Source organism: Bradyrhizobium sp. DN3 (assembly GCF_041357655.1).
Lineage (GTDB): Bacteria > Pseudomonadota > Alphaproteobacteria > Rhizobiales > Xanthobacteraceae > Bradyrhizobium.
In genome coordinates this window covers 57672-113596 of sequence record NZ_JAULLN010000002.1, presented here as the reverse complement: position 1 = coordinate 113596, position 55925 = coordinate 57672, and the positions used below count along the sequence as shown (strand labels likewise).

Sequence of the window (55925 nt, the reverse complement as noted above, 5' to 3'; positions counted from 1 at the left end):
CGACGAATTTCACGCGTTGCGTGACGAAGGCCGGCAACTGGTCGAGCACCCGCTTCGATCCGAAATAGGGCGTGGCGAGATCGAACAGGCCATGCGCGACCAACACGTTCAGCTTCGCATCGGTGGCGAGAATCTGGCGCAGCTCCGACACCGATTGCGGCGGGTTGAGGCCGCGGCCGAAATCCCAGTGCCCCTCGACGCTGCCGTTCAGGACTTCGTAGGAGCCGTCCGGCCGCCAGTTGAGCTTGCGTGTCAGCACGTCGACCGCGGCACTTGTGAGCGGCGCCCGCAGTGCATCGCCGGAGGGGTCGCCAAAGCGCGAGCTGCCGGAATCCGGATAGGGATCGAAGCCGCGCACGGAGCCGTCGTAGCGTCCCGTCACCTTGCCGTTCTTGCGATCGAACTCGCGGCGGAATTCACCGACGTCGAACCGGCCGGCGAGCCTGCGGCTCACCGCCTGGTCGATACCGGTGAGCTCGGCGACTTTGTCGGCGAGCCGGTTGGTCGCACCCTTGTCCGCCTCGCCCTTGACGAGATCGGCCAGGAATTCGCCGCGCGCATAGGCCTCGACGTCGGCGAGATCGGCGCGCGTGACCGGTCCCTTGGCCTCGCGCGCGACCGCGACATAGCTCGGCAGTGTCGCGACATATTGCAGCAGGCTCGTGCCGGCGAACTCGCGGAAGTCGAACAGCGGCGAGACCAGGATCAATCCCCTGACGCCGACGCCATGCTGGAGCTGCAACTGGCGCACCACCTTCGGTCCGCGAATGCCGCCATAGCTCTCGCCCGCGACGTATTTCGGCGAGGTCAGCCGGTCGTGCTTCTCGAGCCAGCGACGGATCACGAGCGCGATCGAATTGACGTCGCCGTCGACGGAATAGAACGACTTGCGCGCGTCCTCGCCGCTCGCAACGAAGCGGCTGTAGCCGGTGCTGACAGGATCGATGAAGACGAGATCGGTGAAGTCGAGCCAGGTCTCCGCGTTCGGCTTCACCTCGGGCGGGGCCGACGGCGACAGGGCTTCGCCGTCGAGCGGCAGCCGCCACGGCCCCGCGGCGCCGAACTGCAGCCATGCCGAGGACGCGCCCGGCCCGCCGTTGAACAGGAACGTCACCGGCCGCGTCGCGCGGTCGGCACCATCAAGCTCGTAGGACGTATAAGCGATGTCGGTCAGCGGCTCGCCCTTGCCGTCGAACACCCGGATCGAGCCGGCGGTCGCGGCGAAGTTGAGCGTCCGGCCAGGCAGTTCGAGCGTCTGCCTCGTGGTCGAATCCGGCGGCAGACGGTGCAACTCGGCCGCCGACGGCGAAGCCGGCGCAGTGCTTTGCGCGCCACCGCCACGCCCGCCCTTCTGTCCGGCTGGTGACGCCGCCTCGGAGCGGGGCTGCGGCGGATCATCCGCGCGCGCCAATCCCGCGAGCCCGAAAGCCGAAACCGCCAGCACCAGCATCGCGTGGCGGAGCACCGGCAAACTCAAAACCATGATCGTTCTCCGTGCCCGGCTCTGAAAGCCGGTGCGTGCCGAAAGGCTAGCGCAAAATTGCGTCGGTTTGGGGGACCATCGGTCCGGCGGCGCCTGGAAAGGCCGACCGGGCTTGAAACGACCCTGTTTTGTCCTGAACCCGGCGGTCGCCCGTTTGCCTTGAAAGGCGGTCCTCCTCGACAATCGAGGCCCAGGTCGTATAGACGAGCCGGGCGGAACTTACTCGAGCCAGCGGCACCTGCCCGGGAAGCCATGACCAAGCCCTCGCGATACGACCGGATCGCCTTCGTCGCCAGCCCGAGCAGCGAGGCGCAGTCCGCCTTCGCCCAGCTCACCCGGGACTATGGCAATTGCGACCCCAGGGAAGCCGATGTCGTCGTCGCGCTCGGCGGCGACGGCTTGATGCTCCAGACGCTGCACCAGAACATGCACACGGGAAAGCCGATCTACGGCATGCACCGCGGCACGGTCGGCTTCCTGATGAACGAATACTCGACGCACGATCTGCGCAGGCGGCTCGAGGCGGCGCATGAATCCGAGATCAATCCGCTCCTGATGCGCGCGACCGACGTCAACGACCGCGTCCACCTGCATCACGCCATCAACGAGGTCGCCCTGTTCCGGCAGACCTATCAGGCGGCACGCTTAAGGATCCTGATCGACGAGCGTGAGCGCATGTCCGAGCTGATCGCTGACGGCATCTTGGTGGCGACGCCGGCGGGATCGACGGCCTACAACCTGTCCGCCCAGGGGCCGATCCTGCCGATCAACGCCGCGATGCTGGCGTTGACGCCGATCAGCGCCTTCCGCCCGCGCCGCTGGCGCGGCGCGCTGCTGCCCAACACCGCCTATGTCGTGATCGAGGTGCTGGAAGGCGACAAGCGCCCCGTCGCGGCGGTCGCCGACCACGACGAGGTGCGCGACGTCCTCCGGGTCGAGGTCCTCTCCGACAAGACCATCTCGATGCGGATGCTGTTCGATCCCGGTCACAGCCTGGAAGAGCGGATTCTGCGCGAACAGTTCGGCTATTGAGCCGCCGGCCAGCCCCGTCCGGAGAGCCGATCGCAACCCTTCATTAACCCCCGCCACGATATGGTTAACGAAGGTTGACCGCTTTGGCCCGGGCGTCATGTTCCGTATCGACTTCAACAAGCTGCGCTTCCTCGTCTGCGACGACAATCCGCACATGCGCCGCATCCTGCGGACGCTGCTGCATTCGTTCGGCGCACGCGAAGTCTACGAGGCCGAGGACGGCGCCACGGCGCTGGAAATGTACAGCCATTACGTGCCCGACATCGTCATCACCGACTGGGCGATGCCGATCTTCGACGGGCTCGAGCTCGCGCAGATGATCCGCCAGCCGGAGTCGAAGGGAAATCCCTACGCGCCGATCATCATGCTGACCGGCCATTCCGAGAAGCGCCGTGTCACGGTCGCGCGCGATGCCGGCGTCACCGAATTCCTGGCCAAGCCGATCTCGGCCAAGGGGCTCTACCAGCGCATCCTCAACGTGGTTGCCAATCCCCGCCCCTTCATCAAGACCAAGACCTATTTCGGCCCGGACCGGCGCCGCAACACCAACTCCGCCTATATGGGCCCGGAACGCCGCGTCGGCGAAAAGCACGAGGTGCTCCAGCAGCCCTCGTTGCTCGACAAGGCCCGCTCCTCCATCTAGCGCACACGAGGCAGGCATCATGGCGAAGAACAGCGCAAAGGACATCGAGGTCACGGCCTTCGCCACGCATCACGTCATCAGGCAGCCCAATCCCTTGCGAAAAGTGCTGCGCCGGGTCGAAGAAAAGGACTTGGACGATCCGGTCGCCCGTGCCGAGCAAGCGCTGGCGGGCCTGTCCGGCGAATTCAGGAACTGGATGACGATCGAGGTCCAGAGACTGTCCGCCGCCTGGACCGCCGTGCAGCAGGATGGCTTCACCAAGAAGCTGCGCGACGAACTGTTCCACGCCGCACACGACATCAAGGGCGATGCGGCGACGTTCGGCTTTGCTTCGGCAGCCGGAATCGCCGAGAGCCTGTGCCGCGTCATCGAGCATGCACCGGATCTTTCGAAGGTGCCGGCCGAGTTGTTCACGCACCACATCAACGCGATCCTCGCCATCGTGCATGAGAACACCAGGCTCGACAGCATCAGCGTCTCCGCCGAGCTCAGCCGGCGCCTGCGCAAGGTCGCCGACGAATATCTCGCCCACGTCAACCGCGACCGCCCCGAGCATCTCGAGGTGATCCTGGCACCAAGCATTGCGCCGACGGAGTAAGGGCTCAGCTCTTTCCTCTCGCAATGATGGAGTTTGGGGCTTCGCCTCCGCTCTATCGACACGATCAGAATCGTAGGGTGGGCAAAGCGGAGCGTGCCCACCAATCAACGTGACCTGTGCGAAGAGGTGGTGGGCACGGCGCGATGCGCCTTTGCCCACCCTACGGCGTCTCGTCAGGCCGCAATCAGATCATCATAGACCGGATCGATCATATCATCCGCGACGAGCTCGTCGCAGAACAGTCGTGCCTCTTCGCGCGCAGACTCGGTGGCGAAGCGGCGGAGCAGGACCATCAGCGGTTCGGTGGCGCCGCGGTCCGTCTCGCAATGAGTGAGCACGCGCTCGACCATGCGCCGGCGCAGCCGCGCCGCACCATCATCACTGTCGACGAAGCCCTGCTCGTGGCAGGCATCGAGCGCGACCTGGAATGCCGCGAATGTCGCCTCGGGCAGCCCCGCGCGGCGGAGTAGCGCGTGCAGGCTGTTGCCGCCACGGTCGTGCAGCAGCGCCGAGACGCGCGCCAGCGGCAGATCGGCGAGTTCAGCGAGCGCCGCATCGAACAGGTCGAGATTGCTCGACAGCAGCGCCCGCAGAATCAGACCCGCGGTGAGCTGGCCGGTGATGCGCAGGTGCCGCACCAGGCCCTGCATGTCCTCGCCACGCGAGCGCGCCGCGATGTTCATGGTGGAGCGATCGCGCGCCTCGATCGTGATGCGCTCGGCACGGTCGGCACTCAGCCAGTTCCGGGCCACGACGAACTGCGCAAGGGTCTCGGAAAGCTTGGTCACCAGCGCCGCGCGCGTTGCGGCCGGCAGATCCTCCAGCACCAGCATCGCCTCGCGGATCGCGGCGAGATGGCCGTGGCGCTCGACGATGCGATTCCAGGAGAACGGCGCGAGCTCGGCATGGGGATTTTCGATCAGCTCCAGCGCCGCAGCCGCGCAGCCGACCTCTGCGATGGCGGCACAGACCGATACCGGCAGCGCGATACGGCGGGCGACCGCGCACTGCACCTCGTCATTGCCGGTGGCGACGATGTCGACGAGATCGGCATCGATCAGCAGCGGAGAATGTTCGAGCACGGGCAGCGCCACCGTCGGCTGATCCGCCGACAGCGCCCGCACGATTGCGGCCGGCGCCTCGGTGCTGCGCGCAAAGGCCTCGGCCATCGCCTGCCGCACCAGCGGCGAGGGATCGTCGAGCAACATCAAGAGCGCGCCTTCGGCGGCGACGCGATCGTCATGAGAAAGGTCCGAGATCAGCCAGGCCCGGGCCAACGCCCGCGTCGCCTCGGCCCGCTCGCCGGCAGACGCCGTCCTGATCCAATTAATGAACTGCCGAACAATCATGGTGCTTCCGGCTTACGCAACGAAAACGAAAAATGGTGACGGCTTGTCACCTGCAACACAAAATAAACCACGACGCTTAACAAAGCGTTCACCATAACTGGCTGGTTTTATTGACGTTTTGTTAAGGGAACAAAGGCTCGGCGTCCGGGACACGAGAGAGCGCGAGCCCTCGCCTACGCTCCGTCATTGCGAGCGCAGCGAAGCAATCCAGAAATGTATCCACGGTGAGATTCTGGATTGCTTCGCTGCGCTCGCAATGACGGTGTTGACGCAGTTGCGCACAAAGATCTGGATTTCGTGCACGGACGCAGCGCGGCGCGTCTGGGACGCGAGCGATTTATTCTTCGATCAGTGAGTTAGCTTGAGAAGGTGCCGCTGCGATCGCTGAAGAGATCGAGCGGCTGCGGCGGCCGCACATCCGGCATCGCGGATGCGACCGAGGTGAGTGAGGCGTTGTTGCCCCACAATTTCTGCACGGTGGTCGAGACCGGCTGCGTGACGTCGCCGGGCTGATAGATCGAACGAAACACCGGCGTGCTCGGCGCATTGTCCGCGAGCGTCGTTGGCGACGTCGCACCGACGGGCGTCACAGCGCGAGTATTCGGGAAGGTCTGGAGATAAGCGGCGTTGTCGATGACCGGCGCAGCGGGCTGCACGCCATTCGCGCTCGCGACCTGCGTCGTCGAGGGCGTATCGCCATACATCGCCATCGCGCTGCGGGTCACTTTCGAATTGGCCGCGCTGGCATAGCGCGCGTCGAGCACCGAATAGACTTCGGAGACGCTGCGGGCGCGGCCGTCTTTGGCGTAAAAAATCGAGCGGTTGGCGGCAGCCGCATTGGGAAACAGCCGGGCGCCGACCGCTTGCGGATTGTCCTCGGCATTGGCGATCAGTTTCGCGGCGCCGCCGACGCCCATGAAATGGGCCATGTAGAGTTCGCTGTCGCTCGGCCTGCGCCCGAGCAAGCCGGTGAGCTTGAAGCTGTTCGACTGCGTCAGCGCCGCGGCCATGCCGGAAGCAGCGTCCGGATCGTCGCGCAGCTTCATGATCGACCGCTTCATCACGGGATCATCGACGGTGTAGGTGCCCGACGAGGTCCTGGTGATGGCGTCGGCATAGCTGCCATAGCCGAGTTGGGTGCCGGCCTCCTTCACGGTGCCAAGCCAGGTCTGGTCGATGAACTGGTAGAGCCCGTGCGCGGACGAGGTGGTGGCGCCGGCCGTCGGATCGAAATCCGATTCCATCTTGGCAGTGGTCAACATGTACTGGAAGCTGACGCCGGAGATATTGGAGGCCTGCTTGATCGCGCCGGCAACGCGCGCCCGCGACGGATCGAGACCGGCCGTCTGCGTCGCACTGAAATTGTCGACCGACATGATGAAGTGCCCGCCCCGCGCGGCGTTGAGCGGCGCCGGCAATTCGGCGCCCTGTCGTCTCACCGTGGGACAGGTATGGTTAATGCCGGGTTAATTCTGGGGTCGCCCCTTCCCCGAGTCATTCCGGGGCGCACCGCAGGTGCGAGCCCGGAATCCATTCCACCGCGCGCTATGCCGTACGATGGATTCCGGGCTCGCGCTACGCGCGCCCCGGAATGACAGCTTGCTATTTCTTATAGACCGCGTCCGGATCGAACAGCCGCTCCGCATCGACGAAGACGAGCTTGGCGCCGCCGTCCTCTCCCTCCACCTTGCGATAGAAGCAGGACCTGCGCCCGGTGTGGCACGCCGCGCCGATCTGCTCGACGCGGATCCAAATCGCGTCCTGGTCGCAATCGGTGCGCATCTCGACGACGCGCTGGGTCTGACCCGATGTCTCACCTTTTCGCCACAAGGCATTGCGCGAGCGGCTGAAGTACCAAGCCTCGCCGGTCGCGATCGTCTTGCGCAGCGCCTCCTCGTTCATGTGCGCGACCATGAGCACATCGCCCGTGGCGACATCGGTCGCGACGCAGGTCACGAGACCGCTCGCGTCGAACTTTGGCAGGAAGGCAAGACCTTCCTCGATCTCATGGGAGTGAGCGGACACGGGACCCTCGCTCGAGCATGATCCGGAAAAGTGTGAAGCGGTTTTCCGAAAAGATCATGCTCAAAAAATAAGGCCTTGCGAGGTCAGCGCGTCGTGCCTCGCACCAGGGACAGGAAGCGGGCCTGCTCCGCGGGATTGTCGCGGAACATGCCGGTGAAGCGGCTGGTGAAGGTGGAAGCACCATGCTTGGCGACGCCGCGCACCGACATGCAGGTATGCTCGGCCTCGATCAGCACCGCCACGCCGCGCGGCTTGAGGATCTCGTCGATGGCGGCCGCGATCTGGGCCGTCAGATGCTCCTGGGTCTGGAGCCGGCGGGCGAAGATATCCGTCAGGCGCGCGAGCTTGGACAGGCCGACCACGCGTTCCACCGGCGTATAGGCGATGTGCGCCTTGCCGTAGAACGGCATCATGTGATGCTCGCATTGCGAGGTGAATTCGATGTCGCGGACCAAGACGAAATCATCATAGCCCGCCGTCTCACCAAAGGTGCGGTCGAGCACCTCGGCCGGGCACTGGTGATAGCCCTGATAGAGCTCGTCGAAGGCCTCGACCACACGGCGCGGGGTGTCGAGCAGGCCTTCACGTTCGGTGTTCTCGCCGATATAGGCGAGCAGCGTCTTTACCGCCGCTTCCGCCTCGGCGCGCGCCGGGCGCGGCTGGTCGGCTCGGACGGCGACCGCGAGGAATTCGGCAGGATCAAGCTCAGCGGGGCGGCTCTCGGGCTGCCGATCGGAAGGCTTGTTAGGGCGGATGGATTTGATCGTGGCGTCCATATCGACTCCGTTCGACGGCCTTGCGGCCGGAGTGTCACCGGCAGACGGGGCGGCAAGCCGCCGGACGCCTGAACAGAATAATTGAACCTGGTGGAAAAGATCCTCTCCACCAGCGTCGGCCGCATGGTCTGGACCACCCCCGCTGGACTATTTTTCCGCCGGTTCCGCCCCTATATAGGACCGTGGACGGCGCGCGCCAAGGCCGATCCGGTGCGGAAGTGTTGGACTCCATCACATGCTGAACGACATCTACAACAAGCGGATCATCGAACTGGCCGGGAATATTCCGCGCCTCGGGCGGCTGTCGGACCCCGATGCCTCCGCCACTGCCCACTCCAAGCTGTGCGGCTCGACCGTGAAGGTCGACCTCAAGATGAACGGGGACACCGTCACCGACTTCGCCCATGACGTGAAGGCCTGTGCCCTCGGACAGGCCTCTTCATCCATCATGGCAAGTCACGTGGTCGGCTCGACTGCAAGCGAACTCCGTGAGTTACGCGAAACCGTTCGCAAGATGCTGAAGGAGAACGGTGCGCCTCCTCAAGGCAAATGGGAAGAGATCAAGTTCCTCGAACCGGTCCGCGACTACAAGGCGCGGCATGCCTCGACCCTTCTCACCTTCGATGCGGTGGTCGATGCCATCGGCCAGATCGAGGCCAAGGCGAAGCAGCCGGCGGCGGCGCAGGGCTAGTTTCATCAATGTCATTCCGGGCGCGCGTCAGCGCGAACCCGGAATCTCGTGCCGCAATCTCTAGATTCCGGGTTCGTCGCTTCGACCGTAGAAGAAACTTACTTCTGCGTCGCCGCGGCTGGTGTGGCCACGCCGCCGGCGGTCGGTGCCAAGGCTTCCGCGGTCTTGGTCGACCTGGCAGGCTGCTCCGGTTCCGTGCCGAACCTGGCCTGCGTCTTCGGTGCAAGCTCCGCCATCGCTGGCGCGGAGATGTCCACATGCGGCAGCACGTCGGCCACGAGGTCCGTCGTCACGAGATTGGTGAGCTTAAGCTCACCGGCGTCGAGTTCGTGCAAATCTTCCCACGGCGGCACGCTAAGCGCGAGCGACAGCAGATCGCCGGCGCCGCCCATGTCGAAGGTGTATTTGGCCAGCCGGCCGATGTCGCGTTCCACGATCATCAGGTCCTGCGCGCTGTAGCTGGCAGCCTTCGCATCGTCGGCGCGATCGCCCATCCAGATCTGATGAACGCGGACATGGGCGGCTTCCGGCACGTAGCGCTTCTTGCCGGCCAGCAGCAGGAACACGCACATGGATTCGCAATAGGCCCCGGACGCGACCGCCGGACGGGCGCCTTGCCCGCCGCGGTTCTGGAGGCTGATGCCGACCGTGGTCAGAAGTCCGAGATTGCGGAAGCGCCGGCCGAGGGTGATGGCATCGTTGACCGAACCGCCGCTGGAATCGAGCACCACGGTGGCGCCGCCGAGCTGGCGTCCACGAGAAAATTCCTCGAAATCCTTTGGCGTATCGGCGGTGATGATGCCGACTGCGCTGACCCAGCCGCGGCAGTTCGGCTCACAGGCCACCCAGCTGAACTTCATCGGCAGCTTGCGCTCTTCGAGCGCAGCACCGGCTCGCGCTGACGACCCGAATGTCGCGACGGCGCCAGCCAACGCGACTCCACAGACGGCGGTTCCCACTAGCAACCAGCCGCGAAGATTAAGGGAGTTCAGAAGTTTCAATCTGGTTCCTTCCCCAAGCCCCAAAGGTCCCCAAACAATCCCCGGTAGCGCCCTCTGAGTCCATCATACAGGCGTATGTTTCTACACACGGGCGTCATAAAAATGGTATCCGGGCGAATACAGCTCGTCCACAGATACTTGCTGCACTGCTCCCAGAAAGCAGGCAAAATATGGCGCGCAAACAACAGCTTACGGTTCCCTGCGTTGGAACCGAGCAATCCGTCGCTTAACGTCGCAGCAAAGCGCACATGAAGCATTCAGCCTGCGAGCACTGTTCCAATCCCGTCGCGGGCGCGCTCCGGCTCCCGCGCAGATTCGGCCGCGCTCTGATCTGGCTCTACCGCCATACGCTCTCGCCGCTGGTCGGTTACAATTGCCGGCACCTGCCGACCTGCTCCGTCTATGGTGACGAAGCGATCGAACGGTTCGGACTCTGGGCCGGCGGCTGGATGACGCTTGCGCGCCTATTGCGCTGCAATCCCTTCGGCACCTCAGGTATCGACAACGTACCGCTCACCGCACCGCAAGGCGCGCGCTGGTACCTGCCCTGGCGCTACGGCCGTTGGCGCGGGGTCAACGCGTCCTAAGCTGCTGCGGTGCTTTGCGCATCGCTGTCTTGACTGGAACCGGAACTCTCGGCTCGCGTTGATGTGATGCTCCCACAGGGGAGGAAACAACAATGCGCTGGAAAATCAGCCCTCATTTTCCCTTCAGGCTTAAGCCAAATCCTGGCTCCAAGCGGCACCACGACCCCAGAACCATGGATCTGCTCGCAATCGTCGCCCTGCTGGCGCTCGTGCTCGGCTCCGGCTGGTATCTGGCGACGAGCCTCGCAACGCCGCCAAGCACGACGGCGTTCATCGTGCCAAGCCAGAGCGTGCACTGGTAGCTAACGGAACCAGAAAAAGCGCCCGGACTGCGGTGGGATCGACTCCGGCGGACGTAGCCGCTTCGGCCGTGGCGGCTTTGGCGACGGCTCGGCGGACGAAGTGGTCTCCGCCGGCCCGGTCTCGCTGCCTGGCACCTTCACCGACAGCAGCAGGTTCGACTCGTGCGTCCGCCAGCGATAGCCCATGCCGAAATCGATCGGTTGGGCGCGCATGAACAGTTCGGCGTAGCGCTCCTGGTAGCGACCTGCGAATTCATCGATCGGACCGAGATAACGGCCGAACGGGAAGAACCGCCATTGCCGCGCGCTGTAGTTCGCGAGCGGAATGCCGGAATCGTCCTGGATGATGGTGGCGCTGTTGGCGAGGAGCCAATCGCGCACGACGGTGAAATTGCCGGAATGCAGCAGATAGGACGCGCTCTTGAGCAGGCTGTTGCCGGGGCCGAGCGTCTCGCAGAATTTCAGGAAGCCGGTCGTGCGCGCACCGGCATTGGAAAGATCAGTCGAGAAATAATACAGCGTGCGCGCTTCCCCATCGCTGCCGGCGAAGGTGATGCGGATGCCGCGCGTCGCGTTCGGTCCCGGATTGTCGCCGGCCGTATGCACGCCGCCCTTGTCGTCGAGCGCGATCATCTCGACGTTGCGGATGGTCTTGCCGGAGCGCGCGAGGAAAACATAGAGGATCGGCAGCGTGCCGTTGACCTGATTGGCGTGCAGGTCGACCTTCATCTGCTTGGTGATGAAGAACGAAAAGCTCAGGATCGACCCGAGCGAGCGCTCGACATTGTAGAGCGCTGCGCCGACCGATCCACGCGGCAGCCGCGTCAGATCGGGCACCGCCCCCACCGGTTCGAGCGCGCCGAGCACATAGGTGCTGGCCTTGGCATAGAAGGCGTTGGCGTAGAGGAAATCCGGGCCACTGAACATGTAGAACATGGTTGGGCGGGGCGCGGCGAGATTGACATCAGCCCATGTGCGAATCTTGGAGAGCTGCCGCTGCTCGAGCTGGGCGAAGGCGCCGTCGAAGAATTTCGCATGACGCTGCCAGCCCGGATCCTTCGTGAGCGGCACCAGCGGCGAGTCCGCCGAAGGCTGCATGCCGGCAAGGAAGCGCGCGGTGTCGTCGAAGGTGACGTCGGCGGCACGTGCGGACGAGACGACGGCAGCCAGCAAGGCAAGAGCGATGGCTGCAATTCTCAGGGGTCGAATCATGTCTATTCGCGATGTGATGAATTGCCAGCGGCGACCGGCCGCCTGCGGAAAGCAACATAAATCAGCAGGCCCGAGAGCATGACGAGCATCCCCGACAGCGACTGCACCGGCCGCTCGGTCAAGAGGTAGTACATCATGAACGCGGTCACGAGCAGGAAAACCAGCGGCGTGAACGGGTATCCCCAGGCGCGATAGGGCCGCGGCAAATCGGGATCGGTGATGCGAAGCTTGATCACGCCGGCGACGGTGAAGAAGGAGCAGAACAGCAGCGCGAACTGGATGAAGTCGAGCACCGCCTCGAAGCTGCGCGTGAACAGCAGCAGATTGGCGACAGCGAGCTGGAACAGGATGGCATAGGCCGGCGCACCGTTCGCCGACCTCTGCGAGAACACGCGCAGCGCCGGAATGTCCTCGCCCATCGTCATCATCACGCGCGGGCCGATCCACATCATCGCGCTGATCGAGGAGATCAGACCGACACAGATCATCGCGCCGACGATCCGGCCACCGAGGCCGCCGAAGATGGCGCTGCCGGCGACGCTGGCGACGTCGAGCTGGCCGGCCAGCGCGCTGACAGGCGTCGAATAGAGGAACACCGCGTTCAGCGCGACGTAGAGCACGAGCACGATCAGCGTGCCCGCGAGCAACGCGCGCGGCAGGCTTCGCTGCGGCGTGTTCATCTCGCCGATGATGTAGGTCGCGGCATTCCAGCCCGAGAACGAGTACATCACGAAGACGAGCCCGATCGCGAACGGCGCGCTGACGATGTGGGCGAGATCGCCCGGCTGCGGCGTGAAGGCGATCTGCTGCGGCACGCCGATGACGAAGCCGGCCACCAGGAAGGCGACGATCAACACGACCTTCAGAATCGTCGAGATCAACTGGAAGGTCGAGGAGTGCCTGACGCCGGTCAGTTGCACGAGCGAAACCAGCCACACCACGCCGATGGCAAGCGGGATCGGCGGCAGCTCGGGCACGACCGATTTGGCATATTCGCCGAACGCCATCGCGGCGAGCGCGACCGGCGCTGCAAATCCCACCGTCGCCGAGACCCAGCCGGCGAGAAAGCCGAAGGCGGGATGATAGGCGCGGCCGAGGAAATTGTACTCGCCGCTCGAGCGCGGAAACATCGCGCCCAATTCGCTGTAGGAGAACACCCCGCACAGCGCGACGATGCCGCCGATCGTCCAGAGCAGCAGGACCGAGAAGCCCGATGGGATGTCCTTGACCTGGAAGCCGAGGCTGGTGAAGACGCCGACCCCGATCATGTCGGCAACGACAATGGCGGTTGCGACCAGAACGGAGACCCCCGACCCGCCTCCGGTCAGCCGGCCAGTCCAGGGCGCAGTACCCGCATCTGATGCTGTCATCGGGTCCTCAAGCCTCAGGCGTCTCGCCCCATGGGGAGCATCGTGCAGATTGATCAGTCAATTCAAGCAGGGTTAACAAGGGTTAAATGAGGCGGGCGAACCGGGTATTTTGACACCGCTTATGCACGGTCCTGGGCAATAAACCCGCACAAACCCCGGACAATCCTGTTCTCCTCCCCCACAATCAGGACACGATTGCATGGTCCCTTTGAGCGTTCCGGATGTGGGGAAGTTTCACCGGACGCTTAACGTCACCTAAACGCCAGTCGGCTCAATTGTTTCAAGATCGCCGATGGACGTGACTTGATGGACGTGACTTGGGGTCATGGGTGGATGGTCGGGGCCGTTCCGAAATTGAGAGCTGACACTCGTGCAGAACGGACGATGTCCGGCGCGCGCGGTCGCGCGCTCCGGGTCGGCCTGATCTCAGCCTTGGTACCGATGTCGCTGACGCTGGTTCAATGCGGCAAGGCGCCCAATCCGGCGGCGCTCGCGGCGAACTCGCAGGCCAACGTGCAGGTGGTCGCCAAGACAAATACGCAGGTGGCAAGCGGCGACACGTTCGAGGATCGCTTCCCTGCCCCGCAGTTCAGGGAGCGTTTCCCCTCGGCGAGCGAGAGCTTCCTGCAACGGCAGATGTCGGACTTCTCGCCCAAGCGCGCCGTTCAGCAGCCGCAACCTGAGCAGGCGCCCTACAAGGTCGCTTCGCTCGAACCGCAGATCCCCTACAAGCGTCCGCCGCGCGAAGACCTGACGACGCTCGTCAGCATGAAGTCGTCGGCCTTTCCCTATTTCGGCAACAACCCCGCCTCTGACGCACCCTTCCTCAACATCTCCAAGGGCGACCGCCGCGGCCACCGCAGCTATTCGGGGCGCGTCTACTGGCAGGACGAAACCTACAGCGACAGCCGCGTGCTGGTTCACGTCCCCGAGCATTTCGACGTCCACAAGCCAGGCGTGATCGTGGTCTTCTTCCATGGCAATGGCGCGACGCTCGAGCGCGACGTGCGCGACCGCCAGCTGGTGCCGAAACAGATCACCGATTCCGGCGCCAATGCCATCCTGCTTGCCCCGCAGATGGCGGTCGATGCCGCCGATTCCAGCGCCGGCAAGTTCTGGCAGGCGGGCGGCCTCAAGCGCTTCATGGAGGAATCGGCCAACCACCTCGCCCGCCTGACCGGCGATCCCAACAGCGCGCGGGCCTTCGCCAACATGCCGATCGTGATCGTCGGCTACAGCGGCGGCTTCCTGCCGACGGCCTGGAGCTTAGAGGTCGGCGGCATCAGCGACCGCGTCCGCGGCGTCGTGCTGCTCGACGCGGTCTATGGCGAAATGGACAAGTTCGCGTCCTGGATCGAGAGCCACCGTTCCGGCTTCTTCGTCAGTGCCTACACCCGCTACACCGCGCGGCGCGATCGCGAGCTGATGAGCATGCTGCGGCAGAAGGGCATCAGCGTCTCGGAAGACATGGACGGGCCATTGCGGCCCGGCAGCGTGGTGTTCGTCGAGACTGGCGAGGGCATCACTCATCGCGATTATGTGACGAGGGCCTGGACGCGGGATCCGCTCAAGGACGTCCTGGTGAAGATGTCGGCGACGCCCGCGCTTGCGCTGACGCGCGTCGCCTCTACCAATCCATCCGCATCGAGCCGTTAAACGGACGTGACCGTGGCGCGCTGAGGGCCCGGTCTATCGCTTAGGTTTTCGGCAGCTTCGGAATGCTCTCGGTAAAGCCGTTGAAGCAGGCCAGCCGCTCGTCCTCTTCCTTGAAGAAACGGCAATCGGCGTAGCCCTTGGCCTTCGCCGGCTTCGGCTTCGGCGCCGGCGGGATCACGGCGTCGTAGCAGTTGAGACGGTCCTTGGTGCCGTCATCGATTTCGAGGCAGGCCTGGAGCCGCGCCGCGATCGATTGCGGCTTGCCCTTCGCCGCCGCGGCGGGCTTGGCCGCCGCCTCCTTAGTCCCTTTGGGCTTGACCTGCACCAGCGGCTTGTCCCCCACCATCGGTGGCTTGTCGGCTTGCGCGAACGCGGAGGCTGAATAGAGCACCGCGGCAACCGCCAAAATCATCCTCATCTCAGTCAACTCTCTCTGGTCCCCATGATGGGCGTTCTAGCGCTCTCCCGCGCGGTTTGCCAAGCATCTTGCACGCGGAAGCCGCGGGATTCAGGCCATCACGGCGGCAGCCGACCGGGGCCGGGTCAACAGCACCAGGAGCAGCGCCAACACGACGAAACCGACCGCGACGAAGCCGAGCGTGTGCAGGAGCTCGCGGGCGAACAGCAATCCGCCGATGGCCGAGCCGACCGCCTGACCGATATAGAGAACGGACGTGTTGAGCGCGACGGTCGCCGATGCCAGCGACGGCGCGGCCGCGACCAGCCGCACCTGCTGCATCGAATTGGTCGAGGCAAAGCCAAGGCCCCAGACCGCGACCGCGCCCGCCATCAATGCGAACGTGCCGACGCCAAGCGCCCAGCCGGTGATCCCCGCAAGCAGCAGGCAGGTGAACAGCAGCGAGGTGCGATAAGGGCCCGAGGTGTCGACGATGCGGGTCGCGATGGCGACGCCGAGGAAGCCGCAGACGCCGTAGAGCGCGAACACCATGCCGATGGCATCGGGTCCGGCGCCGGTGAGCTTGTTGAGCAGCGGGCCCATGAAGGTGAACACCACGAACTGCCCGGACATTTGCAGCATGGTGACCGCAAGCAGGAGCAGAATTGTCTTGCTGCGGCCGACCTCGGCCCAGGTCTTGATATCCACTGGCGCGCCCTTCAGGCCTGCCGGCAGGCGCAGCAGCAGCAACAGGAAGCTGATGCAGCCGAGCGCGCCGATCTCGCCATAGGCGGCACGCCAGCCAGAGCGGCTGGCGATGAAGGTGATCAGCGGCAGGCCGACGGCCGCAGCGAGCGACCAGCCGAGGAAGATGTAGGCGATGGTGCTGCCGCGCCGCTCCGCCGGCACGATCAGCGCCGCGGTGCCGGCAGCCTGCGGCGTATAGAGCGCGCCGACGGCGAGCATCACCAGACGGATGGCAAGGAGGCTCGCATAGTCGGGCACAAATGCCGAGGCGAGATTGCCGACAGCGAGCACGGCCAGCGTGATCGTGAGCAGCGTCCGCCGTTCGATGCGGCTGGTGAGCCAGGCCGTCAGCGGCGAGCCGATGCACAGCGTGATCGCGCCAAAGGTGATCAGGAGACCGGCCGCATGGATGCTGACGTCGAGCCCGGTCGCCAATTCCGGCAGCATACCCGCCGGCGCCAGCACCGAGCAGCCAGTGACGATATTGCCGAGCATCAGGGCGGTTGGCGCGAAGCGGCTGGCAGCAGGCGATCTTTCCATGCAAGTGCATGTAGAGCAGAGCTGCGGTCGATTAAAGGGCGCGGTTTGAAATAGTTGGTGCACCGTCCCAGCTTTTGCGCGCCACTTTCTTGGAAATGCCGGATTGCGCAGGCCGAATCGCCTGATATATCGCTCGTTCCCGCTTACCTGCGCTCGTTCGCAGGAGTGAGCCTCAGGAGAAAAGCATGACCGACCAGCCAAAATCCGAGTCCGGATTCCAGTACAGCCTCTCCAATCTGAAGCCCGTGTCTCCCGCCCCCAAGGTCACCCTCACCTTCCCAGACGGCGCCCAGCGCCAGTTCGACAAGGGCATCACCGGCCTCGATATCGCCAAGGGCATCTCGCCGTCGCTCGCCAAACGCACGGTCGCGATGGCGCTCGACGGCGCGCTCGCCGATCTCAATGACCCGATCGAGGCCGACGCGAAGATCGAGCTCGTCAACCGCGAGGATCCCCGCGCGCTCGAGCTGATCCGCCACGACTGCGCGCACGTGCTGGCCGAAGCCGTGCAATCGCTGTGGCCGGGCACCCAGGTCACCATCGGCCCGGTGATCGAGAACGGCTTCTACTACGACTTCTTCCGCAACGAGCCGTTCACCCCGGAAGATTTTGCCGCGATCGAGAAAAAGATGCGCGAGATCATCGCGCGCGACAAACCTTTCACCAAAGAGGTTTGGGATCGCGAGAAGACCAAACAGGTGTTCCGCGACAAGGGCGAAGCCTTCAAGGTCGAGTTGGTCGACGCCATTCCCGGCAACGAGCCGATCAAGATCTACTACCAGGGCGACTGGTTCGATCTCTGCCGCGGCCCGCACATGACCTCGACCGGCAAGGTCGGCAATGCCTTCAAGCTGATGAAGGTGGCCGGCGCCTATTGGCGCGGCGACAGCAACAACCCGATGCTGACCCGCATCTACGGCACCGCCTTCGCCAAGCAGGAGGACCTCGACGCCTACCTCAAGCAGATCGAGGAAGCCGAGAAGCGCGACCACCGCAAGCTCGGACGCGAGCTCGACCTCTTCCATTTCCAGGAGGAAGGTCCGGGCGTCGTGTTCTGGCACCCGAAGGGCTGGACCATCTTCCAGCAGCTGATCGCCTATATGCGGCGACGCCTGACCGGCGACTACAGCGAGGTCAACGCGCCGCAGATCCTCGACAAGGTGCTGTGGGAGACTTCGGGCCATTGGGGCTGGTATCGCGAGAACATGTTCGCGGCGCAGTCGGCCGGCGACGAGGCCGAGGACAAGCGCTGGTTTGCGCTCAAGCCCATGAATTGCCCCGGTCACGTGCAGATCTTCAAGCACGGCCTGAAGAGCTACCGCGACCTGCCGTTGCGCCTCGCCGAGTTCGGCGTGGTGCATCGCTATGAGCCCTCCGGTGCCATGCACGGGCTGATGCGCGTGCGCGGCTTCACTCAGGACGACGCGCACATCTTCTGCACCGAGGACCAGCTCGCCGAGGAATGCCTGAAGATCAACGACCTGATCCTGTCGACTTACGCCGACTTCGGCTTCACCGGCGATCTCACCGTGAAGCTCTCGACCCGGCCGGAGAAACGCGTCGGCACGGATGCGATGTGGGACCACGCCGAGCGGGTGATGGCGACCGTGCTGCGCGAGATCCAGTCGCAGAACAATCACATCAAGACCGAGATCAATCCAGGCGAAGGCGCCTTCTACGGCCCGAAGTTCGAATATGTGCTGCGCGACGCCATCGGCCGCGACTGGCAGTGCGGCACCACGCAGGTCGACTTCAACCTGCCGGAGCGTTTCGGCGCGTTCTACATCGACCATGACGGCGGCAAGAAACCGCCGGTGATGGTGCACCGCGCGATCTGTGGCTCGATGGAGCGCTATATCGGCATCCTGATCGAGCACTATGCCGGCAGCTTCCCGCTCTGGCTCTCGCCGGTGCAGGTCGTGGTCACCACCATCACCTCGGAGGCCGACGAATATGCCAAGCAGGTCGTCGAGCAGGCGCGGCGCGCGGGCCTTCGGGTCGAAATCGACCTGCGGAACGAAAAGATCAACTACAAGGTCCGCGAGCACTCGCTGGCCAAGATCCCGGCGCTGCTCGTGGTCGGCAAGAAGGAAGCCGAGACGCATTCGGTCTCGGTCCGCCGGCTCGGCAGCGACGGCCAGAAGGTGATGACGACGCAGGAGGCGATCGCCGCCCTCCTCGACGAGGCGACCCCGCCGGACGTCCAGCGGGCGCGTGGCGCCGTCTGATCCCTGAAATCGATCTAAATTCGCTTCCGGTTGCGGGCGTACATGCCTATCTCGGGTCTGTACGTCCGCCGACCAGTTGAAGAGGATATCGCAGTGCGAGATGCCATCGAACTCCTGAAGACCCGCCGCTCGGTCAAGCCGCGCGAGATGACCGGGCCCGGCCCCTCCGCAGCCGAGCTCGAGACCATCCTCACCATCGGCGCGCGCGTGCCCGACCATGGCAAGCTGACGCCCTGGCGCTTCATCATTTTCGAGGGTGATGCCCGCCAGCGCGCCGGCGAGGTGATCGCAAAAGTCTTCGCCCGGAAGAACCCAGGCGCGCCTGCCGCCGACGTCGAGACCGAGCGCAAGCGCCTCACCGACGCGCCGCTCGTGATCGGCATCGTCAGCTTCACCAGGCCGCATCCGAAGGTGCCGGCCTTCGAGCAGGAATTGTCGGCAGGTGCCAGCGCCATGAACATCGTCACGGCCGCAACCGCACTCGGCTACGGCGCCTGCTGGCTGACCGGCTGGTTCGCCTTCGATCGCGACGTGCTTGACGGCCTCGGCCTCAAGCCGGACGAAAAGCTCGCCGGTTTCGTCCACATCGGTACGCCGACCAAACCGAGCCAAGACCGTCCGCGACCGTTCCTTTCGGAAATCGTGACGCGTTTTTAAGCGATGTTTTGTTGACGCCTTTGGCGTCTTCCGGCTTTCATCCCGCCCAGGGAGGAAGCCCGGATGAGACGCCGTGAATTTCTGGTCGGGGCTACGCTGCTGGCCAGCACCATGGCGCGAGGCCGCTCCGCCGACATTCCCGCTCCAACGCCCGATGGCCTCGACCGCATCACGGCATTCTTCGACAACGAGGTGACGAGCGGCCGCCTGCCGGGCGCCGTCATCCTGGTCCAGCAGCACGGCAAGCCGGTCTACCTCAAGACGTTCGGCGTGCGCGACGTCACGACCGGCCTTGCCATGACGCCGGACACGATCTTCGCCATCCACTCGATGACCAAGCCGATCACGTGCCTCGGCGCGATGATGCTGATCGACGAGGGCAAGCTCGCACTTGCTGACCCCGTATCGAAATACGTCCCGCTCTTTGCCGACACCAAGGTAGGCCTCGAGATCACTAAGCCGGACGGCAAGCTGGAGCTCGATCTCGTGCCTCCAGTCCGTCCCGTCAGCATCGAGGATCTGCTGCGGCACACCTCGGGCATCAGCTACGATTACATCGGCGGCAAATGGGTCGAGCAGGCCTACAAGGCGGCCAATATCTTCGAGGGTCAATTCAACAACAGGGAATTCGCCGACCGCATCGCGAAGCTGCCGCTGGCGCGGCAGCCGGGAACGTTGTGGCGCTACGGTCATTCCACCGACGTGCTCGGCAGCGTCATCGAGATCATCTCGGGCCAGACGCTGTACCAATTCCTGAAAGCACGCATCTTGGATCCGCTCGGCATGAGCAGCACCAAATTCGCGCTGGCGACGGAGGACGAGCTGGCGCGGATGGCGCGGCCGCTGCCGAACGATTTCATCCTGCTCGCCGCCGAGCGCGAGCGCCTCGACCATCCCGAATGGCAGTCGGGCGGCGGCGGGCTGCTCTCGACCATCACCGACTATCAGCGCTTCGCGCAGATGTTGCTCAATGGCGGCGAGTTCGAGGGCAAGCGTTATCTGAGCCCTGCTGCGTTCAAGGCCATGACCACCGATCACATCGGACCCGGATCCGGCGTCGGACGCGACTATTTCTATTTCCCCGGCGACGGTTTTGGCTATGGCTACGGACTTGCGGTGCGCACCGATCCCGGCAACGCGAAACCGCCGCCGCCTGGTTCGATCGGCGAGTTGAAATGGGACAGCGGCAGCGGCACCTATTTCGGCGTCGATCCCAAGCTCAACATGGTCTACCTCATGATGCAACAGACTCAGAGCGAGCGCGGCCGCATCACGCCGGCGTTTAAAGCGCTGGTCTACGATTGCTACCCGCCTCCGCTACGCCGCCCGTGAGGCGCGCTGGCCGAAATCGGCGAGCAGCTTTCCGATCTCGGCTGCGGGCCGCGCCGCGCTGAACAGGAAACCCTGCACCTCATTGCAGCCTTCGGCGCGCAGCCAGTCGAGCTGATCCTCGGTCTCGACGCCTTCCGCCGTGGTGGTGATGTTGAGGCTGCGGCCGAGACCGGAGATCGCGCGCACGATCGCGCTGCAATCGGGCCGCTGCGCCAGATCCTTGACGAAGGACCGGTCGATCTTGATCTTGTCGAAGGGGAAGCTGCGCAAGTAGCTCAGGCTGGAATAGCCGGTGCCGAAATCATCCATGGAGATGCCGACGCCGAGCTCGCGCAACTGATGAAGCGTGGCGAGATTGGATTCGGTCTCCGCCAGGAAGATCGACTCGGTGATCTCGAGCTCGAGCCGCCTCGGCGACAGGCCGGACTGCGCCAGGGCCGAGATCACGACCTGAACCAGGTTGCGGCTGCGGAATTGCGCCGGCGACAGATTGACCGCGACCTTGATGTCGACAGGCCATTTCACGGCTTCGGCGCAGGCCTCGCGCAGCACCCATTCGCCGAGCTGGGTGATCAGACCGATGTCCTCGGCGACCGGGATGAACTCGGCGGGCGAGATCATGCCCTTGTCCGGGTTGCGCCAGCGCAAGAGCGATTCGAAGCCGGAGATGCGGTCGGAGGCGATCGACACCAGCGGCTGGTAGTGCAGCTCGAACTCGCCATTGGCAAAGGCGCGGCGCAGATCGAGCTCCATGTCGCGGCGCTTCTGCGCCTGGAGGTCCATCTCGCGCTCGAAGAAATGATGCACGCCGCCGCCGTCGGACTTGGCCCGGTACAGCGCCATGTCGGCGTTGCGCATCAACTCCTCGGACGTGGTGCCATCACCTGGTGACAGCGCGATGCCGATGCTGGCGCCGATCACCATCTCCTGGCCGTCGATCTCATAGGGCGCCTTCAGCATGTCGATCAGCAAGGTCGCGCAGGCGCTGGCCTCGTTCGGCGAGACGTCGGCCGCCAGGATGACGGCGAACTCGTCGCCACCGAGCCGGGCCGCGAGATTGGCACCGCGGACCGCGGTGGTCAGACGTTCGGCGACTTGCTTGAGCAGGCGGTCACCCGATGGATGCCCGAAGGAATCATTGATGTTCTTGAACAGGTCGAGATCGATGTAGAGCACGCCGACCCGCTTTCCTCCGGCCTGGTCGAGCGCCTGCTTCAGCCGCTGCTGGAAATATTCGCGGTTCGGCAGGTCGGTGAGCCCGTCATGATGGGCCATGTGGGCGATCCGCGCCTCGGCCTTGCGCCGCTCGGTGATGTCGACCACCGCGACCAGATAGCCATCGCGATCATCGAAGGCGACGCGGCGGCCGAAGGTGAGCACCTCGATCTCGCTGCCGTCAGCGCGTAAGTGCCGCCAATTGCGCGAGGAATGATAGGCATCGCCAACGCGTTCGAGCGCCTCGGCGTGGCTCTCCCACTCGTCCTCGGGCCAGATCTCGTGGAGCTTCATGCGCAGGAAGGTGGCGCGGCTGTAACCGTAATGCTGGACCGCGGCGTCGTTGACGCTGAGGAACTGCTTGGTCTCGGCGTCGAACACCCACATCGGCATCGGGTTGTTGTCGAACAGCAGGCGGAACGAGGCGTCACGCCGCTTCAACGCGGTGACGTCGGAGATCGTCAGCGAGACCACGTCGGCGAAGGCGGTGGCGCCGAGGCGGAGGTGTCGTCCGTCGCTCTCGATTTCGAGCTGCTCGCCACGGCCGCCCGAGACGGCCTTGAGCAGGAAATCCATGATCTCGGGTGCAGCCAGCAGCGTGCTCCCCTCACCGACCCGCCGCCACAGCAGGCTTCCGGTCGCGGCCTTCAGCAGCGCGCCCGCGCTCTTGTTGTGGTGCACGATCTGGAGATCGAACGCCTTGCCGTTTGCATCGCGCAGCGTCGCCAGCGACACCACGGCGTCGTCGGTCGCGGAGAAAATCGCATCCAGGAGATTGTATTGCGTGCCGCGCTCGTTGATGTAGGCGCCGACCAGCGTCGCGCCCCAGCGCGAGGCAGTCGGCAGCGCCAGCACATCGTAGGTCCTGACCATGCCGTCGCGCACGCAATGCGCGCTCGCATGATGCGGCTGTCCCGTTGCGAGCGCGATCGCCGCCGCTTCCGTCAGCGCCGTGGCGCAATCGGGCGACAGCTCTGCGACGGCAATGTCCCAGCGCTCCTCGCCGAGCCATTTCTGCACGTAACGTCCGCTGCGCGACAGTTCGAGCGCGCCGTCACCCCTGAGCAGCGCGATGTGATCGGCGAGCCGTCCGAGACTGCCGAGCATCACGTCCTCATAGCGCGGCAGCCGTTCGCCCGGCTTCAACGCGGCACGCCATTTGCGTTGAAGCACCGGGATGTCATCGAACATTTCGGCGGCCGGTTTTCCCGACACTTTCTTCGCGGCACTCATGGCAATCCCCAACGCACTATCCCGGCGCATCCAATGCAGCTGCGCTTAACGGCGTGTAAAGAGCACACGGACGCGGGGTCCGTTCGGTGATTATGACAGTTTTAAGTCAGGTGTTGGTTAGTCGACGTTAGAGACTATGACGGTTGTGTTTTCGAAGCGTGCTGTGAGTTGGCAACGGCGTCGCCGTCCCCGGTGTCGTCCTGGCGAAAGCCAGGGACCCACAACCACCGAAGATCATTGTTGCGATCGCTTTGGCCGTATCGTGCTTCGACAATGCTGACCGGGGTAATGGGTCCTGGCTTTCGCCAGGACGACGTGGGGAGGTAGCGTGCGCGACTGCATCAACGTCGTCATTGCGAGCGCAGCGAAGCAATCCAGAATCTTTCCGCGGAGGCAGTCCGGATTGCTTCGTCGCATCAACGCAAAATTGCTTTGCAATTTTGTCGCGAGCTCCTCGCAATGACGGAATATGTGGATGGCAACGTCGCTCGTCTAACGCACATCTTCATCGCAGACACACCCGCGTATCCTCCGCCCGTCAGGCAACGCAAGGTCTTGTAGCCCGAATGGAGCGCAGCGCAATCCGCGCTACGAATTCAGAGCAAGCGGCTCACCCGCCGCTAATCCTCGCTCGAGGCGGCGGAGCGGTCGTTCAGATGGGCCTGCGACAGCAGGAAGAACAGCGCGCGCTCGCCGTGATATTTGGCGGACGGGCGCGTGCGCTCGAACCCGTCCGCAAATATCTTGCCGGACTGGTCGCACACCTGCCATCGCCAGCCAAACCGCTTGCGCCTCGTTAGGACCACTTCGAACATCCCGACCGGCTGGGCCCCCTGCTCATTGCCGCTGGCGCAGCCGTCGATGGTCTGCGCATCCGGCTCCCCTGGACCGATGCGACATATAACCCAGCGGGATGGAAAGAGAATAAAATTGATGATCGGAATCGGGCATCGTCCACCGGCGTGGTGAACTCACGTGGTTTTCCGGAATAACGCGCGGATGGCAGGGTTTCTTCGCACCTTGAGACGCCGCTTGGGCGCTAGCGCAGAGGTAACGGGAGATGGTGTGCTTGTGCGCGATGTGAGAAGCGGAGGATTCTCCAGAGGCGCGAAGCCCAGCATCCGGACCAGACCACCACCGGCGGCATCGCCGCCGAGGCATCACCGCGCGACGACCTCGACTTCGCCGTCGACGCCGTTCACGACGTTGAAGCCGCGCTCGTAGACCTTGCCCTCGTTCTTGGCGATGGCGCGGTACTCTCCTTCGGAGAGCACGACGCGCGGGAAAGCGCCGATCGATTCCTTGATGACGTCGCCGCCTGGGGTCAGCACCGACCAGGCGGTGTTGGCGAGTGCCTCTCCGCCCCTGTCGCTGACGAGCTTGAGCGTGATGACGGCGGCGCGGTGGGTGATGGTGACGTCGGTGAGCTTGCCGGCCTGGACGCGGATGTCCGAGCGCACCACCGAATTGGCATCGCCATAGTTGGAGACGATGTAGTAGGTGCCCTCCGGTATCAGCACGACGTCGCCGGCGGCGACGTTCGGCACCAGGGAGGCGCGCTCGCCGGATTCGAACTGGCTGCCCTTGTAGATCGCGAACGAGATCTGGTTCTGCGGGATGCGGCTGGTGCCGACCCGGCCCTCGATGCGCAGGCCGCCGGCCGGCAACACGAAGGATTCGCGGTCGGTCTCGGCCTTCAGGCTGACGGTGCGCACCGCACTGACGAGGCCGAAGGCGACGTGCACGACGTACGTGCCCGGCGGCAGCACGATATTGGGCGTGGCGTTGCGCTCCTCGCGGATCAGCTTGAAGGTGCCGTTCTCGTCGGGACGGTCGGCGAATACACGCCAGACCAGGCCGCTGGTGATCGCGGGAGAATCCTTGCCGTATTTCGCGGTCAGCGACAGCACGCCCTGGCCGGGCGCCGCCGCGTTGAGCGGCGCGGCCGGCGGCACGGTGGTGACCGCGGGCGGCGGCATACTGGGCGTAACCGGCTGCGCCAGGGTCGGCGGCAGGCTCAGGGGGCCGGCGCCCGGCCCGGATGGCGGTGCCAGATTGATGGCGCCGCCGGGATCCGGCACCGATGCAGGGGGCACCGGCGGCGGCCGATCGGAGAAAAGCTGCGCCTGCGCGGCGTTTTGGCCAAGGAAAACCGGGCCGAGGGACACGAGGCACGCGGCAAGGATCAGCGCCGGCAGCAGCCGAACGCCGCGCCGCCATCCGATGATGCCGTCACCCCCGCGAGTCATGCCCCTGCTTTTCACCGAAAACGCGGCAAATTCAAGCCTCAGGAACCCGATCGACTACGGTCATTGGAACCCGGTTGACGCCTGCGTGATTAGTCCCGAAGCAACCGTCCATCGCCATACTCCTGCCCTGTGCGCTTCCCAAAGCGGCATAAACCATGCTTCGCCGCGGTTCTGGCGGAGCGCCAGTGTGACGCCTAGTCTGGTGATACGGGCCTGGCCCCGGCGTAGGGGAGTTTTTCAGTGCTGGACATCTTGAAGGGTCGGGGCGCGAACGGCTCAAACGGCGAGAAAGTTGGCGAGAAAGTTGGCGAGAAAGTTGGCTTGGGCAGCATCCGCCGGCCGGTCATCGGCCTTGCCCTCGGGGGCGGCGCGGCGCGCGGCTTCGCCCATATCGGCATCATCAGGACCCTGCTCGCCAACGGCATCGTGCCTGACGTCGTGGTCGGCACCTCGATCGGCGCCGTGGTCGGCGGCGCCTATGCGGCCGGCCAGCTCGATACGCTGGAAGAATGGGGGCGCAGCCTGCAAGGCATGCGCAACATCCTCGGCTATCTCGACATCCGCCTCAATGGCTCCGGCCTGATCGGCGGCGAGAAGCTGGCGACCCGGCTCGAGGAAGCCGTCGGCCAGACCCTGATCGAGGACCTCTCAGCCAAATTCGCCAGCGTGGCGACCGAGGTGCGCACCGGCCACGAGATCTGGCTGACGCGCGGCCGTGTGGTCGATGCGATGCGCGCCTCCTATGCGCTGCCGGGCATCTTCTCTCCCGTGCTGATCGGCGACCGCTGGCTGGTCGATGGCGCGCTGGTCAATCCGGTGCCGGTCTCGGCCGCCCGCGCGCTCGGCGCCGAAATCGTCATCGCCGCAAATCTTTCCAGCGACATCTTCACCCATTCCACGACGATCTATTCGCACGGCGCGATGCCCACACCGGTGGCGCCGGTGGCCGAGGAGACGACGACCAAACGGCGTTTCCCGCGGCTGTTCTCGCCCGAGAAGACTATGAAGCGCGAGTTCTTCGGCGGTGGCGGACGCCCCGGCATCTCCTCGGTGATGGTGGATGCCTTCAACATCATGCAGGACCGCATCACCCGCGCCCGCCTCGCCGGCGATCCGCCCGACATGCTGATCACGCCACGGGTCGGCCAATTCGGCTGGTTCGACTTCCACCGCGCCGAGGATCTGATCGCGCACGGCGTGCGCGCCGCAGAGCGTGCATTGGATTCGATCCAGGAAGCGATCCATGTGCTGGCGCCGCCGCCTGAAGGCGCAGCGCCGACAGTACACGAGTGAAGTCCGCTCAGGCGGTCTTGATGTAGTCGCGCAGGGCTTCCTGCTCGGCTTCGTATTCCTGGACGCGGCGCTTGACGATGTCGCCGATCGAGATCAGGCCAACCACCTTGCCATTCTCGATCACGGGCAGATGGCGGAACTTGCCTGTCGTCATCATCTCCATGAGCTCGGCGACCGTATCGGTCTCCTTGCAGGCGACGACCTTGCGGGTCATGACCTCTGCGACCGGCTCCTCCAGGACGCCGGCGCCGCGCTCGCCGAGCACGCGCACGATGTCGCGCTCGGACAGGATGCCTTCGAGCCGGCTCTGGTTCATCACCAGCACCGCACCGATCTTCTTCTCAACGAGCAGCTTGATCGCGGCCGACAGCTTGACGTCGGGCTCGACGCTCATGATCTGATGGCCCTTGGTGTTGAGAATGGAACGTACCGTCATTGTCGCCTCCCTGAATCGGAGCCGTCCGCCATTTGGCGGTTCGGAACTTGTTCGCGAGTCTTCAACTAACAGTTTCAGCGCCGGTTCACGCTCGTGCGCTTTGCGAAGCATTGCTTCGCTTTCGGAACATTCTTCTCGGGAATGATGGATGAATTCGGGCCGCGCCGCAAGCGCCGCTTCAAATTCGGTCTGAAACGTCCTGTGATGACGCATCCGCAGCATCGCTTCGCACGCGCGGCACGGGATCGAACAGCGCGAACAGCAGGAGCCCTGCGAAGAAGCCGCCGATATGCGCCTGCCAGGCCACGCTCGTGGTTTCGGCATCGACGCCGATCGCGCCGACACCGAAGATGATGTTGAGGCCGAACCAAACACTGAGGAAGCCGACCACCCGTCCGTCGCGCAGTGCGCGCGACAGCGGCAGCGCCGGAACCTTTGCGGCGGTATCAGCGTCCGAACGGCTGAACGACAGGAAGCTGCCGCGGGCGAACGCGAAGCGGATCGCCGCCGCCATCGCCCCCGACACCGAGGCCGAGGCGCCGATCATCGGCGCCACCGCATGCTCATGGGTGACGAGATGGGCGAGCGCGCCGGCCGCCGCCGTCACCGCCATGAACACGAAGAATCTGATGGCGCCGAAGCGCCGCGCCAGCGCGCTGCCGAACGGCAGCAGCCACAGCACGTTGAAGCCGAGATGAGTCAGGTTGGCGTGCAACAGCGAATAGGTGACGAAGGTCCAGACCTTCGCACCCGCCCCGCCCGGGATCTGCAAATTGAGCAGCGAGGAATCGTAGCGCTTCGGGATGAAGCCGAAGACGTCGATGGTCCAGTTCTCGATCTCCGGCGGCAGCAGCACCCGCAGATGGATCAGCGCCAGCAGGGCGATATAGGCGGTCAGCGCCACGGGCAGCGTCAGGATCGGCTCGCGCGGGGCCTCCTGGACAGCCGGCAGATCCGGAGAATCCTGCGGCGGAGAATTTTGCGGGGAATCCAAGGCAGCTTCGCTTTCAGGCGCGATCGGAGCGATCCACTTGGAGATAGTCGCCTTTGCCGGCGTTGCGCAAGTGCACAAAAGGAAAAGGCAGGGCCCTGGGAAAGCCCTGCCTGTCCGTGTCGGACTTCCGGTACCCCCTGGGAATAAGGTGTATCCCCACCCCTCCCCGCGGTCCCGTGACCAAACTGTTTGACGCCCAAAGTTCAGGCCTCGCCGAGAACCTGGAAAACCGGCGAGACTTGCGACCGCGATCACCATAGCAGGCGGGCCGCCGGCGCAAAGCGCATAGTTAATTTAACGTTAACAACGCAAAGGCGGCCTAGATGGGGCCTAAGACACCCTCGCGGCATGGACGCTGCAGATCTCCTCCTGCACAACAACGAAAGGGATCGCGGGTGCACTGAAGCGGGACAGGTTTGTGCCGTGAGGATGCGCCCCGGGGTAAGCGTTCAGTCATGAAACATCCGTCGAGCCGCGAGTTCTTCGCGTATTGGGACGACAAGCGCGGCATGGCGCGGGCCCCCGATAGGGCCGACATCGATCCGGCCGCCGTCCGTGACCTGCTCGGCGACATCTTCGTGCTCTCCTGCGAGCAGCACCTCGGCTTCCCGTTCCGCGTCGCCGGCACGCGCGTCTGCGCGCTCGCCGGAGGCGATCTCAAGGACCGGAGCTTTACGGCGCTGTTCACACAAGCCAGCCGCGGCGAGATCGAGGAGATCACCACGATCGTCGCCGACGAGACGTTGGGTGCGATCGCCGGCGTCACGGCCGCACGCGAGAACGGCAGCAAGGCGCATCTCGAGCTGCTGCTGCTCCCTTTCAATGCCCGTCCGCATACGCCTGTCAGCGTGACCGGCGTGCTCGCACCGTTCGACGACGAATGCGGCACACTCGGCCCCTTCACCCTCACCTCCTGGCGCTATTTGCATCAGCCGGAGAAACTGCTGCCGCGCGCGATCCGCAAATTGCAGATCGCACGCGGGCTGATGGTGTATGAGGGGCTGCGGTAGATTTGCGCAGGCGGTGATCATGCGATGGATCGTCGTGCGGCATGACCGATTTTGCCGGATTTGCGTCATTCCTGAAATCGTTGCGACCGGATAGCTTCCGCGCCGCGTGAGACGACGAGCGGGTGACATCATGAGCTGGCGCATTCTGGCGTGGACCGCCCTCGGCGGCATGGCATTGCTGGTGGCGATCGGCGGAACCTGGCTGCTCCTGCTGCCGGATACGCCGGCATCGGGAACCGCGCCTGCGATCTCCAGAGACGAAGTCGAGGCGACGCTGGCCGCGCTGAAACCGCCGAAACGAAAGCGCCCCCTGATCGCCATCGTCGGCATCAACGACATGAGCGAGACCACCGACTATCTGATGCCCTACGGCATTCTCGCGCGGGCGGACGTCGCCGACATCCTCACCCTGGCGACGCAGCCGGGACCCGTCACGCTCTATCCCGCACTGAGGGTGCAGCCGCATGCGACCATCGCCGAGTTCGACGCCACGCACCCCGACGGCGCCGATTACGTCATCGTGCCCGCGATGAGCCGCGACGACGACGCAGTCGCCCTGCAGTGGATCAGGAGCCAGGCCGGCAAGGGCGCGATCGTGATCGGCGTCTGCGTCGGCGCCACGGTCGTTGCCAACACCGGGCTGCTCGACGGCAAGCGGGCCACGACGCATTGGTATTCCGTGCGCGATCTGCAGAAGCATTCGACGATCCGCTATACGGCGGACCGCAGACTGGTCGTCGACCCGGGCGTCGCGACGACCACCGGAATCAGCGCATCCATGCCGATGGCCCTCACCCTGATCGAGGCCATCGCCGGTCGGGCCAAGGCCGAGGCGGTCGCCCGCGACATCGGCCTTGCGGCGTGGGATGCGCGCCACCGCAGCGACGCGTTCAGCTTCACGCGCTCCTTCGCGCTGACGGCGATCGCGAACACGCTCGCCTTCTGGAACCGCGAGCAGCTCGGAATCGCATTGAGGCCTGATGTCGACGAGGTCTCGCTCGCACTGATCGCCGATGCATGGTCGCGGACCTATCGCTCACGCGCCCTCACCTTCGCCGCCACGGCGCAGGCGCGCACGAGCCGCGGAGGCCTCGACATCCTGCCTGACCGGATCGCTGACGATTGGCCGGCGCAGCAGGCGCTGCCAGGAGCCGGCACCTCCCCGCCGGCACAGGCGCTGGACGAAACGCTGCGTGCGATCGAGGCGCGCTACGGATCGCGCACAGCCGACTTCGTGGCGATGCAGCTCGAATATCCGAAGCTGGATTGATCTCACTCTTGGCCTCTTGGCGGCGGAATAAATTGGAACTAATGAGATCGATCGACATGAGCAAGCCGCATTGGCGTCTCGCGCGCACGGCCGACCTTGTTGCGATCGGCGCGATCGCGGCGCGCATCCATCCTGATCTTTCCGAGCGCCCTGATGTGTTCGCGGAGAAGATGCGGCTTTGTCCCGATGGCTGCCGTGTGCTCGCGGCGGACCATGGGATCGTCGGCTACGGGCTCGCCCATCCCTGGAAGCAGCATCAGATCCCGCCGCTCGACGGCTTCCTCGCAAGCTTGCCCGACGATGCGGACTGCCTCTACGTGCACGACGTCGCCGTGCTGCCCGACGCCCGCGGTGGCGTCGCGCGCGCCTATATCGCGACGATCGAGCAACTCGCACACTCAATGGGCATTGCGGCTCTCGCGCTGGTCTCGGTCTATGCCACGCGGCCGCTATGGGAACGCTTCGGCTTTCGGCCCGTCACGACGGATGCGGAGTTGCGCGCAAAGCTCGCATGTTACGGTGAAGGCGCGAGCTACATGCTGCGCGATCTCGCTGCGACGTGAGCCCCCTCCCCGGCCGCGGCTCACGCGGGCGTGAAGCCACCCGCTCGAACCGGTTTCAGCCAGCCTCCGTCGAAGAACCGTGCGGGCCGATCTGGTCTCGCCGAACCGAGACTGGAGAATTTCCATGAGACTCACATTGCCGAAAGTTGCTTTGATTGCCTTCGTTGCGGCGACCGCGTTCACCGCGACCAGTGCCAACGCCGCGCAGTACCGGACCTACGGTTGCGAGTTCGCCTTCTTCGAGGGCTGTGGCAGCCTGATCGAGATGCCGAACCAGGGTGGACGACGCGTCGTCAGCCATCGCGACACCTCGCCGACTTACATGAAGCAGAGCGATCCTCGCTACAGCTCCGCGATGCGTGATGCCGGCGGTGGTGGCGGCGGTGGTGGTGGCGGCGGCGGCGGTGGCCGCTGAACTCACGCCTCTCTCTTCAGATGATGTCGCCGGTGCAATCCGGCGGCATCATTGCCGTCTGCGCTGAACGGCGACGCTCAACCTCGCCGTTTCTTCCTCGCCTTCTTTCCCGGCGCGCCCTTCACCGGCCACGGCGTGACCGAAAGCTCCGCGTGGCCCTGTTTGTTCTTATGCTTCTTTTTCTTCCCGAAGGAAGGAGCCTCGCCGAATTTCGGGCCACGCTCGCCGTGAGACTTGCTGCGCGGCTTGAATGCACCTGCCTCGCGCGCGCGATCGCTCTGACGCTCACGGTGATCATCGTCAGCGGCCTCACGGCGATGCGCATATGACCGCTGCTCCGAAGCCGCCTGCCGCGGCACTATGTCCGCCATCGGCTCGATGCGGATGCTGTCTTCCTTGTCCGGGCGCTTGATCTTGGCGGCGAAGGAATCCGCGACCCGCTCGGAAATCTCGAACTCGGTGGTGGTGTCCATGATCTTGATGGCGCCGATGTCGCGCTTGTCGATGCCGCCGCGGCGGCAGATCATCGGCAGCAGCCAGCGCGCCTCCGCATTCTTGCGCCGGCCGATGGCGGCGCGGAACCAGACGCTGGCCTCCGCCATGCCATGTTTCGACGATGACTTGCCGGATTTCGATCGCGGCTTGCCGGGGCGATCGCCGCCGCCTTCGCCTTCAAACCTGTCACGACCGCGATCGTCGCGCGGCCTGCCGCTGTGCTCGCCGGGATCGATGATGTCCTCGGGCGACGGCAGCCGGGCCCGATAGAGCCGCGCGAGCGCAGCGGCGATATCTTCGGGCGAGCGCTCGGCCAGCAATGCCTGCGCCAACACCAGATCGTCGGCGGTGGTCTCCTCGGTGAACAGCACGTCCTTCATACGCGCGTGATCGAGCTTGCGGATGTCCTCCGCCTGCGGCGCCGTGCCCCAGGCCGCCTCGATGCCCGAGAGATTGAGCAGCAATTCCGCGCGCCGGCGTCGTGCCGGCGGCACCAGGAGGATGCTCGTGCCCTTTCGTCCCGCACGCCCGGTGCGGCCGGAGCGATGCTGCATGACCTCGGCGTCATTGGGCAGATCGGCATGGATGACGAGGTCGAGGCTCGGCAAATCGATGCCGCGGGCGGCGACGTCGGTCGCGACGCAAACGCGGGAGCGTCCGTCCCGGAGCGACTGCAGCGCCATGGTGCGCTCGTTCTGCGTCAATTCGCCCGACAGAGCAACCACGGAGAAGCCGCGCTCCAGCAGCGCTGCCTGCAAATGCCTGACGGCATCGCGCGTGCTGCAAAACACCAGCGCGCTCGGCGCCTCGTGGAAGCGCAGCACATTGACGACCGCATGCTCGACGTCGGCAGACGCGATCCGGATCGCGCGATACTCGATATCGGCGTGGCCGCCTTCGTCGCCGGCAACCTCGATCCGGAAGGCGTCGCGCTGATATTGCCTGGCCAGCGCGACGATGCCGCGCGGAAACGTCGCCGAGAACAGCAGGGTGCGGCGCGCCTCAGGCGTGGTCTCGAGGATGAATTCCATGTCCTCGCGAAAGCCGAGATTGAGCATCTCGTCGGCCTCGTCGAGCACGACCACCTTCAATTCGGAGATGTCGAGGCGGCCGCGACGCAAATGATCGCAGAGCCGCCCGGGCGTGCCGACGACGATGTGCGCGCCGGCCGCCAGCTCGCGCTGCTCGCGCCGCGGGTCCATGCCGCCGACACAGGAGACGACACGCCCGCCGGCATGCCCATACAGCCAGGCCAGCTCGCGCTGAACTTGCAAGGCGAGCTCGCGGGTCGGCGCCACGATCAGGGCGAGCGGCGCGCCGGCGTGCTCGAACCGCTCGGCCTCGCCCAGCAGGCCCTTTGCCATGGCAAGGCCATAAGCCAGGGTCTTGCCGGAGCCGGTCTGGGCTGAAACCAAGAGGTCGCGGCTGGAGGCTTCGTCCGTGAGCACGGCGAGCTGAACGGGAGTCGGGGAATCATAGTTCCGCTCGGCCAAAGCTCGGGCGAGCGGCGGGGTCAGGGCCGGAAAAGACACGAAATGGAGAACCTTGGTTGATTCAGGCGCGCAAACGGTGGACCGGCGGACCTGAGCTGCATGCGCGGCAAACGGCCCGACCGCACGCTGGATTTGATCTGGGCGCTCTTTACGCCAAGCGCTCAGAAATCACCATGCCTGTGATGCATGGCTTTGCAATGAGAACCGCGCCTGAAGGTTGCAGCGGATTTTTGCGGCCACCTCGACTAAGCTGAAACACAACCGGATCCCAAGGGAATGACCGCGTGACGTCCTCCGCCAAACGCAGCTGCGGCGATTGCACGCTCTGCTGCAAGGTGATGGCCATCGAGGCACTGGCCAAGCCGGTCAGTGCCTGGTGCTCGCATTGTCAGCCCGGCCGCGGCTGCGCGATCTACGCTGCGCGGCCCACCGAATGCGAGGACTTCGCCTGCCTGTGGCTCGTCAATGATCTCCTCGACGAGTGCTGGAAGCCGAGCCGCTCGAAGCTCGTCGTGACGACGTCGGAGGACGGCGTCGAAATCCGATGCGACCCGGGCTCTCCCAACGCCTGGCGCAAGGCGCCCTATGCCGGAGACATCCATGCATGGGCGGTCGAAGGCGAGACCAACGACATGACGGTGGTCGTGATCATCGGCCAGCGCATGATCCTGGTCACGCCGGATCGCGAGTTCGATCTTGGAATTGTCGGCCCCGACGAACGAATCGTGCGCGAGCTGGAAGGCACGAAGGTGGTGGGTGCGACAGTGGTGAAGGAGAGCGAGCTCGGCCGCGGCTAGTGCGTGCACAAGCACGACACCGACGATTTCCCTGTCGTTCGAAGGGGCGCCTGGCTCGGATTTAATCCCTGGAGGTCGCCAGCTTGCTAAAGCTCCCGACCAACTTCGCAACAGTGTCTCTCGCTGCAAAGCTCAAGGCGCGGATGGCGCGCCAAGCTTCGGTTGCCTGCAGCCACGCCTTCACCTCAGTGAACTTCCCGTATGTCCAAGCGAATGCCGGAATCCGCATCAGCTTGTCCCGCGTGAGGTGGAACAGGCGCTCGACCAACACGAGCTTGAGCAGTTCACCGACGATCAACGTCGCCGCGCCGCTGAGGACCTCGCCAGTTGCGGCAAGGTAGGCGGCCAGGGGCTTGATCGGCTCCAGAATGATGACTGGCACGGAAAACAAGGCCAGCGAAGGATAAGGCGGCAGCGACCTGATCCAGGCCCGCAATCGCTCGAATTGGAAGTGCCGCCCAAGCCAGAGCGCGATGGGCCGCGCCACGGCCATGAAGACCGCATCCACCAGGAAGTAGACGGCAGCCAGGACGTAAGTGACGGGTTTCAGAATTCGCTTCACGGCGGCACCTCTCCCGTGAACTGAAATCCGGAACTTGGGCCTAAGTTTCACCGCGGCGTGAAGAGTTCGCGGATTCCCGATGGAACTTTTTGAGCTGTTCAGATCTCCGCATAGACCTCCAGCAGATTTCCGTCGGGGTCGCGGAAGAACAGCGTGCGATGACCGAACGCCTGGTTCGTCGGCGGCGACAGCAGCGCCACGCCCTCCCGCACGAGTTCATCGGCGCACGCATCGACTTCACTTGCCGACACCTTGAAGGCCAGTTGCAGCGAAGCGCTCCCCGTCGGCGTCGGCGCATCGGCCGCAGTCCGGCTCGGCCTTGCCAGCGCCAGCGTGTTGCTGCCAAGGCCATACTCGATCCAGTTCGGCGAAAGCTCGCGCAGCAGCGGAAAGGCGAGAACGTCTTCGTAGAAGCGCCGCATCGCCGCCATGTCGCGCACGAAGATGACGGTGTAGTCGATCGCGCGGATGGCGCTGAAGGGCGAGCGAGGGCGCGGGGTTGGTTCGGTTGTTTGATCGCTTGTCATCTCGTCCTTCATTCCAACCCCGACTCGTGGCCCGCATGGAGCGAAGCGGAATGCGGGACTGGCGGCCCCGGATTACGCTGCGCTCCATCCGGGCTACAAGATGTTGCGAAGTTCGTCCGACTTTATCTCAGCAGCCCACCACCATAGCGCAGCTCATAAAGCGGCGCGCCGTCATCCCGCGCAATCGTCTCGGCACCGTGGAAGCGATCCAGTGCGCCTTCGACCTCGTTGCGGTAGACCATGCCGGCATGTTCGAACCGGCACGGTCCCCGATAGGGCTCGTCCGCGTTTACGGCGAGCAGCGCCTGGCGCAGGAATTTGTAGATCGCGAGGAAAGTGTCCCGATCTCTGATCTCCGCACGGGCGCCGCCGCTGTAGCTCATCGACCAGACGATGCGATCGTCGCACGACACGGTCTCCTGCCCGACGAAAAACCCCATGCCGAAATAGATATCACGATAGGCATAAGGCGGCGCGCGGTGCTCGAGCTGTTTGGAGCCCGCAAGCAGCGGGACAGCGATGGTCGCATCGTCATCCAGCCCGGCATAGGTCCGCCGCTTGGCTTCGACCAGAATCGCGGCGAGATCGTGGGGGACGGAGGACATGACCTACTCGACCAGCTCCGGCCACGGCACGATGGTCGACTTCACCGTCTTCATCGCCATCGCGTCCTTGACCGCCTGCGCGACGCCCGCTTCCGTGAACGGATAGATCGTCTGCATCTTCAGCCACGGATACTTGTCGCGCGTGCGGTAAAGCATGTCGACGCCGAGCGGCAGATCGTTGCCGGTAAAACCCCAGGAGCCGAGCACGTTGAGGTCCTTGGTGCAGATGCGGTGCCAGGAGGTCTCGATCGAGCCAGCGTCGGTGAACTGGCCCATCTCGACATAGGTGCCGCCGTCGCGCAGCATCTCGATGCCTTCGGGGCCGGCCGAAGGGTGTCCCGAACAATCCATCACGAGATCGGCGCCGAAGCCGCCGACGATCTCGCGCACGCGGGCAATGCGCTCCTGCGGCGATTTGATCTCCTCGATGTTGACAGTCGCCTCCGCGCCGAACTCGCGCGCGAGGCGAAGCCGCGGCTCCTCCGGCGCACCGACGCAGATCACCCGCCCTGCCCCCATCTCCTGCGCGACCGCGACCGCCAGAATGCCGATCGGACCCGAGCCTTGGATCACCACCGTGTCGCCCCAGCTGAAACCGCCGGCGCGGCTGGCGCGGTTGAACGCCCGGATGCAGGAGGTCAGCGGCTCGGACAGCGCGCCCAGCCGCAGCGACATGTCGTCAGGCAGCTTGTAGATCTTGGTGCCCGGCAGCATGTCGAGATCGACATAGACATATTCGGCCCAGCCACCCCACATGTGAGGTGCCTTCTCGAAGCCGAGATAGCGGCCGTAATAGACCGGCGTCAGGCACTTGTTGGCTGTCTGCGGATAGTGGATGCAGTAATAGCAGCGTCCGCAAGGCATCAGCGGCGGGATCATCACCTTCGAGCCGACCTTCAGCGGCTTGCTCATGAAGTCTTCAGTGAACTCGTCGCCGCATTCGACGATGATGCCGCCGAGCTCGTGGCCGAGCGTGAACGGCCAGGGCAGCGGCTTCGGCCAATGTCCTTTGAGAATATGCAAATCTGTACCACAGACCCCGCAGGCGCCGACCTTGATCAGCGCGGCCTTACGGCCGACCTTCGGCCACGGCACGGTGCGGATGACGGGCTCGCTGCCCGGCCCTGCATGGGTGCAGACGCGGATGGATTCCATGGCTGTTTCCTCGATGCCCGTCTGTTATGACTGATTGGTGCGGGCCGACGATCAGCGTATGTGAGATGTGGGCTCCTGCCAAGGTGCGGTCCCATAGCCCGCATGAGCGAAGCGATATGCGGGACCAACAGTCCCGGATGTCGGTTCGCTCATCCGGGCTACGAAGGATAACCGCCGATGCTACGTGACTATCAGCCAGCGGATGCGGACGCAGTCAGGCGCGTCGCTCTCGCCGCCTTCGCGCAATTCGAGCAGGATTATTCGGATTGGCCAACGTTTATGGCCAATGTCGCGAAGATAACGGAGCTTTCCGGGACAGGCGAGATCGTCGTCGCTGAAGACGGTAGCGAGATCGTCGGCGCCGTGGCTTATATCGGTCCACGGCAGCCAAAGGCCGCGTTCTTCGATCCGGCCTGGCCGATCATCCGCATGCTGGTGGTCGATCCCTCGGCGCGCGGCAAGGGTATTGGCCGGCAACTGACGGAAGAATGCGTTCGCCGCGCCGAGCGCGACCTGTCGCCGGTCATCGCGCTGCATACGACGACGATCATGACGGTCGCGCTGCCAATGTATCTGCGGATGGGATTCGCAAAGGTGCGCGAGGCGCCGGATATCTCTGGCGTGCCTTATGCGGTCTACGTCAAACGGCTAGATTAGCAGCAGGTCGTAGCCCGCATGCAGCGAAGCGGAATGCGGGACCGGCGGCCCCGGATTACGCGTCCGCTCCATCTGGGCTACGGGCTCATGACTCACACACCCAAGTGTCTTGAGCCATTGGCGCCGACCGTGTAAGGCGGCCCAAATCCTACCTTGGTGCTCGCTTGAACCCCCTCCCTCAAAATCCCATGGTCGCGTCCGGCTCGTTCGCGGCCATGAAGTCGGGGCCCTACCGCGTCCAGTTCGTCGCTTACGTGCTGGCGATGATGGCCGACAATATCGAGCACGTGATCAGCTATTGGGTGGTGTTCCAGAAATTCCATTCGCCGGCGCTGGCGGGCTTTGCCGTGCTGTCGCACTGGCTGCCCTTCCTCTTGTTCTCGGTCGCGGTCGGCGGGCTTGCCGACCGGTTCGATCCGCGCCGCATCATCCAGTGCGGCATGGTGCTGTTTATCGTGGCCTCGGCCGGATGGGGCTTCTTCTTCCTCACCGATACGATCCAGATGTGGCACGCGATGCTGCTGCTGGTGATCCACGGCTGCGCCGGCGTGTTGTGGCAGACGCCGAACCAGTTGCTGCTCTACGACCTCGTCGGCCCGGCCGATCTTCCGAGCGCGGTGCGGCTGAACGCGATGGCGCGCTATCTCGGCATCCTGGTCGGGCCCGCGGTCGGCGGAATCATCATGCTCACGCTCGGCACTTCGCACGGCATCATCTTCAACACGTTGTTCTACCTGCCGATGCTGCTCTGGCTGTTCTGGGCGCCGCTGCGCGACAACAGCGTCGCCGTGCGGCGTTTCGCGGTGCGCGGCCTTGCCGACATCGTGCTGACGATGCGCGCCATCGGCACGCAGCCGGTGCTGTTAGCGATGACGTGGCTCGCCGGCCTCACCTCTTTCATGATCGGCAACGCCTATCACGCCCAGATGCCGGGCTTTGCCGGCGATCTCGGCCATGGCGATCCCGGCGTCTCCTACAGCGTGCTGCTCGCGGCTGATGCGGCCGGTGCCCTGCTCGCCGGCATCGCGCTGGAATCCTGGGGACGTCTCAAGGGCACGCCGCGCACCGCAATCATGCTGGCGATGCTCTGGAGCGTGGCGCTCTTCGGCTTCGCCTCCGTGCGGATCTATCCGGTCGCGATCGTGCTGTTGTTCTGCGCGGGCTTCTTCGAGCTGTCGTTCAACACCATGGCGCAGGCGCTGGTGCAGCTGAACGCACCGTCCGACATCCGCGGCCGCGTCGTCGGTCTCTACAACATGGCCGGACTCGGCATGCGGGCCTTCAGCGGCCTCACCGTCGGGCTATCGGGCGCCGCGATCGGCATTCACTGGTCGCTCGGGCTCTCGGCGGTGGTGCTGCTGGCGCTGCTGGGTCTTCTATATCGGCGGCGCCTGCGAACGGCTTGACCGGTCCCGCCCGGGGGGCCTCGCCTGCCCGCCCTTGATGTGGCTTTTCGAGCGCATTGTGTCTGTCCGTTACCGGCGCGCCCGATCCTAACGCGGCATTAACCCTATGCACCTTAGGGTCGTGCCGGACTCCGCCCGGGCGGGGGGTCGGGTGTTGGAAATGGCGTTAGCGAACAGAAAATTTCTTCCGGCCGCCGAGGAGCGTCGGCGTTTCCAGCGGGTGAAAGTGCACCTGCTCGGCCGTTACATGCTGCCGGACCGCCGTGAATTCCCCTGCCAGGTGATCAACATGTCGCCGGGCGGCCTCGCGCTGCTCGCCCCCGGCATCGGCAATGTCGGCGACCGCGTCGTCGCCTATCTCGACCATATCGGCCGGGTCGAGGGCAAGATCACCCGGATCATCGACAATGGCTTTGCCATGACGATCGGGGCAACGCCGAGGAAGCGCGACAAGCTCGCGGCACAGCTCACCTGGCTCGCCAACCGCGACATCCTCAACCTGCCGGAGGACCGCCGTCACGATCGTATCGTGCCGCGCAACCCGATCGCGGTGCTGACGCTCGAGGACGGCACCAAGATGACCTGCCGCATCATCGACCTGTCGCTGTCGGGCGCCGCGATTGCCGCGGAGAACCGCCCGCCGCTGAAATCAACGGTTCTGCTCGGCCGGGTCCAGGGCCGCGTGGTCCGAAACCTCGAAGACGGCTTCGCCCTCGAATTCATGCACGAGCAGCCGGCCGAGACACTCGAAGAGAGCGTTACCGCGCGGTAAAGCGCGACGACGTCAAAACCACTGCATTTCCAGCCTCGAAGGCGGCCTCCGCGATGCGGACGCCGCCTTTTTCATGGGTTGCGACCAGCTCCGCGCGAGTTAACGCAAGGGCTGCACGTGCGCGCAAACAATGGCTCCGCCAGCGTTTGCGCGTTAACAGATAAAATTTGAATCAATTGCAGTCATTTCAAATTTTACGAGAATTCGATTCAAGTATAGATCGAATTCGCTGCGCCTTTTACTTGCATTCGTCTCGACTTGACTTGGCTGACTTAGCGGCAACTCAAAAGCTCCGTGCGAAATGTGGTCCCAACAAGAAACGGGGGCCGCAATGTTTGACTTCAGGGGACAGGGGAAAGGGCTGGCGCTGGCCGCCATGCTCTTCGGGATCAGCGCGACAGCGCAGGCCGGCGAAGGCCGTCTGCTCTACGCGAGCCTCGGCGACACCACGCGTGCGCCGATCGGCTGGGTCGAGTTCTGTGCGGACAACGCCGCTCAGTGCAAGGGCGGGCCGACGCAGGCACGCGACATCGTGATGTCGCAGGCTGCATGGCGCGACCTCGTCAAGGTCAATCGCTGGGTCAACGAGACCGTGAAGCCTTTGACCGACCAGGAGCACTGGGGCGTGATCGAGAAGTGGTCGCTGCCGACGGACGGTTACGGCGACTGTGAAGACTACGTGCTGTTGAAGCGCAAGATGCTGATCGATGCCGGATGGCCGCGCGAGGCCCTGCTCATCACCGTGGTGCGCGACAAGAAGGGCGAGGGCCACGCGGTGCTGACGGTGAAGACCGACAAGGGCGAGTTCGTTCTCGACAATCAGAACGAGAGCGTCGTTGCCTGGACGGAGACCGGCTACCGCTTCGTCAAGCGCCAGTCGCAGAGCGATCCCAACGTCTGGGTCTCGCTCGGCGATACCAAGCCGGCGGTCTCCACCGCCAGCGCCAGAGATTAGAAACGAGACAACGAGTTACGCGACCCGGTCACATCCCCACCCCTCCCCGTCCCAGACCGGTTCGCGCGCGGCCAGGCTTCCCCCAAAGCCTGGCCGCAACTTCTTGCGAAGGCGCGATCAGTCCTGTGCGGTCCGGCGAGACCACGGCACGCGCGCGGCCGTGAAATCGCGCCACGTGCTTTGCAAGGCGGGCTGCACGCCAACCGACGCGCGCGCCTGCCAGCCGGCGATCGCCGCCGCGGCGATGGCGCTGTCGGGCTCGGCATCGAGCCGATCCAGCAACGATGCCGTCACTGCCATATCGTTGAAGGCGCCGAGCTCCTCCTGCAAACCGGCGAGCCTGCGGGCAAATTTTCTCGCAGACTTCCGATCGGCAAACAGCGGCAGGAGGAACTCGCTGAGATAGCGCAGCCGCTTCGTCGCGAGCCGCACCCGGTGCAGCTCTTCGATCGTGAGCAACTTGAAGCGGCAGCCGCGCTTGAGCACCTTGGCATATTGCTCCGACAAGATGCGCTGCGCGAAGTTGACGGCGGGCTCGGCGAGTTGGCCGAGATCCTCGGCGGCGACGTCGTTGCGCCAGCCCCGTGTCTCGATCCAGCCGCCGAGGCCGATCAGGAATACGGCGCAGCGGCGGTCGGCGAGCGCATCATGCGCCTTGCGATAGGCGTCAGCCTGACGCCCGGCTGCGGCCCGGCCGAGCGCATCGAAGCCGGCGATCGAAGGACAGGCTTTTGCGATTGTCGGCAAGGTCTCGAGTTGGAACACATCCCAGTCCCGCGCGGCGGACAGATCCTGCGCCAGCCAGCGCGCCTCCGACCGCAGCGCATCGAGATTGCTGAGCGCGCCGACCGATCGCATCAGGTCCAGCGCCGATCGAAGCCGGCGCAGCGCAACGCGAAGTTGATGGACGCCTTCCGGATTGCGGCCGTCCTCGGCGGCGGGCAGCGACTGAAGCAGATGATGGAAGCAGGAGCGCAGGATCGTCGCGAAGGCCCCGTCGAGGGTCACCGACGGATCGAGGCGAAGTTTTCGCGGGCGCCATGCCGGGGGCGGCTTGCCGGCGGCAAGGTCGAAGCCACGCGCCGACTTGGTGCGGATTGACGGCTTCACCGCCCCGTGTTCCGCAAGCCGTAGCGCGACTTCGTAGATTGCGCTTGCGCTGCCGCTCTTGAGCTCCAGCTCGATCTCGCTCACCGGCAGCGAACCATCGCCGGCCGTCAGCTCGCCCTGGTCGAAGGCGACTTCGACCGTGCCGGACGGCAGATCGAGCATCCGTGCATGACGATGGACGTCGGCGGTGAAGACGGCTTCGAGCGGCCGTGCTTCGAGGTGGCAGCGAAGCTTCTCCGGAATGAAAGGCATCGCCAGAGCGAGATCGGGCGCAAGCGAGGGCACGCTCGCCTCCCACTCGCCGCGGCGCAGCGGATCGTCCGCGGCGTCGGTCTTCACGGTCTGCACGAAGCGCGCGCCGCTCTGGCGTACGCGCAAGCTCAGGCCGCCACGCCGAAGCGTGCGCTCGGGCGTGTCATAATAGACGGACTTGAGATGCTTACGCGTGCCCTTATTGCGCGCGTTCGCCGTGATGACCGGCGCAGCGTTGAAATGCGCCATGCGATCGGCATCGACGAGAAGCTTGAGTTCGATTTCACCGGCCGGACGCGCGCCAACGCTTGACGGAACTGGTTCCAGATCAGGCGTCGTCTCTTGCGATGACGTCTGATCACTCACGGCGTCCTCGATCCGAGGTTCTGCGCCTGGCCCGGCGGGTTCAATCTGCCTGAGGAAGCCGGCGACGACTTGCGTTCTCTTGTTGTCCTTCGGAGCAGGATTCCCATCCGGCGCGCCCGGAGTCTTGCGGGCCGGTGTTGAGTCTGACTTCAGCATTTTGGGGTACATGACAGTTCGATGACAGAGCGCGAGCATATAGCCGGCAAGCCCCGCGAGGAATAGTCAGGTTACGTCGCAACGCATCATCGTCCACATGCGACATTCCGAGCGCAAATATCGACGAGGACTGTCACAATTCGGCTCGCCGTGACGAATTAAGTTGGCGCCGCGTACAGTAAGTGATCGTATTGATGAGGTCTCGCAGTTTTCGAAACCGAGATGAACCCGTCAAACGAGCTTGGTTCATGCTAGCCGAGAAATTCTTTCTGGTTCTGGAGACACTTAGAAGTCACCTGTGCGATGACAGGCCGAAGATTGTGACAAGCCCTCTGCCGGATGCGGCGACTCTCACTGATTCGCGGAGCAAAAAACCGGTTCCCGAGGGTCAGGAGTAGAAATACCATTCGAGCGGTAGCACAGCGACTCAGTGCTCTCACGGACTCAGCACATCCGCGAGCCACAGCTCAGCGGCGGCGGGGTCCTTAAGGCCGGCCACAACTTTTTGAGGGATTGCCGTTCACTCCGCGGCTTCAAGATTGGCCGGTCTTTCGACGCCGCCCAGCGGCGACACCGCCGGGCCATTGAGCGCGGTGCCGTCGGCCGCGAATTGCGAGCCGTGACATGGGCAATCCCAGCACTGCTCCAGCGCATTCCAGTGCACGACACAGCCGAGATGGGTGCAGCTTGCCGAGTGCAGATGCAGACGTCCGTTGCGGTCCCGGCAAGCGGCAATCTTCTTCAGGCCGCTGCGGACCAGACGCCCCTCGCCCGGCCGCAGCCGTTCGACGCTCGCCATCTCGCTCGCCGCAAGATATTCCGCAAAATTCTTCAGCGGCGTGATGTTCTCGCTGATGAACTCGCCGATGTGCTTCTGAATCTTCCGTGACGGAGCGTAGACCTCTTCCCAAGGGCTCGCGCCCGTCGTGATCAGCTCCGTCACCAACAGGCCGGCGACGAGCCCGTTCGTGATCCCCTGCCCGGAATCGCCGCTGACGATGAAGAGATGCTCCTCGCCGGGGCTGCGGCCAATGAAGCCGGTGAAATCGACCGGCTCCAGCACCTGGCCGGACCAGCGATGAGTGACCTCGCGCAAACCCGTCAAGCGATCGCGTGCCCAGCGCTCGAGCGCGTCAAGGCGCTGTACGCCGTCGTTCGCTTCGCCCGATTTATGATCTTCGCCGCCGATGATCACGATATCCTCGTCGGAAGAGAACGGTTGGAGTCGGACATAATGATAGGGATCGAGCGTATCCCAATAGAGTGCATCCTCCAGCGCGCCGGCCGCAATCTTCGCCGCAAGTGCATACGTGCGATAAGGCGCCTGTTTGGTGTGGATCGCCACCTGCAGATTGACGGGCGAGTTCGTCGCGACCACCACGTCGGCGGCGTGGACCTCGTGGCCTAAGGCGGTCGTCACGACCATGTCGCCATGCTGTTGACGGATGCTCTCGACACAGGTGTCGGCGTAGAGCCGCGCCCCCCGGCGCTCGAGCGCGCTCGCCAGACCCGCGAGGTATTTGGTCGGGTGCAGGCGCGCCTGCCGGGCAAAGCGCAGCGAACGCACCTGGCCCTCGGCATGGAACGGGGTTGGCTCGATGCGGTTTTCGACGGGAATTCCGAGCTTGCGACAGCAAACCAATTCCTCGTCAAGCTCGGATGCGGGCGTTTCGGGCGCCAGCACCCAGTAGCCATCGACGCGTTGAAAATCGCAATCGATATGCTCGGCAAGCTGGATGACCTCGGCGCGATCGATCGCGGCAGCGACGCTCTGATAGTAGTGCCGCGCACGGTCAGGGCCGCGCACCCTCACCAACTCGTCGTAGCCGTCGTCGAGCGCCGTCGCCAGATGAGCGGTGGTGCGCGCCGTCATCCCGCTGCCGATGCCGCCGCGGTCCAGCACCACGACCGAGCGTCCATGGCTGGCAAGCTCATAGGCGACCGACAGCCCGGCAATTCCAGAACCGACAATGACGACGTCCGTACCCACCGTACCGGATAGCGCCGGCGCGTCGGCAACCGAAACATCCATCCAGAGCGATCGGGTGTGCTCGTCCCGTACATTCATGACAGTACTCCTCGAAAGAAAAAACTGGGCGGCAGGAACAGGGTTCCTCCCCGGCGGCCCGCGAGCGAAAATCGCATTGAGACACCGCGTTCATTAGGAACCTTCATCGCGCTCGCGCTTGAAACGACATGAAAAATCCATCACCCGGAATGCGCAGGGCGTTACGTCAGGCTCAATTGTACGGACACCTGCTCGTCCGGAATGACAGGCTGTATTACCCAGGAGGCAATCATCCGATCTGCTCGATACAACTTGCACGAGAGATGGTCAGGTCAGGATGGATGACCAAGCACGACGGCGAATACGAAATCACGCCTGACGGACAGCTTGCCGCCGAGAGTGAGCTCAGCCGCTGATGCGGTCCCGCAGGTCCGGCCGCAACTTCTCCTACAGGCTTTGCGATCCGTGCCGGTCAGGCGCCGAGCACGTCGACCAGCCGCAGCTCGTCGGCGGCGGGATCTTTCAAGAACAGCTCGGCCTCGATCTCGGTCAGATGGGACAGCATCTGCGCGCATGCCGCCTCTCTGTCGCGCTTGCGGATCGCGGCGACGATGCCGGCGTGGTGATCGGTGCCGCAGGCCGGCGTGTCGTGGCGGCGGTAGAGCAGGATGATGAGCGAGGAGCGCGCGATCAGCTCCTTGAGGAAGCCGAGATAGATGCTGTGGCCGCTCATCTCGGCGACGAGGCGGTGAAACTCGCCGGAAAGGCGGACCGAGGCGCGCGCATCGCCACGCAGCTCGGCCTCGCGCTCTTCAGCGAGATGTTGCTGGAGGCGATCGAGCCAGGCCGGCGATGCCGCATCGATGGCATGATCGACGATGGTGGGCTCGATCAGGCGGCGCGCCTCGAACACTTCGCGGGCATCGGCGGGTGTCGGGCGCGCAACGAAGGCGCCGCGGTTCTTCTCGATATTGACGATGCCTTCATGCGCGAGCTGCTGAAGCGCGGTGCGGACCAGCGTTCGGCTGGAGCCGTAGATGTCGCCGATCTCGTCCTCGCCGAGCTTCGTGCCGGGCAACAGGCGGTGCTCGAGGATTGCCGCGGTCACGCCCTCCCGGATACGGCTGACGCGATCGCTCGCGTCCGGCGCGTCGGATTTCGGGCGGGTCTTGGCGGCCATGGTTGTGAGGCTCGATCGACAACGTTCGGCTGCGAATGTTAGTCGACCAGCTGTATCCAATCACAGGCGAAAGTTTATACAATCTTCGCCCGTTTTGTGTGCAGATGACTGTGCAGGCGGCAGGCAGCCCGGATGGGCCAAATTCGATCTAACGATCTGACTCCACTGCACAGTTTCAAAAAATTGACCGGCCGCGAGCCGTTGGCACGGACCTTGCGGAGAGAGGCGGGAAGCATCGCCCCCCTGTCGGACACGCCATGGCCACTCCCGCCGCTCTCGAACTGGTTGCCGTCACCAAGCGCTACGACACGACGCTGGCGGTCGACAATGTCAACCTGAAGATCCCGGCCGGCACTTATTGCTGCCTGCTCGGCCCCTCCGGCTGCGGCAAGACTTCGACATTGCGCATGATCGCGGGTCATGAAGCGGTCAGCGAGGGCGATATCATCCTCGGCGCGCAGAACGTCACCGACCTCGAGCCCGCCAAGCGCGGCACGGCGATGATGTTTCAGTCCTATGCGCTGTTTCCGCATCTCAGCGTCATCGACAACGTCGCTTTCGCACTGAAGATGCGCGGCATCGACAAGCCGACGCGCCACAAGCGCGCCGGCGAATTGCTCGAACTGGTGGCGATGAGCCCCTATGCGGGGCGCCTCCCCGCGCAACTTTCCGGCGGCCAGCAGCAGCGCGTGGCGCTCGCTCGCGCGCTGATCACCGAGCCGCAGATCCTGCTGCTCGACGAGCCGCTCTCCGCGCTCGATCCCTTCCTGCGGGTGAAGATGCGCGGCGAACTGAAGCGGCTGCAGCGCGAGCTCGGCATCAGCTTCATCCAGGTCACCCATGGCCAGGAAGAGGCGATGGCGCTCGCCGACCACATCGTGGTGATGAACCACGGCCGGATCGAGCAGCAGGGCGCGGCGCGCGACATCTTCCACCATCCCCGCAGCGAATTCGTCGCGCGCTTCATCGGCGGCCACAACGTGCTCAGCGACGCCGGCAAGCTCATCGCCGTGCGCGCCGATCAGCTCGGCATCGTCCCGTTCGCCGACGGCGCCTTCGGCGCGCCGGCGCTGCTGACCCAGACCGAGTACCAGGGCTCCTACATCGCCGTCTCGCTCACGCTCGACGACGGCACCGCCCTGTTCTCCCACGTTCCCGAAGCCACCTTCGACGTCCACCCGTTCCGTCCGGGCGATCGCGTGCTGGCCACCTGGGATCCCGCCAAGGCGCAACGCCTGCAATAGCGCCGATCGATCACTGGAATGCGCAACAGAGGAGTGACTGATATGACCGAGACCACCAGGACGAAGGGCGTCAGCCGCCGCACGCTGCTCAAGGGCACCGCAGGTCTCGCCGGCCTTGCCGCCGGCTCCGGCGCCATCACCGGCTTTCCCTATGTGAAGTCGGCCGATGCGAAGGTGCTGCGCTATCTCGGCACCGCCGTGAACGAGGGCGATGACATCTCGAAGCAGTGCCTGAAGGACACCGGCATCAAGATCGAATACATCACCGCAACCACCGACGACGTCACCAAGCGCGTGATGACCCAGCCGAACTCCTTCGACGTGCTGGACACCGAATATTTCTCGCTGAAGAAGATCGTGCCGTCGGGCAACATCCTTGCCCTCGACGCCAAGAAGATCAAGGAGTTCGACAACATCACGCCGGTCTTCACCAAGGGCGAGACGCCCGGCGGCAAGAAGATCGGCGGCCAGGGCACCGCACCCTGGAAGGTGCTCTATCTCGAAGGCAAGGACTCCAAGAAGTTCGCGACGTCGGCGACCGAATTCGTGACGCTGATCCCGACCGTCTACAACGCCGACACGCTCGGCATCCGTCCCGACCTGATCAAGCGGCCGATCAGCTCGTGGTCCGAGCTGCTCAATCCCGAATTCAAGGGCAAGGCTTCGATCCTCAACATCCCCTCGATCGGCATCATGGATGCCGCGATGGTCGTGGAGGCCTCCGGCAAGTACAAATATGCCGACAAGGGCAACATGACCAAGGAAGAGATCGACCTCACCATGAAGGTGATGACCGAAGCCAAGAAGGCCGGCCAGTTCCGCGCCTTCTGGAAAGACTTCAACGAGAGCGTCAACCTGATGGCATCGGGCGAGACCGTGATCCAGTCGATGTGGTCGCCGGCGGTGACGAAGGTGCGCTCGATGGGGATTGCCTGCACTTTCCAGCCGCTCAAGGAAGGCTACCGCTCCTGGGCCTCGGGCTTCTGCGTCTCCAAGGGCGTCTCGGGTCCCAAGCTCGACTGGGCCTATGAGTTCGTGAACTGGTTCCTGTCCGGCTATGCCGGCGCCTATCTCAACCGCCAGGGCTACTACTCGGCCGTGCTCTCCACCGCGAAGGCGCACATGGAGCCCTACGAGTGGGCGTACTGGATGGAAGGCAAGCCGGCCGAGAAGGACATCAAGGCGCCCGACGGCTCGCTGCTCGAGAAGGCCGGCGCGGTGCGCGACGGCGGCTCCTATGAGGACCGCATGGGCGGCGTCGCCTGCTGGAACGCCGTGATGGACGAGAACGACTACATGGTCCGCAAGTGGAATGAGTTCATCGCGGCGTAATGGACATGTCGGAAGAAGTCCTGCAACAGGCATCCCCGGGCTTGATCCCGGGGGCGGGCACAGCGCGCGCCGCGAAAGTGACGCGCCTGTCGCCGTCCTTCATCTCCTGGCTGCAGGCCGGGCCGATGATGCTGGTGTTTCTCGCCTTTTTCCTCATTCCGCTGGTGTTCGTCGTCATCGTCTCGTTCTGGGACTACAACGAATACCAGCTGCTGCCGGCCTTCTCCGGCCGCGGCTACACCGATACATTCGAAGGCTGCATCGCGCAGCTCCCCGATCTCTGCACCATCGGCAAGACCTATGTGAAGACGCTGAAGCTCTGCTTCATGGTCTGGGCCATCACGCTCTTCATCGGTTTCTGGGTTGCCTACTTCCTCGCCTTCCACGTGAAATCAAAGACCTGGCAGATGGGATTGTCGCTGCTGTGCACGATCCCGTTCTGGACCTCCAACGTGATCCGCATGATCGCCTGGATTCCGTTGCTCGGTCGAAACGGCTTGGTGAATTCAGGCTTGATCAAGACGGGCCTGATCAACCAGCCGCTGGAATGGCTGCTGTTCTCCGAATTCTCCGTGGTGCTGGCGCTGGTCCACCTCTTCACCTTCTTCATGGTGGTGCCGATCTTCAATTCGATGGTGCGCATCGACAAGTCGCTGATCGAGGCCGCCTATGACGCCGGCGCGAGCGGCTTCCAGACCCTCGTCAACGTGATCATCCCGCTGGCAAAACCCGGCATCGTGATCGGCTCGATCTTCGTCATCACCATCGTGATGGGCGACTTCATCACCATTGGCGTGATGGGCGGCCAGCAGATCGCCGCCGCCGGCAAGATCATCGAGACGCGGCTCAACGCGCTGCAATTCCCCGCCGCCGCCGCCAACGCCGTGATCCTGCTCGCGATCACCTTCCTGATCATCACCATGATGTCGCGCATCGTCGACATCCGGAAGGAGCTGTGATGAAGGAAGGACGCCCGCGCTCTTTCTACGTGCTCGCGATCTTCTTCGCGGCCTATGTGCTGTTCCTCTACGGCCCGATGATCGCGATCTACTTGCTGTCGTTCCAGGGACCGCAGGGCGGCCTCACCTTCCCGATGAACGGCGTTTCGACCTTCTGGCTGGTCAAATTGTTCGAGGGCACCGGCATCGTTGATCTCGGCGCCGCTTTCCGCCGCTCGCTGCTGCTCGGCCTCGTGGTGATGTCCGTCACAGTCGTGCTGTCGGTCGCGGCCGGCATGGCGTTCCGCAGGAAGTTCAGGGCGCAGAGTATCCTGTTCTACTCGGCGATCGCGAGCCTGATCGTGCCTTCGATCATCACCTCGCTCGGCATCTCGCTGGAATTCCGCATCATCGACGACCTGATCAAGGCGCATTGGAGCGAGAACTTCGAGACCTCGATGGGCCTGCTCACTTCGGGCTTAGGTGCGCACCTGACCTGGACGCTGCCGTTCGGCTTGCTCATCATGTTCGCGATCTTCAACCGCTTCGATCCGCGCCTGGAGGAAGCGGCGCGCGATCTCGGCGCGACGCCGTGGCAGACGTTCCGTCATGTCGTGCTGCCGATCATCCTGCCGTCGGTGATCGGCATCGGCCTGTTCGGCTTCACGCTGTCCTGGGACGAGCTCGCCCGCTCCAGCCAGGCGATCGGTCCGGTGAACACGCTGCCGCTGGATCTACAGGGCCTCACCACCACAGTGACGAAACCGGACATCTATGCGCTCGGCACGGTGATCTCAGCGGTGTCGTTCGCAGTGATCACGCTTGCGCTCGGCACCATCCACATGCTCAACAAGCGGCAGGCGGCCAAGGGCTCGGACGCCGGCAAGGGACTTGTCTGATCCGATGCGGCTTCACGTCGTCAATCCCAATACCACTGTGACGATGACGGCGAAGATCGCCGCTGCGGCGCGCAGCATCGCCCTGCCCGGCACCGTGATCGATGCGCGCCAGCCGGCGATGGGCCCGGTCTCGATCGAGGGTTTTTACGACGAGGCCTTCGCCGTGCCCGGCATGCTCGGCTGCATCCGCGAGGCTGATCGCGACGGCGCGGATGCGCACATCATCGCCTGCTTCGACGACACCGGCCTCGACGCCGCGCGCGCCGCCGCCAAGGCGCCGGTGATCGGCATTGGCGAAGCCGGCTTCCACATGGCGAGCCTGATCGCAGCGCGTTTTGCCGTGGTGACGACCCTCGGTGTCTCCATCGTGCCGATCGAACACAACTTGCGGAAATACGGCCTCGCCGAGCGCTGCGCCCGCGTCCGCGCCGCCGAGGTCCCCGTGCTCGCACTGGAGGAGCGCAACGCCGATGCCGTCGGCAAGATCTCCGCCGAGATCTCGGCCGCGATCCGCGACGACCGCGCGGAGGCGATCGTGCTCGGCTGCGCCGGCATGGCCGATCTCGCCAGCGAACTCGCCGCCACGCATGGCCTGCCCGTCGTCGACGGCGTCGCCGCCGCCGTGACGCTGGCGGAATCAGTGGTGCGGCTGGGACTGACGACGTCCCGGCTCGGCCCCTATGCGGCGCCGCGGTCGAAGACCTATTCCGGGACGTTTTCGCCGTTTCAGCCCTGATCCGTGCCCTGAGAGGCCTTCGGAGGCCCTAAGATCCCCTGATTGCTGGTTTTTTTGCCCTTAGCCTCTTTTTGGTCCCATTCCTTGCCGAAACGTAAGGCTTTCGGGACGCCCCGGTGGCCTCTGGTTGCCGGACTTCGCCACGCACCAAGTTTCAATTTGGGCTTTGTTCGCGATGATCGATCTCGCACAGGACACACCGTCCAATCCCCTGCTTCGCCTCGGCGGCCAACCGATCGCGCTGACCGCCGCCGCCCTTCTCCTGCTCATCGCCGGCGTGACCTCGATTGCGGTCTGGCGCGCCTATACCGGCGCGGCACCGGAGACCGATCGGGTGCTGGCATCGCGGCTGCTCCAGGCCCGCACGGCACAAGTGTCCGAGCAGCTGGTCGAGAAGACCAAGGGGCTGGAGGCGACTCAGCAGGAATCGATCGACCAGCTCCAGGTCGTGCAGGATCAGCTCCAGACCATGAAGCGGCTGATGGCAGCGCAGCAGGCCGACACCAAGCGCCTGTCCGAGCAGGTGGCGACGCTGAACGAGTCCATCGACGGCTTGCGGCAGTCCTTTGCCAGCGCCCGGGCCACCGAGACTGAAACGCCCTCGGTTACCCGCAGGAAACCGGCGCGGCACCGCGTCCAGGCCAGCGCGCGCAAGCGTTCGCCGGGCTGAGCGGACCCCAGCGCGATTGGAACTTTATTTTCGCCACTTGTGAACTGGATCACATTCGCCCGTATGATTCCGCGCCATGCTCGCGGTTACCGGATGGCGTGAGCCGATTTCAATGTCCGGGGCTGGCAAGGTCGTTGACGGTATACTGCGTCAACGGCCTTGTTCTTTCATGGGCCCAGCCATTCGCCAAGGATGCTATTCGCAGACATCCACGCGGCGGTATCGCCATCCAGCTGGCGTCATGACCCGCTTCCGAACGACGTAACAGCCGCCATAGCCATCGTCGTAGCCGGCACCATAATAATAGGGGCTGCCGTAATAGGGATAGCCATAACCATAATAAGCGCCGTAGTAGCCGGCGCCGGCAAGGCCCGCGCCGATCGCAACGCCCGGCCAAAAGCCGCCGCCATGCCAATGGCCGTGCCCGCCATGGCCCCAGCCGCCACCGCCCCAGCCACCATGGCCGAAACCGCGCGCCTGGGCCACTTGCGGCGCCGACAGCCCGACCGCCGCGACGGCCAGCGTCGTCATGATCATCTTGCGTAACATCACTCGATCCTCCGCTTGGACACGCTCCACGCTTCAAAGCAGGATCAAGCTAACGTCGCTTGGGCATTCCGGACAGCCACGCTGACTCAATTCCGCGCGGGCATCAGCAGCCGCGGCAGATGCTCTTCATCTTCTTGTCGAGCAGCCGGTTCTCGGCATTGACGGTGGCGTCCGCGGCGCCCGAGCCGGTGCCGATGGTGGCTCCGGAGCCCGGGCCGGATGATTGAGCCGTCCCCAGGCTGTTGGTCCCGGGCGGCGGAGCAGGCGAGTTGGTGACGCCCCCCGTCGGTCCCGCAGAGCTTCCGGTCGAACCCGCAGAGCCTCCGGTTGATCCGGCAGAGCCGCCGGTTGCCTGCGCGCACGAGGTGGCCGGCATCGCCGCGAGTGCGAGGATCACCATCATGGTCTTGGTTGCGGACGATCTGGCAGACATCGGAAATTCTCCCTTTGCCGGTCAACCGCTGCGGCGAACACCTGTTCCGGAACAAATGCCGTCACGTCAGCTTGAAGGCGAGGAGGCCAAATCACGATGACCGATCGCGATCCCTTTGCTGAAGGCGAGCGCGCCGCGCGCGAAAGCATCCCCGCCGAAGCCAATCCCTATTCGGACGGCAGCGACGAGCATGCGCTATGGGCCGCCGGCCACGAGAAGGTTGCGGGCGCGACCGAAGCGCGCGGATCCGAGGGACGCTGACGCCCCCCTCCGGATGGCGCGAGCCGGTCACTATGCGGCCGCCACCATGCTCTCGGTCCGGTCCTCGACCATGGTCACGAACATGTGGGACTCTTCGTCGGCGCCGCCGATCTGAACGCGGCGGGCGGAGATCACACGGCGGCCGCGCGCGGGATTGTCGATGGTATCGACGATCGGCTCGAGCTGCTGCTTCTGCGCCAGCAGCTGCTGGTCGCGCCGCTCGATCAGTTCGGCCGCCTCCGCGGAGAACAATTCCCGCGCCGTCTTGCCGATGATCTCGCCACGCGACATGCCGATCATCTTCTCGGCGGCCTTGTTGATGAAGACGTAGCGCAGATTGCGCGCGTCCTTGGCGATAATGCCCTCGGCCACGTTCTCGATGATGGTCGCGAGGAAGCGCTCCATCCGCTCCAGGATGCGCTGGTGCTGACGCTGCTCGGTGACGTCCTCCTGCACCGACACCCAACCGCCGCCGTCCATCGGCCGCTCGTAGATCTTGATGATGCGGCCGTCGTTGAGGGGGATCTCGTAGGCCGTCGGCTCGCGCCTGGCGATCCGGCCGAGCACCGCCCCGACATATTTCGTGACGTCGCCGCTGAACAGTCCGCTCTTGACCCGGTGCTGGAGGATTTCCTCGAGCGTCGATCCGACCTGGATCGTCTCAGGCAGATTGTAGATCCGCCGGTAGTTGGCGTTCATCGCCACCACGTTGGCCTTGCCGTCCAGCATGATCAGGCCCTGCGGCATGCTGCTGATCGCGGCGGAGAGCTGCCACTTCTTGGCCTGATACTTGTCGTTGAACTTGTCACGCTCGGTCATCGCCGCGTCGCGCGCCTGGGCAGTGCCGAGCTCGAGCTCCTCGAGCTCGAAGATGCGCGCCACAGCGTCGCGGAAATTCTGCACCGCGCGCGCAAGTCGCCCGATCTCGTCGTGACGGCGCAGATGCGGCACTTCGCTCTTGACGTCACCCTGCGCGATCCGATCGGTCGCCTGCGTGATCTCGGCCAGCGCGTCAACCACCGAACTCCGCATGACGATGACGTTCAGTGCCGCAAGAATGAGCGCCGCCAGCCCGAGCGCGAACAGGTAGGCGGCAGCATAGCGATTCTCGTTGGCGAGCTCGTCGGCCTGGCGGGCACGCTGCTGGTAGATGTGCTCGAGCGCCTCGATATCGCTGTTGAGCTTACTGCGCACTGTCCGGTTGGCGTCGTTGTCGCCCCATTCGCGCGCCGCGGCCGGACTGATCTCGACTCCGCGCCGCACCAGCTCCTGGCGGAAGTCGATGAATTGCATGATGCGCTTGTGGAAGGACGAGAACAGCTCGGCGTCGTCGTCGCTGACCGTCCGCTCCATGCTCTTCACGGCCTCCGCGAGCTCGCGGTTGCGTCGCACCAGCCCCTCCGCAAATGGCTTCATCGCACCGCGATCGACCGACATGTAGATGCCACGCGATTCCATCACGACGGCGTAGATCAGCGCGTTGATGCGTCCAAGGTTGATCGCCGCCTCGGCCGAGAACGCCTGCATGTGACGATAGGTCGTGTGCAACCGCACCGACTGGACCGACATCACTAGGAGGAAGGTGGTGACGATCGCCAGAAAGCCGGCGATGCTATAGACCTTCTCGGCAACGCTCAGCGTGTCGCTGCCGCGAACAAAACGAACGAACTTCTTCAAGAATTTGGTTCCGGCGCCGGATCCCAATGCTGCAGCACCCATTGCGCCGCTCCTCCTTGGTTGAAAGCGCACCACGATAGGCATGATGGTCGCTAGCGGAGGATTAAAAGACCGGCCGGTACTTTTACGGTTTGGAACCATGCCGCGCGGACCGGCGCGGCCGGCGGCATCTCAGCCGATCCGCTTCAAGCCCTTCTTGAAGCGCGGGCCGTTGGCCACGTAGAATCTGGCGGCGCTCCCCATCTTCTGGACCTGGGCATCATCGAGCGTGCGGATCACGCGCGCCGGCGAGCCGATGATCAGCGAGCGCTCGGGGAACTCCTTGCCCTCGGTGATGACGGAGCCGGCGCCGACGATGCTGTTGCGGCCGATCTTCGCGCCGTTCATCACGATCGCGCCCATGCCGACGAGCGCGCCCTCCTCGATGGTGCAGCCGTGCAGGATGACGTTGTGGCCGACCGTGCAGTTCCTGCCGATGACAAGCGGAAAGCCGAGATCGGTGTGGCAGGTCGAGCCGTCCTGCACGTTGGCGCCCTCGCCGATCTCGATCCACTCATTGTCGCCGCGCAGCACCGCGCCGAACCAGACGCTCGCCCCCGGCTTCAGGCGCACCCGGCCGATCACGGTGGCGGTCTCCGCGATGAAATAATTGCCGTCGGCGGGAAGGTCGGGCGCCTGCCCGTCGAGCTCGTAGATCGCCATGGAGGTCTCCTGTCAGGATGATCCTGGCATAGCGAAACGGCGGCCTTGACGCAAAGGGCCGCCACGCCGGGCAGCCTGGGAACGACGTCCCGGGGAACGCAGACGTCCCGGGGAACGCCGGAGGCGTCAGCCCAGCACGCCGGCCGCGCGCAGCGTCATCAGGAAGAAGGTGCCGCTCATCATGCTCCAGAAGCCGGCGATGAGGGTCGCCATCATCACGAATTCGGCGCGGCGGCTTTCAACGCGCATGCCACGCAGCGTGTTGCGCATGATGATGAAGGGCGCCGCGAAGACCAGGAACGGCACCGCCGCGAAGGTCTTCGGCGCCACGCCGTCCTGCAACAGACCGAAGCCGGCAGGACGCTGCGCGACCGCCTGGTATCCGTTCACGAGCGCGCCCGCGAGCGCGAAACCGATGCAGATCGAGAACAAGGTATTGAGAGCTTCAGGTGTCATCGGAACGGTCCGCTCTTACGCAACGCCACCGCCTTCCTGTGACAAATAGTGCCGGTTAACGCTACATTATCCTTAAGAGAAGGTTAACGCCGCCCGCTGTCCGGCGCAGGGCTCTCCCCCTTTCCCGCAGCCGGGGGCCGCTGCGCGAAATCGCCGCCACATGGCATATTCGCCGCTGATTCGTCGGCCAGCGGCCGACTTCCGCTTACCTTGCGTTAGCTCATGACG

At 64.5% G+C, this 55925-nt stretch carries 56 protein-coding genes (2 of these 56 cut by a window edge); 28 read left to right on the top strand and 28 right to left on the bottom strand.

Annotated elements, in window-relative coordinates:
* On the bottom strand, window positions 1–1483 hold the 5' portion of the coding sequence (locus AAE027_RS03805; protein ID WP_370985568.1) for a S10 family peptidase. The gene continues 86 nt to the left of window position 1, outside the view; 1483 of the gene's 1569 nt are visible here — the first part of the coding sequence; its start codon is at window positions 1481–1483; its stop codon lies beyond the left edge, outside the window.
* A 252-nt stretch (window positions 1484–1735) separates the two neighbouring features.
* On the opposite strand from AAE027_RS03805, the gene AAE027_RS03800 reads away from it, so the two are divergent.
* The 3 genes from AAE027_RS03800 (at window position 1736) to AAE027_RS03790 (ending at window position 3756) form a co-directional block, all read left to right on the top strand.
* Entirely contained in the window at window positions 1736–2515 is a 780-nt protein-coding gene (locus AAE027_RS03800) for an NAD kinase (RefSeq protein ID WP_091889359.1), read from the top strand.
* A 97-nt stretch (window positions 2516–2612) separates the two neighbouring features.
* Window positions 2613–3158, top strand: coding sequence for a response regulator (locus tag AAE027_RS03795; protein WP_008549760.1), 546 nt, complete (start codon window positions 2613–2615; stop codon window positions 3156–3158).
* A gap of 19 nt (window positions 3159–3177) precedes the next feature.
* Entirely contained in the window at window positions 3178–3756 is a 579-nt protein-coding gene (locus AAE027_RS03790; protein ID WP_370985567.1) for an Hpt domain-containing protein, read from the top strand.
* Between the two features lie 173 nt (window positions 3757–3929).
* On the opposite strand, the gene AAE027_RS03785 is transcribed toward AAE027_RS03790, so the two are convergent.
* From AAE027_RS03785 to folE, 4 genes are all read right to left on the bottom strand, one after another.
* Complete coding sequence (locus tag AAE027_RS03785; protein ID WP_370985566.1) at window positions 3930–5105, bottom strand: DUF2336 domain-containing protein; 1176 nt, start codon at window positions 5103–5105, stop codon at window positions 3930–3932.
* Window positions 5106–5461: 356 nt separating this feature from the next.
* Entirely contained in the window at window positions 5462–6523 is a 1062-nt protein-coding gene (locus tag AAE027_RS03780) for a lytic transglycosylase domain-containing protein (protein ID WP_370986041.1), read from the bottom strand.
* Between the two features lie 184 nt (window positions 6524–6707).
* Window positions 6708–7130 carry a phosphoribosyl-AMP cyclohydrolase gene (gene hisI, locus AAE027_RS03775; RefSeq protein ID WP_370985564.1) on the bottom strand — a complete coding sequence of 141 codons (423 nt, stop codon included), beginning with the start codon at window positions 7128–7130 and terminating at the stop codon, window positions 6708–6710.
* An 83-nt stretch (window positions 7131–7213) separates the two neighbouring features.
* Complete coding sequence (folE, locus tag AAE027_RS03770) at window positions 7214–7906, bottom strand: GTP cyclohydrolase I FolE (RefSeq protein ID WP_091889368.1); 693 nt, start codon at window positions 7904–7906, stop codon at window positions 7214–7216.
* A gap of 235 nt (window positions 7907–8141) precedes the next feature.
* On the opposite strand from folE, the gene AAE027_RS03765 reads away from it, so the two are divergent.
* Window positions 8142–8597, top strand: a complete 456-nt coding sequence (locus tag AAE027_RS03765; protein WP_091889370.1) for an iron-sulfur cluster assembly scaffold protein — start codon at window positions 8142–8144, stop codon at window positions 8595–8597.
* Between the two features lie 98 nt (window positions 8598–8695).
* On the opposite strand, the gene AAE027_RS03760 is transcribed toward AAE027_RS03765, so the two are convergent.
* Window positions 8696–9598 carry a COG3904 family protein gene (locus AAE027_RS03760; protein ID WP_370985563.1) on the bottom strand — a complete coding sequence of 301 codons (903 nt, stop codon included), beginning with the start codon at window positions 9596–9598 and terminating at the stop codon, window positions 8696–8698.
* A gap of 248 nt (window positions 9599–9846) precedes the next feature.
* Here AAE027_RS03760 and yidD point away from each other — a divergent pair, with 248 nt between their 5' ends.
* Complete coding sequence (gene yidD / locus AAE027_RS03755; RefSeq protein WP_091889374.1) at window positions 9847–10185, top strand: membrane protein insertion efficiency factor YidD; 339 nt, start codon at window positions 9847–9849, stop codon at window positions 10183–10185.
* 92 nt (window positions 10186–10277) lie between these two features.
* On the top strand, window positions 10278–10487 hold the full coding sequence (locus AAE027_RS03750; protein WP_370985562.1) for a hypothetical protein: 210 nt from the start codon (window positions 10278–10280) through the stop codon (window positions 10485–10487).
* Here the strand turns inward: AAE027_RS03750 and AAE027_RS03745 are convergent, their stop codons facing one another.
* Window positions 10488–11699, bottom strand: coding sequence for a hypothetical protein (locus AAE027_RS03745; RefSeq protein ID WP_370985561.1), 1212 nt, complete (start codon window positions 11697–11699; stop codon window positions 10488–10490). It lies immediately after the preceding gene.
* 2 nt (window positions 11700–11701) lie between these two features.
* On the bottom strand, window positions 11702–13069 hold the full coding sequence (locus tag AAE027_RS03740) for an APC family permease (RefSeq protein WP_370985559.1): 1368 nt from the start codon (window positions 13067–13069) through the stop codon (window positions 11702–11704).
* 333 nt (window positions 13070–13402) lie between these two features.
* Between AAE027_RS03740 and AAE027_RS03735 the strand changes: the two genes are divergently transcribed.
* The gene (locus tag AAE027_RS03735; protein ID WP_370986040.1) at window positions 13403–14725 is read left to right on the top strand and encodes an alpha/beta hydrolase; all 1323 of its coding nucleotides are present in this window, start codon (window positions 13403–13405) and stop codon (window positions 14723–14725) included.
* Between the two features lie 40 nt (window positions 14726–14765).
* Here the strand turns inward: AAE027_RS03735 and AAE027_RS03730 are convergent, their stop codons facing one another.
* A complete protein-coding gene (locus tag AAE027_RS03730) occupies window positions 14766–15143 on the bottom strand; it encodes a hypothetical protein (RefSeq protein WP_370985558.1) in 378 nt (125 codons plus the stop codon).
* Window positions 15144–15233: 90 nt separating this feature from the next.
* On the bottom strand, window positions 15234–16409 hold the full coding sequence (locus AAE027_RS03725; RefSeq protein ID WP_370985557.1) for an MFS transporter: 1176 nt from the start codon (window positions 16407–16409) through the stop codon (window positions 15234–15236).
* A gap of 185 nt (window positions 16410–16594) precedes the next feature.
* On the opposite strand from AAE027_RS03725, the gene thrS reads away from it, so the two are divergent.
* The 3 genes from thrS to AAE027_RS03710 all read left to right on the top strand — a co-directional run bounded on the left by thrS (window position 16595) and on the right by AAE027_RS03710 (window position 20626).
* Window positions 16595–18637, top strand: a complete 2043-nt coding sequence (gene thrS / locus AAE027_RS03720; protein ID WP_128933030.1) for a threonine--tRNA ligase — start codon at window positions 16595–16597, stop codon at window positions 18635–18637.
* A gap of 93 nt (window positions 18638–18730) precedes the next feature.
* Window positions 18731–19294, top strand: coding sequence for a nitroreductase family protein (locus AAE027_RS03715; protein WP_370985555.1), 564 nt, complete (start codon window positions 18731–18733; stop codon window positions 19292–19294).
* A gap of 63 nt (window positions 19295–19357) precedes the next feature.
* Window positions 19358–20626 (top strand): serine hydrolase domain-containing protein, encoded by a 1269-nt coding sequence (locus tag AAE027_RS03710; protein ID WP_370985554.1) that lies wholly within the window; start codon window positions 19358–19360, stop codon window positions 20624–20626.
* Here the strand turns inward: AAE027_RS03710 and AAE027_RS03705 are convergent.
* From AAE027_RS03705 to AAE027_RS03695, 3 genes are all read right to left on the bottom strand, one after another.
* Window positions 20612–23074 carry a putative bifunctional diguanylate cyclase/phosphodiesterase gene (locus AAE027_RS03705; RefSeq protein ID WP_370985553.1) on the bottom strand — a complete coding sequence of 821 codons (2463 nt, stop codon included), beginning with the start codon at window positions 23072–23074 and terminating at the stop codon, window positions 20612–20614. The genes AAE027_RS03710 and AAE027_RS03705 overlap by 15 nt on opposite strands.
* A gap of 620 nt (window positions 23075–23694) precedes the next feature.
* Window positions 23695–23889, bottom strand: a complete 195-nt coding sequence (locus AAE027_RS03700) for a hypothetical protein (protein WP_130221158.1) — start codon at window positions 23887–23889, stop codon at window positions 23695–23697.
* Window positions 23890–24234: 345 nt separating this feature from the next.
* Window positions 24235–25323 (bottom strand): hypothetical protein, encoded by a 1089-nt coding sequence (locus AAE027_RS03695; protein ID WP_370985552.1) that lies wholly within the window; start codon window positions 25321–25323, stop codon window positions 24235–24237.
* A gap of 240 nt (window positions 25324–25563) precedes the next feature.
* On the opposite strand from AAE027_RS03695, the gene AAE027_RS03690 reads away from it, so the two are divergent.
* Window positions 25564–26616: a patatin-like phospholipase family protein gene (locus AAE027_RS03690; RefSeq protein WP_370985551.1), complete on the top strand. Its 1053-nt coding sequence runs from the start codon at window positions 25564–25566 to the stop codon at window positions 26614–26616.
* A gap of 7 nt (window positions 26617–26623) precedes the next feature.
* Here the strand turns inward: AAE027_RS03690 and AAE027_RS03685 are convergent, their stop codons facing one another.
* Window positions 26624–27052: a CBS domain-containing protein gene (locus tag AAE027_RS03685; protein WP_128933022.1), complete on the bottom strand. Its 429-nt coding sequence runs from the start codon at window positions 27050–27052 to the stop codon at window positions 26624–26626.
* Window positions 27053–27230: 178 nt separating this feature from the next.
* On the bottom strand, window positions 27231–28046 hold the full coding sequence (locus AAE027_RS03680) for a rhomboid family intramembrane serine protease (RefSeq protein WP_128933021.1): 816 nt from the start codon (window positions 28044–28046) through the stop codon (window positions 27231–27233).
* Between the two features lie 455 nt (window positions 28047–28501).
* Between AAE027_RS03680 and AAE027_RS03675 the strand changes: the two genes are divergently transcribed.
* From AAE027_RS03675 to AAE027_RS03660, 4 genes are all read left to right on the top strand, one after another.
* The gene (locus AAE027_RS03675; RefSeq protein ID WP_370985550.1) at window positions 28502–29056 is read left to right on the top strand and encodes a PAS domain-containing protein; all 555 of its coding nucleotides are present in this window, start codon (window positions 28502–28504) and stop codon (window positions 29054–29056) included.
* Between the two features lie 130 nt (window positions 29057–29186).
* Window positions 29187–30326, top strand: coding sequence for a DJ-1/PfpI family protein (locus tag AAE027_RS03670; RefSeq protein WP_370985549.1), 1140 nt, complete (start codon window positions 29187–29189; stop codon window positions 30324–30326).
* A 56-nt stretch (window positions 30327–30382) separates the two neighbouring features.
* A complete protein-coding gene (locus AAE027_RS03665) occupies window positions 30383–30889 on the top strand; it encodes a GNAT family N-acetyltransferase (protein WP_370985547.1) in 507 nt (168 codons plus the stop codon).
* A 124-nt stretch (window positions 30890–31013) separates the two neighbouring features.
* A complete protein-coding gene (locus AAE027_RS03660) occupies window positions 31014–31304 on the top strand; it encodes a hypothetical protein (protein WP_370985546.1) in 291 nt (96 codons plus the stop codon).
* 77 nt (window positions 31305–31381) lie between these two features.
* On the opposite strand, the gene AAE027_RS03655 is transcribed toward AAE027_RS03660, so the two are convergent.
* Window positions 31382–33331, bottom strand: coding sequence for a DEAD/DEAH box helicase (locus AAE027_RS03655; RefSeq protein WP_370985545.1), 1950 nt, complete (start codon window positions 33329–33331; stop codon window positions 31382–31384).
* A gap of 245 nt (window positions 33332–33576) precedes the next feature.
* Here AAE027_RS03655 and AAE027_RS03650 point away from each other — a divergent pair, with 245 nt between their 5' ends.
* A complete protein-coding gene (locus AAE027_RS03650; RefSeq protein ID WP_370985544.1) occupies window positions 33577–34089 on the top strand; it encodes a hypothetical protein in 513 nt (170 codons plus the stop codon).
* Between the two features lie 61 nt (window positions 34090–34150).
* On the opposite strand, the gene AAE027_RS03645 is transcribed toward AAE027_RS03650, so the two are convergent.
* The 4 genes from AAE027_RS03645 to AAE027_RS03630 form a co-directional block, all read right to left on the bottom strand.
* Complete coding sequence (locus tag AAE027_RS03645) at window positions 34151–34651, bottom strand: hypothetical protein (protein ID WP_370985543.1); 501 nt, start codon at window positions 34649–34651, stop codon at window positions 34151–34153.
* A gap of 98 nt (window positions 34652–34749) precedes the next feature.
* Window positions 34750–35178 carry a VOC family protein gene (locus AAE027_RS03640; protein ID WP_370985542.1) on the bottom strand — a complete coding sequence of 143 codons (429 nt, stop codon included), beginning with the start codon at window positions 35176–35178 and terminating at the stop codon, window positions 34750–34752.
* Between the two features lie 122 nt (window positions 35179–35300).
* Window positions 35301–35783: a DUF5680 domain-containing protein gene (locus AAE027_RS03635; protein ID WP_370985540.1), complete on the bottom strand. Its 483-nt coding sequence runs from the start codon at window positions 35781–35783 to the stop codon at window positions 35301–35303.
* Between the two features lie 3 nt (window positions 35784–35786).
* On the bottom strand, window positions 35787–36938 hold the full coding sequence (locus tag AAE027_RS03630; protein ID WP_370985539.1) for a zinc-binding dehydrogenase: 1152 nt from the start codon (window positions 36936–36938) through the stop codon (window positions 35787–35789).
* Window positions 36939–37115: 177 nt separating this feature from the next.
* Here AAE027_RS03630 and AAE027_RS03625 point away from each other — a divergent pair, with 177 nt between their 5' ends.
* The 4 genes from AAE027_RS03625 (at window position 37116) to AAE027_RS03610 (ending at window position 40728) form a co-directional block, all read left to right on the top strand.
* Complete coding sequence (locus AAE027_RS03625) at window positions 37116–37595, top strand: GNAT family N-acetyltransferase (RefSeq protein ID WP_370985538.1); 480 nt, start codon at window positions 37116–37118, stop codon at window positions 37593–37595.
* A 188-nt stretch (window positions 37596–37783) separates the two neighbouring features.
* Window positions 37784–39001 (top strand): MFS transporter, encoded by a 1218-nt coding sequence (locus tag AAE027_RS03620; RefSeq protein ID WP_370986039.1) that lies wholly within the window; start codon window positions 37784–37786, stop codon window positions 38999–39001.
* A gap of 160 nt (window positions 39002–39161) precedes the next feature.
* Window positions 39162–39773, top strand: coding sequence for a PilZ domain-containing protein (locus tag AAE027_RS03615; RefSeq protein WP_091889429.1), 612 nt, complete (start codon window positions 39162–39164; stop codon window positions 39771–39773).
* Window positions 39774–40104: 331 nt separating this feature from the next.
* Complete coding sequence (locus AAE027_RS03610; RefSeq protein ID WP_164939481.1) at window positions 40105–40728, top strand: transglutaminase-like cysteine peptidase; 624 nt, start codon at window positions 40105–40107, stop codon at window positions 40726–40728.
* Window positions 40729–40845: 117 nt separating this feature from the next.
* On the opposite strand, the gene AAE027_RS03605 is transcribed toward AAE027_RS03610, so the two are convergent.
* The 3 genes from AAE027_RS03605 to AAE027_RS03595 all read right to left on the bottom strand — a co-directional run bounded on the left by AAE027_RS03605 (window position 40846) and on the right by AAE027_RS03595 (window position 45800).
* Window positions 40846–42612: a CYTH and CHAD domain-containing protein gene (locus tag AAE027_RS03605; protein WP_370985537.1), complete on the bottom strand. Its 1767-nt coding sequence runs from the start codon at window positions 42610–42612 to the stop codon at window positions 40846–40848.
* Window positions 42613–43132: 520 nt separating this feature from the next.
* Entirely contained in the window at window positions 43133–44680 is a 1548-nt protein-coding gene (locus tag AAE027_RS03600; RefSeq protein ID WP_370985536.1) for an FAD-dependent oxidoreductase, read from the bottom strand.
* A 412-nt stretch (window positions 44681–45092) separates the two neighbouring features.
* Window positions 45093–45800 (bottom strand): GntR family transcriptional regulator, encoded by a 708-nt coding sequence (locus tag AAE027_RS03595; RefSeq protein ID WP_370985535.1) that lies wholly within the window; start codon window positions 45798–45800, stop codon window positions 45093–45095.
* Window positions 45801–46057: 257 nt separating this feature from the next.
* Between AAE027_RS03595 and AAE027_RS03590 the strand changes: the two genes are divergently transcribed.
* The 6 genes from AAE027_RS03590 (at window position 46058) to AAE027_RS03565 (ending at window position 51619) form a co-directional block, all read left to right on the top strand.
* Window positions 46058–47044, top strand: coding sequence for an ABC transporter ATP-binding protein (locus AAE027_RS03590; protein WP_370985534.1), 987 nt, complete (start codon window positions 46058–46060; stop codon window positions 47042–47044).
* Between the two features lie 42 nt (window positions 47045–47086).
* Window positions 47087–48376, top strand: a complete 1290-nt coding sequence (locus AAE027_RS03585; protein WP_164939483.1) for an ABC transporter substrate-binding protein — start codon at window positions 47087–47089, stop codon at window positions 48374–48376.
* On the top strand, window positions 48376–49335 hold the full coding sequence (locus AAE027_RS03580) for an ABC transporter permease (RefSeq protein WP_370985532.1): 960 nt from the start codon (window positions 48376–48378) through the stop codon (window positions 49333–49335). The genes AAE027_RS03585 and AAE027_RS03580 overlap by 1 nt, the downstream gene beginning before the upstream one ends.
* The gene (locus AAE027_RS03575; protein WP_370985531.1) at window positions 49335–50213 is read left to right on the top strand and encodes an ABC transporter permease; all 879 of its coding nucleotides are present in this window, start codon (window positions 49335–49337) and stop codon (window positions 50211–50213) included. The genes AAE027_RS03580 and AAE027_RS03575 overlap by 1 nt, the downstream gene beginning before the upstream one ends.
* A 4-nt stretch (window positions 50214–50217) precedes the next feature.
* On the top strand, window positions 50218–50949 hold the full coding sequence (locus tag AAE027_RS03570) for an aspartate/glutamate racemase family protein (RefSeq protein ID WP_370986038.1): 732 nt from the start codon (window positions 50218–50220) through the stop codon (window positions 50947–50949).
* A gap of 175 nt (window positions 50950–51124) precedes the next feature.
* Complete coding sequence (locus AAE027_RS03565; RefSeq protein WP_370985530.1) at window positions 51125–51619, top strand: hypothetical protein; 495 nt, start codon at window positions 51125–51127, stop codon at window positions 51617–51619.
* A gap of 195 nt (window positions 51620–51814) precedes the next feature.
* On the opposite strand, the gene AAE027_RS03560 is transcribed toward AAE027_RS03565, so the two are convergent.
* On the bottom strand, window positions 51815–52168 hold the full coding sequence (locus tag AAE027_RS03560) for a hypothetical protein (RefSeq protein ID WP_091889450.1): 354 nt from the start codon (window positions 52166–52168) through the stop codon (window positions 51815–51817).
* Window positions 52169–52271: 103 nt separating this feature from the next.
* The gene (locus tag AAE027_RS03555) at window positions 52272–52601 is read right to left on the bottom strand and encodes a hypothetical protein (RefSeq protein WP_370985529.1); all 330 of its coding nucleotides are present in this window, start codon (window positions 52599–52601) and stop codon (window positions 52272–52274) included.
* Between the two features lie 96 nt (window positions 52602–52697).
* On the opposite strand from AAE027_RS03555, the gene AAE027_RS03550 reads away from it, so the two are divergent.
* Window positions 52698–52862 (top strand): hypothetical protein, encoded by a 165-nt coding sequence (locus AAE027_RS03550; protein WP_370985528.1) that lies wholly within the window; start codon window positions 52698–52700, stop codon window positions 52860–52862.
* Between the two features lie 30 nt (window positions 52863–52892).
* Here the strand turns inward: AAE027_RS03550 and AAE027_RS03545 are convergent, their stop codons facing one another.
* The 3 genes from AAE027_RS03545 to AAE027_RS03535 all read right to left on the bottom strand — a co-directional run bounded on the left by AAE027_RS03545 (window position 52893) and on the right by AAE027_RS03535 (window position 55697).
* Window positions 52893–54581 carry a PAS-domain containing protein gene (locus AAE027_RS03545; RefSeq protein ID WP_370985526.1) on the bottom strand — a complete coding sequence of 563 codons (1689 nt, stop codon included), beginning with the start codon at window positions 54579–54581 and terminating at the stop codon, window positions 52893–52895.
* A 129-nt stretch (window positions 54582–54710) separates the two neighbouring features.
* Window positions 54711–55241, bottom strand: a complete 531-nt coding sequence (locus AAE027_RS03540) for a gamma carbonic anhydrase family protein (RefSeq protein ID WP_091889454.1) — start codon at window positions 55239–55241, stop codon at window positions 54711–54713.
* A 126-nt stretch (window positions 55242–55367) separates the two neighbouring features.
* Window positions 55368–55697: a DUF6949 family protein gene (locus tag AAE027_RS03535; protein ID WP_128940466.1), complete on the bottom strand. Its 330-nt coding sequence runs from the start codon at window positions 55695–55697 to the stop codon at window positions 55368–55370.
* Between the two features lie 222 nt (window positions 55698–55919).
* Between AAE027_RS03535 and AAE027_RS03530 the strand changes: the two genes are divergently transcribed.
* A protein-coding gene (locus AAE027_RS03530) for a hypothetical protein (RefSeq protein ID WP_370985525.1) crosses the window boundary here: on the top strand, window positions 55920–55925 show its 5' end (the start). 702 nt of this gene lie beyond the right edge of the window; only the first 6 of its 708 coding nucleotides appear in the window; the start codon lies at window positions 55920–55922; the stop codon falls past the right edge of the window.

Bases quoted from the DNA above. Each gene is read 5' to 3' on its own strand.
- AAE027_RS03800 (WP_091889359.1), top strand. From the start codon at position 1,736: ATGACCAAGCCCTCGCGATACGACCGGATCGCCTTCGTCGCCAGCCCG.
- AAE027_RS03795 (WP_008549760.1), top strand. From the start codon at position 2,613: ATGTTCCGTATCGACTTCAACAAGCTGCGCTTCCTCGTCTGCGACGAC.
- AAE027_RS03790 (WP_370985567.1), top strand. From the start codon at position 3,178: ATGGCGAAGAACAGCGCAAAGGACATCGAGGTCACGGCCTTCGCCACG.
- AAE027_RS03785 (WP_370985566.1), bottom strand. From the start codon at position 5,105: ATGATTGTTCGGCAGTTCATTAATTGGATCAGGACGGCGTCTGCCGGC.
- folE (WP_091889368.1), bottom strand. From the start codon at position 7,906: ATGGACGCCACGATCAAATCCATCCGCCCTAACAAGCCTTCCGATCGG.
- AAE027_RS03765 (WP_091889370.1), top strand. From the start codon at position 8,142: ATGCTGAACGACATCTACAACAAGCGGATCATCGAACTGGCCGGGAAT.
- yidD (WP_091889374.1), top strand. From the start codon at position 9,847: ATGAAGCATTCAGCCTGCGAGCACTGTTCCAATCCCGTCGCGGGCGCG.
- AAE027_RS03750 (WP_370985562.1), top strand. From the start codon at position 10,278: ATGCGCTGGAAAATCAGCCCTCATTTTCCCTTCAGGCTTAAGCCAAAT.
- AAE027_RS03745 (WP_370985561.1), bottom strand. From the start codon at position 11,699: ATGATTCGACCCCTGAGAATTGCAGCCATCGCTCTTGCCTTGCTGGCT.
- AAE027_RS03740 (WP_370985559.1), bottom strand. From the start codon at position 13,069: ATGACAGCATCAGATGCGGGTACTGCGCCCTGGACTGGCCGGCTGACC.
- AAE027_RS03735 (WP_370986040.1), top strand. From the start codon at position 13,403: ATGGTCGGGGCCGTTCCGAAATTGAGAGCTGACACTCGTGCAGAACGG.
- AAE027_RS03730 (WP_370985558.1), bottom strand. From the start codon at position 15,143: ATGAGGATGATTTTGGCGGTTGCCGCGGTGCTCTATTCAGCCTCCGCG.
- AAE027_RS03725 (WP_370985557.1), bottom strand. From the start codon at position 16,409: ATGGAAAGATCGCCTGCTGCCAGCCGCTTCGCGCCAACCGCCCTGATG.
- thrS (WP_128933030.1), top strand. From the start codon at position 16,595: ATGACCGACCAGCCAAAATCCGAGTCCGGATTCCAGTACAGCCTCTCC.
- AAE027_RS03710 (WP_370985554.1), top strand. From the start codon at position 19,358: ATGAGACGCCGTGAATTTCTGGTCGGGGCTACGCTGCTGGCCAGCACC.
- AAE027_RS03705 (WP_370985553.1), bottom strand. From the start codon at position 23,074: ATGAGTGCCGCGAAGAAAGTGTCGGGAAAACCGGCCGCCGAAATGTTC.
- AAE027_RS03700 (WP_130221158.1), bottom strand. From the start codon at position 23,889: ATGTTCGAAGTGGTCCTAACGAGGCGCAAGCGGTTTGGCTGGCGATGG.
- AAE027_RS03695 (WP_370985552.1), bottom strand. From the start codon at position 25,323: ATGACTCGCGGGGGTGACGGCATCATCGGATGGCGGCGCGGCGTTCGG.
- AAE027_RS03685 (WP_128933022.1), bottom strand. From the start codon at position 27,052: ATGACGGTACGTTCCATTCTCAACACCAAGGGCCATCAGATCATGAGC.
- AAE027_RS03675 (WP_370985550.1), top strand. From the start codon at position 28,502: ATGAAACATCCGTCGAGCCGCGAGTTCTTCGCGTATTGGGACGACAAG.
- AAE027_RS03670 (WP_370985549.1), top strand. From the start codon at position 29,187: ATGAGCTGGCGCATTCTGGCGTGGACCGCCCTCGGCGGCATGGCATTG.
- AAE027_RS03665 (WP_370985547.1), top strand. From the start codon at position 30,383: ATGAGCAAGCCGCATTGGCGTCTCGCGCGCACGGCCGACCTTGTTGCG.
- AAE027_RS03660 (WP_370985546.1), top strand. From the start codon at position 31,014: ATGAGACTCACATTGCCGAAAGTTGCTTTGATTGCCTTCGTTGCGGCG.
- AAE027_RS03640 (WP_370985542.1), bottom strand. From the start codon at position 35,178: ATGACAAGCGATCAAACAACCGAACCAACCCCGCGCCCTCGCTCGCCC.
- AAE027_RS03635 (WP_370985540.1), bottom strand. From the start codon at position 35,783: ATGTCCTCCGTCCCCCACGATCTCGCCGCGATTCTGGTCGAAGCCAAG.
- AAE027_RS03630 (WP_370985539.1), bottom strand. From the start codon at position 36,938: ATGGAATCCATCCGCGTCTGCACCCATGCAGGGCCGGGCAGCGAGCCC.
- AAE027_RS03625 (WP_370985538.1), top strand. From the start codon at position 37,116: ATGCTACGTGACTATCAGCCAGCGGATGCGGACGCAGTCAGGCGCGTC.
- AAE027_RS03620 (WP_370986039.1), top strand. From the start codon at position 37,784: ATGGTCGCGTCCGGCTCGTTCGCGGCCATGAAGTCGGGGCCCTACCGC.
- AAE027_RS03615 (WP_091889429.1), top strand. From the start codon at position 39,162: ATGGCGTTAGCGAACAGAAAATTTCTTCCGGCCGCCGAGGAGCGTCGG.
- AAE027_RS03610 (WP_164939481.1), top strand. From the start codon at position 40,105: ATGTTTGACTTCAGGGGACAGGGGAAAGGGCTGGCGCTGGCCGCCATG.
- AAE027_RS03605 (WP_370985537.1), bottom strand. From the start codon at position 42,612: ATGCTGAAGTCAGACTCAACACCGGCCCGCAAGACTCCGGGCGCGCCG.
- AAE027_RS03600 (WP_370985536.1), bottom strand. From the start codon at position 44,680: ATGAATGTACGGGACGAGCACACCCGATCGCTCTGGATGGATGTTTCG.
- AAE027_RS03595 (WP_370985535.1), bottom strand. From the start codon at position 45,800: ATGGCCGCCAAGACCCGCCCGAAATCCGACGCGCCGGACGCGAGCGAT.
- AAE027_RS03590 (WP_370985534.1), top strand. From the start codon at position 46,058: ATGGCCACTCCCGCCGCTCTCGAACTGGTTGCCGTCACCAAGCGCTAC.
- AAE027_RS03585 (WP_164939483.1), top strand. From the start codon at position 47,087: ATGACCGAGACCACCAGGACGAAGGGCGTCAGCCGCCGCACGCTGCTC.
- AAE027_RS03580 (WP_370985532.1), top strand. From the start codon at position 48,376: ATGGACATGTCGGAAGAAGTCCTGCAACAGGCATCCCCGGGCTTGATC.
- AAE027_RS03575 (WP_370985531.1), top strand. From the start codon at position 49,335: ATGAAGGAAGGACGCCCGCGCTCTTTCTACGTGCTCGCGATCTTCTTC.
- AAE027_RS03570 (WP_370986038.1), top strand. From the start codon at position 50,218: ATGCGGCTTCACGTCGTCAATCCCAATACCACTGTGACGATGACGGCG.
- AAE027_RS03565 (WP_370985530.1), top strand. From the start codon at position 51,125: ATGATCGATCTCGCACAGGACACACCGTCCAATCCCCTGCTTCGCCTC.
- AAE027_RS03560 (WP_091889450.1), bottom strand. From the start codon at position 52,168: ATGTTACGCAAGATGATCATGACGACGCTGGCCGTCGCGGCGGTCGGG.
- AAE027_RS03555 (WP_370985529.1), bottom strand. From the start codon at position 52,601: ATGTCTGCCAGATCGTCCGCAACCAAGACCATGATGGTGATCCTCGCA.
- AAE027_RS03550 (WP_370985528.1), top strand. From the start codon at position 52,698: ATGACCGATCGCGATCCCTTTGCTGAAGGCGAGCGCGCCGCGCGCGAA.
- AAE027_RS03545 (WP_370985526.1), bottom strand. From the start codon at position 54,581: ATGGGTGCTGCAGCATTGGGATCCGGCGCCGGAACCAAATTCTTGAAG.
- AAE027_RS03540 (WP_091889454.1), bottom strand. From the start codon at position 55,241: ATGGCGATCTACGAGCTCGACGGGCAGGCGCCCGACCTTCCCGCCGAC.
- AAE027_RS03535 (WP_128940466.1), bottom strand. From the start codon at position 55,697: ATGACACCTGAAGCTCTCAATACCTTGTTCTCGATCTGCATCGGTTTC.